Here is a 55,769-nt window from a genome sequence, read left to right on the forward strand (position 1 = left end):
GTGGGAGGCACCGAGGACCGGTTCGGCGGGGTCGACGGCGTCCTGTTCGAGGAGTCGGCGGGCGCGGTCGAGGCTGCGCATACAGGTGTAGTGGTCGCCGTCGGCGGCGGCGCCCTGGGCCAGGTGCTGGGCGGCCAGGCCGCGGATGCGGGCGGGTGCGTCGCTCTCCAGGGCGTGGGTGGCCAGCTGGACGGCGTCGGCGATGTCCCCGCGATACAGGCTGATCAGCGAGCGTCGGACCTGCGAGTAGGTGGCCAGCCCGGGGTCCGCACCGGCCGCGGCCAGGTGTACGGCGCGGTCCGTCCACCAGAGCGCGGCCGTGTCGTCGCCGCATTCCTGGGCCATCCAGCCCGCGTACTCGGCATAGCGGGAGGCGAGGAGCAGCAGGGTCTGCCGCCCGCGTGGGCCGCTGTGCCTGGAGAGCTGTTCCAGGCTGTGGGTCTGGGCGATGAGCGGCGGCAGCACACTCGCGGGGCCCGATGTCTGACCGAGCCGCCGGAACTGGTCGAACAGCATGCGTGAGGCGTCCGCGTAGGTCTCGGCGCCCTCAAGGGGGAGCGGGCGCGGGTCGCCCGTGTGCAGGGTCAGCACCGAGGCGGCGCCGCCGCTGATGAGCCCACGGCGGGTCACGGGTTGGAAGGAACTCGAACCGTCCTTGCGCAGATGCATCAGCCATACCTCGTCGTCGCTTCCGGGAGCGTGCAGCGGCGGTTCGGAGGTCCGCACTGTCACGAGCCGGCTGAGTGCGCCGCCGGCCCGCAGCTCGGTGTCGCACAGGCGCGCCAGTTCGGGTGTCGGGCGCTTGATTCCCCGTTCCACCTTGCTCAGTTGGCTCTTGCTGTAGTGCACGCGCTGTCCCAGTTGGTGCAGGGAGAGCCGGGCGGCGAGGCGCCTTCTGCGCAGTTCCGGCCCGAAATCGCGCGACTGATCCAACACGTCGACCTCCGTCACTCCCCGACCGACAGCCGGTGAGCGCCGCGATTCAGCGTGTGGCAGCCGACTGGGCCGAACAAGGCGAAACGAGTGTTTCCCGTTTCCTCATTCGGAGCGAAGCCGACGTGAACTGCTGTGTCGAGTAAGGGGTTTCGGCCAGGTCCGGTCGCAAGTCGGCGTACACCAGGCCCTGTTCGGGAGAGTCAGCGGCGGGTCCCGCGGACGGCCACCAAAAGGGCCGCCGCCGTGATCGCAGCGATCACCGCCGCCGCGTGCGCGTACGCCCGCGGGTCTCCGGTGACCGCTGCCTGGAAGCCGTGCAGGGCCCAGTAGCCCGGGGTCGCGGGGGCCAGCGTGGAGACCCAGTGAGGGAGGACGGTGAGGGGGACCAGGCAGCCGCTGAGGCAGGTGATCGTGAGGGCGCCGATGTCGGAGGCGGCGGCCAACTGGCCCTGGCTGCGGGCGTGGACGCCGAGCGCCAGGCCGCAGGCGGTCACGCAGGCCGCCCAGAGGAGGGCCAGGAGCGGTAGGCGCCAGGTGCCGGAGGTCAGAGGGAAACCGAAGACCGCGGTCGCGAAGAGGAAGAGTGCGGCCTGTTGGGAGAGGAACAGTGCCATCAGCGGCAGGGCCTTGCCGGTCAGGATTGTCGTGGGGGTCGCGGGGCCCGAGCGCAGGCGGTCCCAGGTGTGCCAGGTGCGTTCGGAGAGCAGGAGTTGGCCGGCCACGTCCAGGGCGAGCAGTGTGAACATCACCGCGATACCGGGAGCGGCCTGGACGATGCCCGGTACGGCGGAGGTGGCGAGGCGGTCGTAGACCGGGTGGAGCACGCTCAGGAGGACCAGGGACATGACCGTGTAGGCGACTGGGGTTCCGGGGTCCCGGATCAGCAGGACGAGGGTGTGGCGGGTCATGGCCCACGTGCGGCGGGCCGTGGTCGGGGCGGGTTCAGGCCGCATCGTGGGTCTCCGTGGGGAGTCGGTCGGTGGCCAGGCTTCGGTAGAGGTCGTCGAGGGAGGGTTCGCGGACCGCGGCCGAGCGGACCCGGGTGGTGTCGGGGCCCAGGTCGCGGAGGAGGCGGGCCAGGGAACGGGCCGGGTCCGTGGTGCTGAAACGCAGTTCCCCGGGGGTGGTTGAGGTCTGGGCGAGGTGTTCGGGTACGGGGCCGGTGAAGGTCACCGTCACCTCGCCGGGCAGGCCGTCCAGGAGGTCGGCGCGGTCGCCGCGGGCGATCACCCGGCCGGATGCGGCGACCGCGAGCGTGGCGCCGAGCTGCTCCAACTCCGGTAGGTAGTGCGTGGTGTAGCAGATGGCGGCGCCTTCGTCGGCGCGGGTCCTGACGAGCCGTAGCAGCGCTTCGCGGGTGGTGGGGTCGGCGCCGACGGTGGGTTCGTCGAGCAGCAGCACGCGGGGGCGGGGCAGCAGGACCGTGGCCGCCTGGGCGCGGCGCTGCTGGCCGCCGGAGAGCGTGGCGATCGGTCGGTCGAGTACATCGGTGAGGGCCAACTCCTCTGCTACGGCGGCCAGTTCGGAGCGCAGTTCGGTGCGGCGCAGGCCGGCGAGGCCGCCGAAGAGGCGGAGGTTCTGGCGCAGGGTGGCGGTGGGGTAGAGGGCCAACTCCTGGGGCGCCAGGCCGATCAGGGTGCGTGCGGAGTGTGGGGCTGTGGCGGTATCCAGGCCCGCTACGAGGACCGAGCCCGCGTCGGGGCGTTCCAGGCCGGCGACGACGCGGGCGAAGGTCGTCTTGCCCGCGCCGTTGTGGCCGATCAGGCCGCAGATCTCGCCGGGCTCGATCCGCAGGTCGAAGCCGTCCAGGGCCTGGACGGGACCCCACCGTTTGCGCAGGCCGCTGACGGTCAGCATGGTCACTCCCTCGATTCCCTCGATATATACAACGTATACGTATACTGTGTATACGTAGCTTCGAGGGAGGATGTCAAGTGACGCCACGGCGGATCAGTCGTGATCAAGTGCTCGACGTGACATGGGAGTTGGCGACCCGGAAGGGGCTGCCGGCCGTCACCATGCGGGCCGTCGCGCAGGAACTCGACGTGAACCCGATGACGCTCTACCGGCACGTCGGTGACAAGCAGGGCCTCCTCGACGGCCTGGTGGAGCGACTGCTGCTGGAGATCGAGGTGCCCGGTCCCGGACTCGACTGGCGCGAGCAGCTGAGTCTGCTCGGCCGCAGCATGCGGGCCACGGCCCGGCGCCACCCCGACCTGTTCCTGCTGCTCTTCCAACGGCCGGCCGTCACCCCGGAGGCCGTCGGGCCTCGGAACGCGGTCTACGGCGCCCTGCGCGCCGCCGGTCTCCAGGAGGAGCGGATTCCGCGGGCCGAGCGGCTGCTGTCGACGTTCATGCTCGGGTTCGCCGCCTCGGAGGCGGGCGGACGGTTCCGGGACGGCGATCCCGACGAGGACATGGCCTACGCGGAGGACCACGTCGTTCAGGTTCTCGCCGAGGCCGGGAAGGTCAAGTGAGTGCGGCGGGCGGCGGCCGTTGTCAGTCGCGTTTGGTAAGAATGCAGGCGTGAGCAGCGCGGACGGGGAACGGGACGGCGGGGCGGAGGGCGCGCCGCCCGAGCAGCTTGCGCTGATTCGGGAGAGTGTGCGGCAGGCGAAGGGTCCCAAGGCGAAGCCGCGGACGTGGCGGGGGGCCGCGCTGGCCGGGGAGCTGCCCGTCGCGCGGGTGCTCGTCGACAAGGGAGTGCTGCATCTCGACCGGTATTTCGACTATGCCGTGCCCGCCGAGCTCGACGCCGACGCACAGCCCGGGGTGCGGGTGCGGGTGCGGTTCGGGGCCGGACGGCACCGGGTGCGGGACGGGCGGCGTGAAGGCGGCGGGCTGATCGACGGGTTCCTCGTCGAGCGGCTGGCCGAGTCGGACTACTCCGGGCCGCTCGCCGCGCTGGCGCAGGTCGTGTCGCCGGAGCCGGTGCTGAGCGAGGAACTGCTCGGGCTCGCGCGGGCCGTCGCCGACCGGTACGCGGGGAGCCTCGCCGATGTGCTCCAGCTGGCCGTGCCGCCGCGCAGCGCGCGGGCCGAGCAGAAGCCGTCGCCCGCGCCGTTGCCGCCGCCGGGGGTTCCGGGTGTGGGGTCCTGGGGGCGGTACGAGCGGGGGGCCGGGTTCCTGGAGGCGCTGGCCTCGGGGGGTGCGCCGCGTGCTGTGTGGAACGCCTTGCCGGGGCCCGAGTGGAGCGACGAGATCGCGCGGGCCGTCGCCGCGACGCTCGCCTCGGGGCGCGGGGCGCTCGTCGTCGTACCGGACGGGCGGGCCGCCGGGCGGGTCGACGCCGCGTTGACGGCCCTGCTGGGTGAGGGCCGGCACGCGCTGCTCACCGCGGACGCCGGGCCGGAGAAGCGGTACCGGCAGTGGCTGGCCGTACGGCGGGGGGCTGTACGGGCGGTCGTCGGGACGCGGGCCGCGATGTTCGCGCCGGTTCAGGACCTGGGGCTTGTCGTGATCTGGGACGACGGGGACGACAGCCACAGCGAGCTGCACGCGCCGCAGCCGCATGCGCGGGAGGTGTTGCTGTTGCGGGCCGCCTTGGACAAGTGCGCGTTCCTGCTGGGGAGTTGGAGCTGCACGGTGGAGGCCGCGCAGCTGGTGGAGAGCGGGTGGGCACGGCCGTTGGTCGCCTCGCGCGACCAGGTGCGGGTGGCCGCTCCGCTCGTACGGACCGTGGGGGACGGGGACTTGGCGCGGGACGAGGCCGCGCGGGCGGCCCGGTTGCCGACGTTGGCCTGGCAGGCCGTGCGGGAGGGGCTCAAGCACGGGCCCGTGCTGGTGCAGGTGCCACGGCGGGGGTATGTGCCGCGGATGGCGTGCGCGCAGTGCCGGGCCGCCGCGCGATGTCGGCACTGCGCCGGGCCGTTGGAGGGGCAGGACGCGGGCGTGCTGCGGTGCGCGTGGTGCGGGGTCGGGGAGAACTCCTGGCACTGTCCCGAGTGCGGGGGGTTCCGGTTGCGGGCCCAGGTCGTGGGGGCGCGGCGGACCGCGGAGGAGTTGGGGCGGGCGTTTCCCGCGGTGCCGGTACGGACGTCCGGGCGGGAGCAGGTGCTCGACACGGTGCCGGGGACTCCCGCACTGGTCGTCAGCACACCGGGGGCCGAGCCGGTTGCGGAGGGCGGGTATGCCGCCGCGCTGCTGCTGGACGGGTGGGCGATGCTCGGGCGGCCCGATCTGCGGGCGGGGGAGGACGCGTTGCGGCGGTGGATCGCGGCGAGTTCGCTGGTACGGCCGCAGGGGGCTGGGGGGACGGTGGTTGTCGTGGCCGAGCCGACCTTGCGGCCCGTGCAGGCGCTGGTGCGGTGGGATCCCGTGGGGCATGCGGTGCGGGAGCTGGCCGAGCGGGCGGAGTTGGGGTTTCCGCCGGTGTCGCGGATGGCTGCGGTGGCGGGGGTGGGGGACGCGGTCGCGGAGTTCCTCGCGGCTGTTGAACTGCCGCCGGATGCCGAGGTGTTGGGGCCGGTGCCGGTACCGGTCGTGATGGCGGGAGGGCCTCGGCGGGTGGGGGCGCCGCCGGTGGGGGAGCGGTGGGAGCGGGCGTTGATTCGGGTGCGGCCGGGGAGTGGGGGGGCGTTGGCGGCCGCGTTGAAGGGGGCGCAGGCGGCTCGGATGGCTCGGGGTGGGGGGGATGTGGTGCGGGTCCGGGTGCGGGTGGATCCGCCGGACATCGGGTGACCAGGTGATCGGGTGACGGGCCTCGGCCTTCGGCCTCGGATCTTCTCCCACCCACGCACCGCCCGTTTACGGTCCGTTGAGAGGCTCGGGTTTCTTGCGGGGGTTCTCGCCGTCGGCGGCCAGCCGTTCGTGCGCCCGGCGTGCAGCTGCCTCCCGGTTATCGTCCGGGAGGCAGGCAGGGTTCGGTCGGCGGGTCAGCCGTTGCGCGGGCCCGGGAAGGCTGTGGGCCTGGCCTCGTCGCGGAGGGTGGGGCTGCCTGCCGTCGGCTGGGTAGGCATGGAGCGCGCCGCGGGGACCGTGGGCATGGCGGGCATTGTGGGGAGGCCCGTGTTCACGGTGACCGGGCGGGCGGTCGCCGCCTCCGTCGTGCGTTCGGCGTCGGCCGCCGCCTGGGTCGCGGCGCGGCGGGCGCCGTAGCGGCGGTGTACCGCCTGCTTGGTGACCCCGAGGGCCGAGCCCACCGCGTCCCACGAGAAACCGAGCGAGCGGTCGAAGTCCACGGCGGCCGTGACCAGGGTCTCGACACTGTCCCGCAACTCCTGCGCGAGACGGACCGTCGGGGCGGGAGCGCGCCCGTAGACGACGAAGCCCGTGGACGGGCCGGAGCGGCGCGGGCGGTAGACGTTGCCCAGCTGGGCGGTGAGCGTGCGCAGTGCGTCCACCTGCCGGCGGACCCGCTCGATGTCCCGCACCAGCAAGTGCAGGCTGGCCCGAGCCTGGGCGTCGTGGGTTGCGTGGTCGGCCATGAACAAGCCTCTCGAACCGGCGTTGAAAAGGATCGGGCCGTGTGAATGCGGCCCATAGTGGTCAACTCTTTCTTGACCAACGCGTGTGCGCTCCGCTGGTCACGCAACGGGGGCGTAGGGGCATATGCGTACGCCCCCGGTGGACCGGTGCGCGCTGCGGGCGTCCGGTGCGTGCTCCGTGCGTCCTCCGTGCGTCCTCCGACGTGGGCCCCTGGGCCCGCGCGCCATAGACTGGTGCGCTGCCCGCCCACTCCCGCCCGAGAGGCCCGAACGCACCCATGAAGCTCGTCTTCGCCGGTACCCCCGAGGTCGCCGTTCCCGCACTGGACGCCCTGATCGCCTCCGGGCGGCACGAGGTGGCCGCCGTCGTCACGCGGCCCGACGCACCGGCCGGGCGTGGGCGCAGGCTGGTGGCGAGCCCCGTCGCCGAGCGGGCCGAGGAGGCGGGCATCGAGGTGCTGAAGCCCGTCAAGCCGCGTGACCCGGAGTTCCTGGAGCGGCTGCGGGAGATCGCGCCCGACTGCTGTCCCGTCGTCGCCTACGGTGCCCTGCTGCCCCGGGTCGCCCTCGACATCCCCGCCCACGGCTGGGTCAACCTGCACTTCTCGCTGCTTCCCGCCTGGCGCGGCGCCGCCCCCGTGCAGCACTCCATCATGTCCGGCGACGAGATCACCGGCGCCTCCACCTTCCTGATCGAGGAAGGACTCGACTCCGGGCCCGTCTACGGCACCGTCACCGAGGAGATCCGCCCCACCGACACCAGCGGCGATCTGCTGACCCGGCTCGCGTTCGCGGGCTCGGGCCTGCTCGCGGCGACCATGGACGGTATCGAGGACGGGACGTTGAAGGCCGTACCGCAGCCGGGCGACGGCATCACCCTCGCTCCGAAGATCAACGTCGAGGACGCCCAGGTGGACTGGGCGGCCCCCGGCCTGCGGGTGGACCGGGTGGTACGCGGGTGCACCCCGGCGCCCGGCGCCTGGACCGGCTTCCGGGGCGAGCGGCTCAAGATCGTGCAGGCCGTGCCCGTGCCGGAGCGGACCGACCTCGCGCCCGGTGAGCTGTCGGTCGGCAAGAACAACGTGTACGTGGGTACCGGGTCGTACGCCGTCGAGCTGCTGTGGGTGCAGGCGCAGGGCAAGAAGCCGATGCGGGCGGCGGACTGGGCGCGCGGGGCGCGGATCGGGGCGGGGGAGTCGGTCGGGACCCTCTGAACTGGCCGGGCGTGACGTCCCGCGCGCGGTCGGGCGGGTGCGACGTAGGCTGGAGGCACATCTCGGCCAGAAATCCGGAGCACCTTTTTCGTGAGTGAGCAGTCCCCGCGACCCCGTAAGCCCGGCAAGCCCTACCGCCGGCCGCAGAAGGACCCCGTCCGTATCCTCGCCTTCGAGGCGCTGAGGGCCGTCGACGAGCGGGACGCGTACGCCAACCTCGTGCTGCCGCCCCTGCTCCGCAAGGCGCGCGAGAAGGGTGACTTCGACGCGCGGGACGCGGCGCTCGCCACCGAGCTGGTCTACGGGACGCTGCGCCGGCAGGGGACGTACGACGCGATCATCGCCTCGTGCGTCGACCGGCCGCTGCGTGAGGTCGACCCGCCGGTGCTGGACGTGCTGAGCCTCGGGGTGCACCAGCTGCTAGGGACGCGGATCCCGACCCACGCCGCCGTGTCCGCGTCCGTCGAACTCGCCCGGGTCGTCCTCGGCGACGGACGGGCCAAGTTCGTCAACGCGGTGCTGCGGAAGGTCGCGCAGGACGACTTCGACACCTGGGTCGAACGGGTCGCGCCGCCCTACGACGACGACCCCGAGGACAACCTCGCCATCGTGCACTCGCACCCGCGCTGGGTCGTCTCCGCGCTGTGGGACTCGCTCGGCGGACCGCGCGCCGGGATCGAGGACCTGCTGGAGGCCGACAACGAACGGCCCGAGGTGACCCTCGTGGCCAGGCCCGGCCGGTCCACCACCGACGAGCTGCTGCACGAGGAGGCCGCGCTGCCGGGACGCTGGTCGCCGTATGCCGTGCGGCTCAGCGAGGGCGGCGAACCCGGAGCCGTGACGGCGGTGAAGGAGGGCCGGGCGGGAGTGCAGGACGAGGGCAGCCAACTGGTCGCTCTCGCGCTCGCCAACGCGCCGCTCGACGGGCCGGACAAGCTCTGGCTCGACGGGTGTGCGGGGCCCGGCGGCAAGGCCGCGCTGCTCGCCGCCGTCGCCGCCGAGCGCGGTGCGACGCTCCTCGCCTCCGAGAAGCAGCCGCACCGCGCGGGCCTGGTGGCGAAGGCGCTCGCCGGGAACCCCGGGCCTTACCAGGTCATCACCGCCGACGGGACTCGGCCGCCGTGGCGGCTCGGCAGCTTCGACCGCGTCCTGATGGATGTGCCGTGCACCGGCCTCGGCGCGCTGCGCCGCCGCCCCGAGGCGCGCTGGCGTCGCCGCCCCGAGGACCTCGACGGCTTCGCGCCCCTGCAACGCGGGCTGCTGCGCACCGCGCTGGAATCCGTGCGCGTCGGCGGAGTCGTCGGCTACGCGACCTGTTCACCGCACCTCGCGGAGACCCGCGCCGTCGTCGACGACCTCCTCAAGCAGTTCCCGCACACCGAACTGATCGACGCCCGCCCGCTCCTGCCGGGCGTCCCAGCCCTCGGCGACGGCCCCGACGTACAGCTGTGGCCGCACCTGCACGGGACCGACGCGATGTACCTGGCACTGATCCGCAGGACCGGCTGACGGGCGCGTCGCAGGACGCCGTCGTCGGCAGGACCGCTCGCCGCGCGGAGCGCAGACGCGTTCAGCCGCAGCGTTGGCTGACGCGCCGGTCACAGGGCGGGTTTGTCTGCGGGACCGGGCTCACGGGCGGATCTTGGAAGGCACTCGTCCGCAGGGTCGGCGGACGCGCGGGTCACAGGGCGCCATCATCGGCAGGACTGGCTGACACGCGGGTCACGGAGTGCGGTCGTCACGGCAGGGCCGGTTGCCGCGGGTATGACGGACGCCTCAGCCGCCGCTTCGGTTGACGCTCCGGTCACAGGACGGGCCTATCTGCGGGACCGACTCAGGTGCGGATCACGGAACGCGCTCATTGGCAGGGTTGGCTGACGCGCGGGTCATCGGAGGCCGTCGTCGGCAGGACTGGCTGACGGGCTGGCCGCAGGTCGCCGTCGTCGCCAGGACCGCTCGCCGCGCGGAGCGCAGACGCGTTCAGCCGCAGCGTTGGCTGACGCTCCGGTCACAGGGCGGGCCTGTCTGCGGGGCCGGCTCACGCGCGGATGACGCAACACGCTTGTCCGCAGGGCCGGTTGACCCGCTGGTCATCGGAGGCCGTCGTCGCCAGGACTGGCTGACGGGCTGGCCGCAGGTCGCCGTCGTCGGCAGGACCGCTCGCCGTGCGGAGCACAGACGCGTTCAGCCGCAGCATTTGCTGACGCTCCGGTCACAGGACGGGCCTGTCTGCGGAACCGGCTTACGCGCGGATGACGGAACACGCTTGTCCGCAGGGCCGGTTGACCCGCTGGTCACAGGTTGCCGTCGTCGCCAGGGCCGGTTGACCCACAGGTCGCAGGATCTCGTCACCGCCAGGACCGGCTGACCCGCAGGTCACAGGTTGCCGTTGTCGCCAAGGCCGGTTGACCCGCAGGTCGCAGGTCGCAGGTCGCAGGTCGCAGGTCGCAGGTCGCAGGTCACAGGTCGCCGTCGTCGCCACGACCGGCTGCCCCGTAGATCGCCGAACGCGCCCACCCTCAGCGCCAGTTGACGCCTGCCGTGCCTCAGGCGACGTGCCGAAGCGCCTCCCGTGTGAGGTCCGCCAGTGTTGGATACCCGTCGACCGCCATGATCAGGTCCGTCTCCGCGAGGAGTGAGCGGAGGACGTGGACGATGCCGTCCGTGCCGCCCAGGGCGAGGCCGTAGGCGTAGGGGCGGCCGATGCCGACGGCGGTGGCGCCCAGGGCGATGGCCTTGACGATGTCGGCGCCGCTGCGGATGCCGGAGTCGAAGAGGACCGGGAGGCCGTCCGCCGCTTCGACCACGGACGGGAGGGCGTCGAGGGCGGGGAGGCCGCCGTTGGCCTGGCGGCCGCCGTGGTTGGAGCAGTAGACGGCGTCCACGCCCCCGTCCTTGGCCCGGCGCACGTCCTCGGGGTGGCAGATGCCCTTGACGATCAGGGGGAGGGTGGTGAGGGAACGTAGCCAGGGGAGGTCGTCCCAGGTGAGGGGGTTGCCGAAGAGCTGGGTCCAGAGGAGGACCGCGGACTGGGGGTCCTCCTCCGGGGTGCGGGTCAGGCGGGACCTGAAGACCGGGTCGCTCGTGTAGTTGGCCAGGCAATGGCCGCGTAGTTGGGGGAAGTTGGCGGTCGAGAGGTCGCGGGGGCGCCAGCCTGTGACCCAGGTGTCCAGGGTGACCACGATGCCCTTGTAGCCGGCCTGTTCGGCGCGGTGGACGAGGCTCGCGGCTAGGTCCCTGTCCGTGGGGGTGTAGAGCTGGAAGAAGCCCGGGGTCTCCCCGAACTCGCTCGCGACCTCCTCCAGCGGGTCGACCGTGAGCGTGGAGGCGACCATCGGTACGCCGGTGCGGGCGGCGGCCCGGGCGGTCGCCAGGTCGCCGTGCCCGTCTTGCGCGCAGAGGCCGATGACGCCGACCGGCGCCATGAAGACCGGGGAGGGCAGCTTCAGGCCGAACAGGTCGACGGACAGGTCGCGTTGGGCCGCGCCGACGAACATCCGGGGGACCAGCCCCCAGTGGTCGAAGGCGGTCACGTTGGCGCGCTGGGTGCGTTCGTCGCCGGCGCCGCCCGCGACGTAGGACCAGATGGAGGGCGGGAGTGCCGCGCTCGCCCGCTCCTCCAACTCCGCGAAAGCCATCGGGTAGGACGGCACGATGCCGCCGAGCCCGTTGAAGTAGATCTCGTTCTGATAGGAGCCGAACGGCTGTCCCATGCCATCTCCCTCTTCTCCCTCGTCGCTCAGGGAGGGATTCTCGCAGTGGGCGCGGCGGCCCCGTACCCCGCACCCGGCCTCGTGCCCACCCCGCACCCGACCCCCTCCGCCACCGACCGATGCCGCTAACCCCCGCGGGACATGGCAGGCTTGGGGCATGGCCGTGCAGATCAACCCCAGCATCCTGTCCGCCGACTTCGCCCGCCTCGCCGACGAGGCCAAGGCGGTCGAGGGCGCCGACTGGCTCCACGTCGACGTCATGGACAACCACTTCGTCCCGAACCTCACGCTCGGCGTGCCGGTCGTAGAGTCACTGGCCCGGGCGACGGACACCCCGCTGGACTGCCATCTGATGATCGAGGACGCCGATCGCTGGGCCCCCCAGTACGTCGAGGCGGGTGCCTCCTCCGTCACCTTCCACGTCGAGGCGGCCGCGGCCCCGGTGCGGCTCGCGCGTGAGATTCGGGCCAAGGGCGCCCGCGCCTCCATGGCGCTCAAGCCGGCGACGCCCATCGAGCCGTACGAGGATCTGCTGCCCGAGCTGGACATGCTGCTGATCATGACCGTGGAGCCGGGCTTCGGTGGCCAGTCGTTCCTCGACATCATGCTGCCGAAGATCCGCCGGACCCGTGAGTTGATCAGGAAGCACGGGCTGGAGCTGTGGTTGCAGGTCGACGGAGGAGTTTCGGCCTCGACGATCGAGCGCTGCGCGGAGGCCGGCGCCGATGTGTTCGTCGCCGGTTCGGCGGTGTACGGGGCATCCGACCCGGCGGCGGCGGTACGTGCATTGCGCACACAGGCCGAAGGGGTCGTGAGCAAGGCATCCTGGGCGTGCGACCACTGAGCGGCAGGTATGTGAACGGCGGCCATCAAGGCTGATCAAGTGCGCCGGATCTGCAAGGATGAACGGCGAACCGAGAGTGTGAAGAGCAGTGAGGAGATCGCCGTGTCGGGTATGTCGGCGGGCCGGTCAGCCATGCGGATGGGACCCGCAGAGCTGGTGCAGGCGGCGGCCATGGCCCGCCGCTTCTACCTTGAGGGCAAGTCCAAGATCCAGATCGCGGAGGAGTTCGGCGTCAGCCGCTTCAAGGTGGCCCGGGTCCTGGAGACCGCTCTCGAACGGGATCTCGTACGCATCGAGATCCGAGTACCGGCCGAACTGGACGCGGAGCGCTCGGACGCGCTGCGCGCCCGCTACGGCCTCAGGCACGCCGTCGTGGTCGAGTCCCCGGCCGAGGTCAGCGACGAGTCGCCCGACCCCGAGAACCTCGGGGAGGTCGCGGCCGACCTGCTCGGCGAGCTGGTCAACGAGGGAGACGTGCTCGGCCTCGCCTGGGGCCGGTCCACCATCCACATGGCCGCCGCCCTCGACCGGCTGCCGCCCTGCACGGTGGTCCAGCTGACGGGCGTGTACGACGCCGGGACCGCCGAGCGCGGTTCGGTCGAGGCGGTACGGCGGGCCGCGCAGGTGTCGGGCGGCGACGCCCACCCCATCTACGCGCCGATGCTGCTCCCGGACGCGGCCACCGCGGAGGCGCTGCGCCACCAGACGGGGATCGCGCGGGCCTTCGAGTACTTCGACAAGGTCACCGTCGCCTGTGTCTCCATCGGTTCCTGGGAGCCGGGCATCTCGACGGTGTACGACATGCTCAGCGTCGAGGAGCGGGCGCACTACTCGTCCCTCGGTGTCGCCGCCGAGACGTCCGCGCACCTCTTCGACGCCGAGGGCCGCCGGGTCGGCCGGGACCTGGGCGAGCGGTGCATCACCGTCAAGGCGGACCAGTTGCGCCGTATCCCCGAGGTCGTCGCGATCGCGGGCGGGCAGCGGAAGGCGGCGGCGATCGACGCGGTGCTGCGCTCCGGGCTGGTCACCAGCCTGGTGACGGACACGGCCGCCGCGGACTATCTGATGACGGCCGGGGCGACGCCGAAGTCGGCGCTCGCCCGGACGGACCCCGATGGGATCTGACGGGATCTGACGGGATCTGACGGGCCCTGGCAGCGGCTCTCACCGGGACGACCGTGGCAGCATCGGGCGCATGCTGCTGCGGTTCGTCTCCCGAGTGCTTCTTGTCTGTCTTGCCGTGCTGCTGCCCGTGGGCTGTTCGTCCACGGGCACGAGCGCGGGCACGGGGACCGTCAAGGCGTCCCAACTCCCCGCCGAGGCACGGCAGACCATCACCCTCATTGACCGGGGCGGCCCCTTCCCGTACGCCAAGGACGGGGTCGTCTTCGGGAACTACGAGAAGCTGCTGCCGGAGCGGAAGCGCGGCTACTACCACGAGTACACCGTCCGGACGCCGGGCTCGCGCGATCGCGGGGCCCGGCGCATTGTCACCGGGCAGGGCGGCGAGATCTACTACACCGATGATCACTACAAGTCGTTCAGGACGGTACTGAGATGACGCAGCTCGCGGTCACGCTCGACCTTCGAGAGGTCACGGGCAAGGCCGGCCTGATGGACGGTGTCGCTCACGCCCTCGCGCTCCCCGACTGGTTCGGCCGCAACTGGGACGCCCTCGCCGACAGCCTCGGCGACCACACCGTGTGGCCCGAAGGGGCCGTGGAACAGGGCCTGTTGGTCGTCGTACGGAACTGGCGGGCGTACGCGAAGGCGCGGCCGGAGGAGTGGGAGACGGCGGTCGACGTCTTCGGTGACGCGGTCGACCGGACGCCGAACCTGTCCGTGGTGCTCGCGCTGGGAGACAGCGGCCGTTAGGCCCATTGTCCGAGGCGGCTGGCAGAGTGGTCGGTATGGAGCAACAGGAGCAGCGCACGTCGGTGCGTCTCGTGGTCGTGGATCCGGATCTCGACGCGCAGTGCGACCGGGTCGAGGAACACCTGCTGACGCCGCTGGCCGAGTCCGCGCGGGGAGCCGGAGAGCACGCGCTTTTCGCGGACGGGCTCGTGGTCTTCCGGCGGGTGCGGGAGACACTCGCCGCGGCGGTGGCCCGGGGCCCCAAGGTGCGGACGCCGAACGGCCGTTGGGAGCACGAGGGCCTGCGCATCGTCGAACTGCCCACCGACGACACGGACTTGCTGTACGCACTGCTGCGCGAGCTGTCCGGGCTCCTGGTGGCACCGCCGGACCTGCCCGACCCCTCGGGCGTCGTGGCCGCGGTCCGCGGCACCGTCCTGACGCCCGAGAAGACCGCCGTCGGCCTGGTCGGCGCGCTGGCGCGGGTGCTGTCCCTGGTGGACCTCACGCCCGACGCCGACACGGCCACCCTCTTCGCGGCGATCGAGGCGGCCGACGGCGAGGACGTGAGACTCAGCTACGGGCAGGACGAGGCGTGGCAGCGCCTCGCCCACCGGCTCACCATGCTGCTGACCGAGTCGGCCCCGCTGCACCGGTTCCTGTACTGACCCCCCCTTGTCCAGGCGGGGCCCACTTGGACGTTTCTCCAGAGCCCCCCGTGACCTGCCTGGACGATGATCCGAGGCATGGCATTGCGCCTGACATGGGACAATGAAGTACGTGCTCTTCCCCCTGGCTGACCTGTCCGGGGGTCACCTCGATCGACTGGGATGTGCGGCACGTGCGTTTCCTCAACGACATCCAGCCCCCGTACGACCTGACGTACGACGACGTCTTCATGGTGCCGAGCCGCAGCGCGGTCGGCTCGCGGCAGGGTGTGGACCTCAGCTCCCCGGACGGCACGGGCACCACCATCCCGCTGGTCGTCGCCAACATGACCGCCATCGCGGGCCGGCGGATGGCCGAGACCCTGGCCCGGCGGGGCGGGCTCGTGGTCATCCCGCAGGACATCCCGATCGAGGTCGTCACCGAGGTCGTGTCCTGGGTGAAGAGCCGTCACCTCGTCCTGGACACCCCGATCCGGCTGGCCCCGCACCAGACCGTCGCCGACGCGCTGGCCCTGCTGCCCAAGCGCGCGCACAACGCCGGTGTCGTCGTGGACGAGGACCAGCGCCCGGTCGGTGTCGTCACCGACGCCGACCTCACCGGTGTGGACCGCTTCACCCAGCTCGCCGAGGTCATGTCCCGGGACCTGCTGCTGCTCGACGCGGACATCGACCCGCGCGAGGCGTTCAACCGACTGGACGGCGCCAACCGCCGTTACGCGCCCGCCGTCGACAAGGACGGCAGGCTCGCAGGCATCCTCACCCGCAAGGGCGCCCTGCGCGCCACGCTGTACTCGCCGGCCGTGGACGCGGACGGCAAGCTGCGGATCGCCGCCGCCGTCGGCATCAACGGCGACTTCGTGCAGAAGGCCAAGCAGTTGCTGGACGCGGGCGTCGACACGCTCGTCATCGACACGGCCCACGGCCACCAGGAGTCGATGATCAGCGCGATCAGGCAGGTGCGTGCCCTCGATCCGCAGGTCCCGATCGTGGCGGGCAACATCGTCGCCGCCGAGGGCGTCAAGGACCTGATCGAGGCGGGCGCCGACATCATCAAGGTCGGCGTCGGCCCCGGCGCGATGTGCACCACCCGCATGATGACCGGCGTCGGCCGCCCGCAGTTCTCGGCCGTCAAGGAATGCGCCGCCGAGGCGAAGAAGTACGGCAAGCACGTGTGGGCGGACGGCGGTGTCCGCCACCCGCGCGATGTCGCCATGGCCCTCGCTGCCGGTGCGTCGAACGTGATGATCGGCTCCTGGTTCGCCGGCACGTACGAGTCGCCGGGCGACCTCCAGCAGGACGCCAACGGCCGCCTCTACAAGGAGTCGTTCGGCATGGCGTCCGCCCGCGCGGTCCGCAACCGCACCTCCGACGAGTCGGCCTACGACCGCGCCCGCAAGGCGCTGTTCGAGGAGGGCATCTCCACCTCCCGCATGTTCCTCGACCCGGCCCGCCCGGGCGTCGAGGACCTGATCGACTCGATCATCGCGGGCGTCCGCTCCTCCTGCACCTACGCGGGCGCCGCCTCCCTGGAGGAGTTCGCCGAGCGGGCCGTCGTCGGCATCCAGAGTGCGGCCGGCTACGCGGAGGGCAAGCCCCTGCACGCCAGCTGGAGCTGACCCGACTCGCTTTCCTACGGCCCCTGTTGTCCCGGCATCCGGGAAATTCGGGGGCCGTCGGCATGTGGCGGCGCCTACTGTCGGAGCCATGGACATAGCCGTCTGCGGTGCCGACGACGTGGCGCTGCTCGACCGGTACATCGGCACGCCCGGAGCCACCTCGTTCCACGCCCGCCGGTTCGCGCGTCAGGAGCGGTGCGAGAGCACGTATCTCGTCGCCTGGCTGGACGGGCGGCTCGTCGGGCATGCGGAGCTGCGCTGGACCGGCTGCGACGCGCGCGAGGTACGAGCCGCGCGGCCCGGCTGCCTGGAGATCGGCGGGCTCGGTGTGTGGCCCGAGGAACTCCGCTCGCGGGGCATCGGTACGGCGCTCATCCGTGCCGCCGAGCAACTGGCCGTGGAGCGGGGGCTCACGGACGTAGGCCTCGGAGTCGAGAAGGACAACGTGCGTGCGGCGGCTCTCTACGCGCGACTCGGTTACGAACCTCTGACGGACTACTACGACCGCTGGTCGTACGAGGGCGCCGACGGCTTCCTGTACGACCACGTCGACCACTGCACCTTCCTGGTCAAGGACCTGGCGTCAGGCCCCCTTGACGTCAAGCAGCCTTGACGCAACGCTGAACCCATGACCACACCCCAGAGCATCGAACCCGAGCACACCCTCCTCACCGCCGTCGCCCGCCTCGACGAACTCCGCACCCGCGAGTCCCTCGCCGGTTTCGGCAGCGACGCCGAGGCCCTCGACAGGACCGAGACACTCGAACTGCTCGCCCTGAGCGAGGTCGTCGCCCGCAAGGCCGCCTACGGCCGTCAGCTCACCGTCCGCGCGGCCCGCGAGGCCGGTGCGTCCTGGACGCAGATCGGGGCCGCGCTCGGCATGAGCAAGCAGGCGGCGTGGGAGGCGCACACGCGCTGGATCGACGCGCAGGCGGAGGTGCACGGACAGCCCGGACGGATCGGGTTCGACGAGGAGGACCTGGCGAAGGCGCGGGCCCTCGCGGGGGACCCGGACGAGGGCTGAACGGCGCGATCGGTATCGCCGTCCGGCTCGTGTTCTACTTCGTATACGGCCATCGCCGCTCCCACCCGGCCAGCGCAGAGAAGTGAACCGCCCGCAGTGCTGAACGAACTCGACGAACGCATCGTGCACGCCCTCGCCGAGGACGCCCGCCGCTCCTTCGCGGACATCGGGCACCTGGTCGGCCTCTCCGCGCCCGCCGTGAAACGGCGCGTGGACCGGCTGCGGGCCACCGGCGCGATCACCGGCTTCACCGTACGGGTGGACCCGGCGGCGCTCGGCTGGCAGACGGAGGGGTTCGTCGAGATCTACTGCCGCCACAACACCTCCCCGGACACCATCCGACGAGGCCTGGAGCCCTACCAGGAGGTGGTCGCCGCGTCCACCGTCACCGGCGACGCCGACGCGGTCGTCCAGGTCTTCGCCGCCGACATGCGCCACTTCGAGCGGGTCCTGGAGCGGATCGCGGGGGAGCCGTTCGTGGAACGGACGAAGTCCGTACTGGTCCTGTCCCCGTTGCTGCGCAGATTCTCGTCGGGCTCGCCCACATAGAGCCTGCTCCCGGGGCCACTGTCAGTGCCGGGTCGTACCGTCGAGGGCATGGCAGCACGAATCGATCTCACCCTCGACTGCGACGACGCCCCGCTCCTCGCCGCGTTCTGGAAGACGGCCCTCGGCTACGTCGACGAGCCACCGCCCGCTCCCTTCGCCACCCGTGCCGAGTGGATCGCCCACTACGAGCCGGAGGACGACGGGACCGAGGACGACGGTGCCTGGCTCTGCGACCCGGACGGCGTCGGCCCGCGCCTGTCCATCCTCAAGGTCCCCGAGCCCAAGACCGCGAAGAACCGGCTGCACCTCGACATCAGGGTGCCCGTGCGGGGCGGCCCGGACGAGAGATGGGCCGCGATCAGAGCCGAGGCCGAGCGGCTGGTCGGCGCGGGCGGCCGGGTGCTCACGGAGTTCGACGGACACCATGTGGTGATGGCCGACCCCGAGGGCAACGAGTTCTGCGTGGCCGCCGGTTGAACCTCCAGGCTCCCCGGGCCTACTCCGCCGTCTTCCGCGCCAGCGCGTTGTTCCCTATCGAGTTGTGCACGCTGAAGCTCACCGCGTCCGAGCGGTAGCGGTCGTCCGACCACTCGACGGGGCGCCCCTCGCGGGTGGTTGTGACCCGGCGGACCCGCAGCAGTGGGCTGGTCCGGCGGATGCCCAGCAGTTCCGCGTCCTGCGCGCCCGCCGCCACCGCGTCGATCACGTGCTCGCCGTAGGCGAAGACCAACCCCGTGTCGTCGTACAGGCGTTGGGTGACCGACGGGCAGTCCGGTTCGATCGCCTCTACGGCCGGGGAGATCCAGTCGGCGTACACGGTCCGCTCCAGCAGGACCGGCTCGCCGTCCAGGCCGCGTACCCGCAGGACGTGCAACACCCGGGCCTTCTCGGTGAGTTGGAGGCGTACGACGTCCTCGGCGGTGGCCGGGCGGTACTCCTGCTCGACCACGAGCCCGGTCGCCTCGCGCTCCATCGCGCGTGCCCACTCGGCGAAGCTGCGCAGCTCCGCGAAGCTCTGGCTGCGGCGGCTGGCCAGCACCATCCGGCGGGCGCCCTGGCGGGAGCCGATCAGCCCCTCGGCGGTGAGGGCCGCGACAGCCTGACGGACCGTGCCGCGCGAGACGCCGTACTGCGCCGCGAGGTCCGTCTCCGCGGGCAGCCGGCTGCCGACTGTGTACTCCTCGCGGTCGATGGCTTTCCGCAGCTCGTCGGCGATCTCCTCGTGTCGCGCCGTCATGCTTTCCCTCCGAATTGACCACTGTGCACAGCGTGAGCAGCGTAGTCGAGTTCCCTTGGTGATCCGTGTCAGCCAGGAGTGTGCAGAGAAGAAGGGGCCATGGTTTCGCCAATGTTTACCAACGAGACACCATCGCCGGGCGTACTGAGGCCAACTTGTTCAGACAAGTTCGTCGGACAAGTTCTCCGCTCCGCTCAACCCTCGTGCGCACCCCTGGAGAGACCGTGACCGTGTCCCCGCCGAGAAACGCCGTCCTGGGTGGTTCCCTCGCCGTCGTCGCCGCGCTGGCCCTCAGTGCCTGTGGCGCCGCTCCCACCAACTCGTCGACCACCGCAGACGGCAAGAACGCCGCCACCGCCACCTCCGCCGCCGACTTCGGCGGGCTCGCCGCCCTGGAGAAGGCCGCCAAGAAGGAAGGCACGCTCCACATCATCGCGGTGCCCCGCGACTGGGCCAACTACGGCGCCATCATCGACGGCTTCACCAAGAAGTACGGCATCAAGATCACGGACGAGAACCCGGACGGCTCAAGCCAGGACGAGATCAACGCCGTGACCTCCCGCAAGGGCCAGGACCGTGCGCCCGACGTCCTCGACCTCGGCTCCTCCTTCGCGCTCAGCGCCGCCCAGCAGGGCCTGCTCGCGCCCTACAAGGTCGCTTCCTTCGACCAGATCCCCGAGGGCCAGAAGGACCCGAAGGGGCAGTGGTTCAACGACTACGGCGGCTACATCTCCATCGGCTGCGACGCCAAGCGCGTGAAGACCTGTCCGACCACCTTCGCGGACCTGCTGAAGCCGCAGTACAAGGGCCAGGTCGCCCTCAACGGCAACCCCACCAAGTCGGGTTCGGCCTTCGGCGGCGTCTACGCGGCGGCGCTCGCCAACAAGGGCTCCTTCGACGACATCCAGCCCGGCCTGGACTTCTTCGGCAAGCTGAAGAAGAACGGCAACTACACGCCCGTCGAGTCCACCCCGGCCACCGTCGAGAAGGGCGAGACGCCCATCTCCATCGACTGGGACTACCTCAACGCCGGTTACGCCGACGAGTTCAAGTCCAAGGGCGTCGACTGGAAGGTCACCATCCCGACCGACGGCCAGTACGCGCAGTACTACTCGCAGGCCATCAACAAGGACGCCCCGCACCCGGCGGCCGCCCGCCTGTGGCAGGAGTACCTGTACAGCGCCGAGGGCCAGAACCTGTGGCTCAAGGGCTACGCCCGTCCGGTGCTGATGACCTCCATGGAGTCGGCCGGCACGCTCGACAAGACCGCCGCCGCCAAGCTCCCGCAGGTGACCGGTACCCCGTCCTTCCCGACCGAGGACCAGCAGGCCAAGGCCAAGACCGTCATCGCGTCCGGCTGGGCGAAGGCCGTCTCCGGATGACGGCCACGCTCACGCGGGCCGACGTCGGCGCCGCCGCTTCCGAGAAGCGGCGGCGTCGCGTCCCCGGCTGGATAGCCGTGGTCCCGCTGCTCGTGTTCGTCGCGGTCGCCTTCGGGGTGCCCGCCATCGCGATGCTGAACGGCGCCTTCACCGTCAAGAACCAGACGACGGGCGCCACTTCGTACAGCACTGCCAACCTGACCGACTCGCTCCAGGGTGCCTACTTCACCGCGCTGGTCGGCAGCGTCAAGCTGTCCGCCCTCTCGGCCGCCCTCGGCACCCTGCTCGGCCTGCCGCTCGCGCAGGTCGTCGTCACCTCCCGCTTCCGCGCGCTGCGCGAGGCCGTCCTCACCGCCTCCGGGGTGCTCGCCAACTTCGGCGGTGTCCCGCTGGCCTTCGCGTTCGTCGCCACCCTCGGCAACGCCGGTGTGCTGACGACCCACTTGGGCCTCAAGGACAAGGGCTGGGACCTCTACAGCTTCTCGGGTCTCGTCCTCGTCTACCTGTACTTCCTCATCCCGCTGATGGTCCTCACCATCACCCCCGCCCTGGAGGGCCTGCGCACCCAGTGGCGCGAGGCCGCCGCGAACAACGGCGCCACCGGCGTGCAGTACTGGCGGCACGTGGCCCTGCCGGTGCTGCTGCCCTCGCTGCTCGGCGGGTTCGTCCTCCTCTTCGGCAGCGCGTTCGCCGCGTACGCCACCGCCGCGGCCATGGTGGGCAGTTCGATCCCGCTGGTCACCCTCCAGATCGCCGACGCCATCTCCGGCAACGTGCTGGTCGGCCAGGAGAACGTGGCCCTCGCCCTCAGCCTCGACATGGTCCTGGTCGCGGGCCTGGTCATGGCCGTGTACCTGCCCCTGCAACGACGGAGCGCGCGATGGCTGGACGCCTGAACATCTGGCGGTGGGTCGTCCTCGGCCTCGCCGCCCTGTACTTCCTGGTCCCGCTCGCCGCGTCGGTGATCTTCACGGTCGACGTGCCGGGGGAGGGCGTCACCTTCGACGCCTACACCCAGATCGTCTCCGCTGACGGCTTCACCTCCAGCCTGGTCCTCTCGCTGGAACTCGCCGCCGCCACCATCGCCGTCGTCCTGCTCCTGATGGTGCCCGCCATGGTCGCGCTACGACTCGGAGCGCCCCGGCTGCGCCCGGTTGTCGAGGTGATCTGCTCGCTGCCGCTGGTGGTGCCGCCGATCGCGTTCGTCGCCGGTATCGCCACCGTCCTCAAGTGGGGCCCCGACTACCTGTCCCGGACCCCGCTGTTCGAGACCTTCGTCGCCATCCAGAACCCGAGCTTCCCGTTCATCCTCGTCCTCGCCTACGTCGTGATGGCGCTGCCGTTCGTGTACCGGGCGCTGGACTCGGGGCTGCGCGCGATCGACGTGAAGACCCTCGTCGAGGCCGCCCGCAGCTGCGGCGCGGGCTGGCCGCAGGCCCTCGTGCAGGCCGTACTGCCCAATCTGCGCGGGGCGTTGCTCAACGCGTCCTTCCTCACGCTGGCGCTGGTGCTCGGCGAGTTCACCGTGGCCCAGCTGCTCGGCTTCCAGCCCTTCGCCGTGTGGATCTACAGCGTCGGCGGGTCCAACGCCCAGCTCTCCGTCGCCGTCTCCGTGCTCAGCCTGGTCGTCACCTGGGCACTCCTCCTCACGCTCGCCGGTGTCGGCGGGCGCGACAAAACCGCCAAGTCCCGGGGATGAACCATGACCGCCACCACGCTTGAGAAAACCACGACGGACAGCGCAGCCACCGTCGAATTCCGGGGCCTGCGCCGGGAGTTCGGCCCGACGGTCGCCCTCGACGGACTCGACCTGACCGTCAACCCCGGCGAGTTCCTGGCCCTGCTCGGCCCCTCCGGCTGCGGCAAGACCACCGCCCTGCGCATGCTCGCCGGCTTCGAACACCCCACCTCCGGCGAGGTGTTGGTCGACGGCAAGGACGTCACCGACGTGCCCGCGCACCGCCGTGACGCCGGGATGGTCTTCCAGTCGTACAGCCTCTTCCCGCATCTCAACGCGCTCGACAACGTCGCCTTCGGACTGCGCATGCGCAAGGTCCGTACGGCCGAACGACGGTCCCGCGCGGGCGAGTTGCTCGATCTTGTCGGGCTCGGCGACAAGGGCGAGCGCTTCCCGCACCAGCTCTCCGGCGGCCAGCAGCAGCGCATCGCGCTGGCCCGCGCGCTCGCCCTGCGCCCGCGCGTGCTGCTCCTGGACGAGCCGCTGTCGGCGCTCGACGCCAAGGTGCGGCTGTCCCTGCGCGAGGAGATCCGCCGCCTCCAGCAGGAACTCGGCATCACCACCCTCTTCGTGACGCACGATCAGGAAGAGGCCCTGTCCATCGCCGACCGGGTCGCCGTGATGCGCGCCGGAAAGCTCGAACAGTGCGCCGCACCGGCCGAGTTGTACGGCCGGCCCGCGACCGCGTTCGTCGCCGAGTTCGTCGGCACGATGAGCCGCCTCCCGGGACGGCTCGCGGACGGGGTCGTCGAAGTGCTCGGCGGCCAGCGCCTCCCCGTCGACGGCGAGGCCCCGGCCGGACCCGACGTGGACGTGCTCGTCCGGCCCGAGGCGATCGACGTGCGCGCCGACGTGACCGGTGACGCGCGCGTGCTCGGAACCGCCTTCCTCGGCGCGGTCGTTCGTGTCACTGTTCAGCTCGCCGATTCCACCGAGGTCAAGGCCGACCTGCCCACGCACGAGGCCACCGCCCTGGGCGCCGGAGTCGCGGTGACGGTGTCACTGCCGGAACGGCCGGTACTCGTGGCGGAACGCATCAACCCGTAGGGCCGTAGCTGCCCCTGTAGTAACCGTACCGAAAGAGAGAAACGTGACCCCCCACACCCAACTCCCGCTCCAGGCCGTCCTGTTCGACATGGACGGAACGCTCGTCGACACCGAGCGGCTGTGGTGGGAGGCGGTGGAGCAGGTCGCGGGCAGAACCCTCACCGACGCGGACCAGTCGGAGGTGCTCGGCCGCCCGGTCGAGCACACCGCCGACTGGCTCGCCACCACCACGGGCGCGTCGGCGGCGGATCTCGCGGCCGAACTGCACCGGGAGTTCGCCGCCCGCGTCCGCACCGGCATCGTCCCCCGCCCCGGCGCGCTCGACCTCCTCGACGCCCTCGCCCGCGACGGCGTCCCCACGGCACTCGTCACCGCGTCCCCCCGCGCGGTCGCCGACACCGTCCTCGACGCCCTCGGCGCGAACCGCTTCGCCGTCTCCGTCACCGCCGACGACACCGGGCCCACCAAGCCCGCCCCCGACCCCTACCTCGCCGCCTGCCGCGCCCTCGGCGTCGACCCGGCGGCCTGCGTGGCCGTCGAGGACACCCAGACCGGCGTCAGCTCCGCCGAGGCGGCGGGCTGCGCGGTCCTCGCCGTACCGTCGCTGGCGCCGATCGACACGGCCCCCGGCCGGACGGTACGGGCGAGCCTCGCCGGCATCACCCCGGCGGACCTGCGCGCGATGGTGACGCCGGGCACGGCCCACGAGCTACGCGTGTTGACCTGGAACCTCTGGCTCGGCGGCAGCAAGGTCGACGACCACCGCACCAAGCAGCTCAAGGTCATCGCGGAGACCGGCGCGGACGTGGTCGGCCTCCAGGAGACCGGCGGCACCGCGGCCGAGGAACTGGCCAAGGCGCTCGGCTGGCACCACCACCGCGCCGGCGAGAACCTCGGCGTCATCAGCCGCCACCCGATCACCGCCCGCTTCGGCGACCCGGACGTCGGCTTCTACGGAGCCGCCGGGGTCCGGATCGCCGTAGCGGAGGGCCGTCAGATCGACCTGTGGACCTGCCACCTCGACTACACGCCCTACGGCCCCTACGAGTCCGCCTTCGACGGGCTCCCGGCCGCCGACCTGATCGCCCACGAGGACGTACGGCTCGCCCAGATGCGGGATGCCCTCGGGCGGATCGCGGAGGTGGCCGACGACGCAGTCCCCGTGGTGCTGGTCGGTGACTTCAACAGCCCCTCGCACCTGGACTGGCCGGACGTGGAGTGGCCGGTCACCAAGGCGGCGGCGGACGCGGGCCTGCGTGACAGCTACCGCGAGGCCCACCCGGACCCGGTCGCCGACCCCGGTCACACCTGGTCGCCGATCCACCCTCTGCACGAGGACGGCAGTGGGCGCCCCGAACCCCAGGACCGCATCGACTACGTCCTGCACCGGGGCCTGACCGTGCTCGACTCCCGCACCTTCGTCACCGGCACCCCGGCCCCCTGGCCCGACGTCTCCGCCAACTGCTGGCCCTCGGACCACGCGGCCGTCCTCACGGTCTTCGCGGTGCCCAACAGGTAGGCCCTGTCAGGGATTCGCCCTGTCACGGATTCCAGAAGAACGACACATGCGCACGGTCGAAGCGGCGCTCGGCCAGGTCCTGGCGCGGGATCACCCAGTGCAGGGTGGAACCCTCCCGGCCGTCGAGACCGATGTCCCACTGGGCGAGCAGCACCCACTCCTCGGGGGCGGGCAGCTCCATGGTGTCGCCCCGGAACCGTCGAGAGTCCTTCGCCTCGTCGGCGGCGTCCAGGACGGGGTCCGTCTCCGTGCACTCGTGGGAGGCGTACCCGCCGATGTGCAGCGGTCCGTCGACGACGATGTCGCCGTACGTCTGCTCCCACGTCTCGGCCAGCTCCCCGGCATGGGGATGGCCGGGGAGCGTGACGACCTCCCTGCCCTGCTCCTCGGTCCAGGCCAGGAAGTGGGACGCCATGGAGACATCGGGCGCCAGCCGCAGCTCCTCCTGCGGGAGCTGCTCGCATATGAGGTCTTCGTAGTCGTAGTTGTTCTTCGCGGTCCGCTCCTCGACGGGTGTCCCCTCGGGGATGTACACGACCTCTCCGGCCGGTCCCATGTAGTTCGGCAGCTCGGGAAAGCCGAAGAGCAGCAGACGGCCGTCGGCGGGCAGCGGAAGACCCGTCACCTCCTCCGGCAGCGCCGCGCAGTCGAGGGTGGCGAGTAACGGGAACCAGGGGTCGGGGACCTCGGCCGGCAACAGCAGCGGCCCGCCGAACCTGCCGACGACCGGCCCTTCCCCACGGGTGACGAGGGTCGCGCAGGGACGGGCGTCGGCGATCCAGCCCTCGACGTCCTGCGGCGGTATCCCGCGCCGCAGCGCCTCCGCACGGAACGGCGCGAGCCGGTTGATCAGTTCAGGATTCATGGGCGGAAACCTACGTCCTACGACTGACAACGGGTCCGCCGCACCCCGAACGACCGGCTCCCACCAGGCACGCAACGAATCGCCGCCCCACCCCGCCCGCACGCAACGAAACGCTCACCGGCGCGCAACGGCTCCTTCTTGTCCGGCCCGCCCCCTCGGCCGTACCGTCTAGGTGGCCCCCGAAAGATGCCTCTTCAACCTCTTCAGCCTCTTCAACCCTTTCGTACCGGTGAGGAACCCACATGCGCACCGCCCTCCTCCAGAGCTCCGGCCGCCCCGGCTCCGTCGTCGAGAACCTCAAGGTCCTCGACGAGGCCGCCGGCCGGGCCGCGGCCGGCGGTGCCGCGCTGCTCGCCGCGCCGGAGATGTTCCTCACCGGATACGCGATCGGCGACGACATCGACCGCCTCGCCGAACCCGCCGACGGCGACTCCGCCGACACGGTCGCCGAGATCGCCGGCCGCCACGGGCTGGCCATCGCCTACGGCTACCCGGAGCGCGACGGCGACGCCGTCCACAACTCCGCCCAGCTGATCTCCGCCGACGGCGACCGCCTCGCGAACTACCGCAAGACCCACCTCTTCGGCGACTTCGAGCGCGCCCACTTCACCCCCGGCGAACAGCCCGTCGTCCAGGCCGAGTTGAACGGCCTGACCATCGGCCTGATGATCTGCTACGACGTCGAGTTCCCGGAGCCGGTCCGCGCCCACGCCCTCGCCGGCACCGACCTGCTGCTCGTCCCGACGGCGAACATGGTTCCGTTCCAGCTGGTCGCCGAGTCCGTGGTCCCGGTGCGGGCCTGGGAGAACCAGATGTACGTGGCGTACATCAACCGCATCGGCCAGGAAGGGGAGTTCGACTTCTTCGGCCTCTCCACGCTCGCCGGTCCGGACGGAGTCGCCCGCACCAAGGCGGGCGCCGGCGAGGAACTGCTCCTCGGTGACGTGGACCCCGCGTTCCTCGCCGACTCCCGTGCCGCGAACCCGTATCTGACGGACCGCCGCCCCGGCCTCTACGGGTCCCTGGCCTGAACTCCCGCCTCCCTCACCAGCTTTGTCGCAAGGAGTCCCTACCCCATGACGTCCACGGTGCCCAACGCCGTCCAGCACGCCGACGAGCGACAGCCGCCGATCACCATGTTCGGGCCGGACTTCCCCTACGCCTACGACGACTTCCTCGCCCACCCGGCGGGCCTCGGCCAGATACCCGCGACCGAACACGGCACCGAAGTCGCCGTCATCGGGGGCGGGTTGTCCGGCATCGTCGCCGCCTACGAGCTGATGAAGATGGGCCTCAAGCCCGTCGTCTACGAGGCGGATCAGATCGGCGGACGGCTGCGCACCGTCGGCTTCGAGGGCCCCGGCACCGGGGAACTGACCGCCGAGATGGGCGCGATGCGCTTCCCGCCCTCCTCCACCGCCCTCCAGCACTACATCGACCTGGTGGGACTTGAGACCCGCCCGTTCCCCAACCCCCTTTCGGAGGCGACCCCTTCGACGGTCGTAGACCTCAAGGGCGAGTCGCACTACGCGACCACCGTCGACGACCTCCCGCAGGTCTACCGCGATGTGATGCACGCCTGGAACGCCTGCCTCGAAGAGGGCGCCGACTTCTCCGACATGAACCGCGCCATGCGCGAACGCGACGTCCCGCGCATCCGCGAGATCTGGTCGCGGCTCGTCGAGCAACTCGACAACCAGACCTTCTACGGCTTCCTCTGCGACTCCGAGTCCTTCAAGTCCTTCCGGCACCGCGAGATCTTCGGCCAGGTCGGCTTCGGCACCGGCGGCTGGGACACCGACTTCCCGAACTCGATCCTCGAAATCCTGCGCGTCGTCTACACGGAGGCCGACGACCACCATCGAGGCATCGTCGGCGGCTCCCAGCAACTCCCGCTCAGGCTCTGGGACCGCGAGCCACAGAAGATCGTCCACTGGCCCTACGGCACCTCGCTCGCGTCCCTGCACGTGAACGGCGAACCCCGCCCCGCCGTGACCCGCCTGCACCGCACGGCCGGCAACCGGATCACCGTGACGGACGCGAACGGCGACATCCGCACCTACCGGGCGGCGATCTTCACCGCCCAGTCCTGGATGCTGCTCTCCAAGATCGCCTGCGACGACTCGCTCTTCCCGATCGACCACTGGACGGCGATCGAGCGCACCCACTACATGGAGTCCAGCAAGCTGTTCGTGCCTGTCGATCGGCCGTTCTGGCTCGACAAGGCCGTCGACGACAGGGGAAATCCGACGGGCCGGGACGTCATGTCGATGACCCTCACCGACCGTATGACGCGCGGGACTTACCTCCTCGACGACGGCCCGGACAAGCCCGCCGTCATCTGCCTTTCGTACACCTGGTGCGACGACAGCCTCAAGTGGCTGCCGCTGTCGGCCAACGAGCGGATGGAGGTCATGCTGAAGTCGCTCGGCGAGATCTATCCGAAGGTCGACATCAGGAAGCACGTCATCGGCAACCCGGTGACCGTCTCCTGGGAGAACGAGCCGTACTTCATGGGCGCGTTCAAGGCCAACCTGCCCGGTCACTACCGTTACCAGCGGCGCCTGTTCACCCACTTCATGCAGGACCGGCTGCCCGCGGACAAGCGGGGCGTGTTCCTCGCGGGCGACGACATCTCCTGGACGGCCGGCTGGGCCGAGGGCGCCGTCCAGACCGCGCTGAACGCGGTCTGGGGCGTCATGCACCAGCTCGGCGGTACGACCGACCCGACCAACCCGGGCCCGGGAGACGTCTACGACGACCTCGCGCCGGTCGAACTGCCTGAGGACTGACGGGAGTTCAGGCCGGAGTCCAGACCGGAGTTCAGACCCCGGCCGCGCGGGCCGCCGTGTACAGCTCGGCGGCCAGGTCCTTGAGTTCCTCGGCGTCGCGCGGGACACCGGCGAACTCGAAGAAGTACTCGTCGAGACCGACCTCGACATGGGCCACGAGATCGGTCACGATCTGGTCGAAGTTGCCGTGGAACGGCGGGCGTTCAGCGCCCTCGTACGCCTTGGGCGTGTACCGCAGGTTGATCCGGGCCACCGACTGGATCGGCTCGGTACGGCCGCGCTCGGCGGCCAGCTCGCGCAACGCCCGCCACTCGGCGGCCAGTTGCCCGGCGCCCATGGCCACCGGCTGCCAGCCGTCTGCGTGGTCGACGAGGCGGATCCTCGCCTTCCTGCTCATCGCGGGCAGCAGCACGGGGATCGGCCGGGCGGGCTTCGGGCCGACCACCGCCGAGGCGACGGTGCTCAACTCGCCCTCGTACACCACCGGGTCCGGGCCCCACACCGCGCGGCACACGGCGAGAATCTCGTCCAGGGACCTGCCCCGGTCCTCGAACGGGGCGATGCCCGCCGCCGCGTACTCGTCGAGCGACCAGCCGGTGCCGAGCCCGGCCACCACCCGGCCGCCGCTCGCCGCGTCCAACGTGCCGAGCGTCCTGGCCAGTTGGAACGGTCCGTGCAGCGGGGCCACCAGGACACTGGTGCCGAGCCGGGCCCGCCGGGTGGCCGACACGGCCAGCGCCAGCGTCACCAGGGGTTCGGCGACCGAGCGGTACTCGTCGGGCCACGGGACGCCCGGCATGCCGTAGAGGCCCTGTGTCGCGGGCTCCGGGAAGAGGGCGCGTTCGAACACCCAGAGGCTTTCGTAGCCGATCTCCTCGGCCGTGCGGGCCACGTCCGGGACGTCCTTGCCGATGTCGTACTGCCGTGTCTGGGGAAGAGTGAGACCCAACCTGGTGGCCATGCTCGTGCTCCTTCGCATCAGGCATTCCAGCCGTCAACGTAACGCTCACGATGCCCCACGGCGGGCCCTGTCTCCCGGTATGGCCGGATCAGTCCGGCAGTGGCGTGAGCATCATGCGGCCCGCGAGCCCCACCGCCGCGTCCAGCCGTTCGGTGAACTCCTCGGCGACATCGGGCAGTCCACGCAGTGCCCACAGGGCCCGGGCCGCCGTCCAGGTGGCGTCGCGGGCGCGCTCCAGACTCCACGAGCCGAGCAGATGGGTCAGTGGATCGGCGATCTGGAACAGGTCGGGGCCCGGCATCAGTTCCTCGCGGACGCGCTCCTCCAGCGCCACGAGGAGATCGCCCACGCGGTCGAACTCGTCCTCCAGATCGGCCGGTTCGCAGTCGAGCGTACGACAGGTGTCCACGACGGCGAGCGCGAGATCGTGGCCGATGTGCGCGTTGATGCCCGACAGCGCGAACTGCAGCGGGCGTACACCGGGATGGCGGCGCAGCTGGAACAGCGGGCGCCAACAGGCGGGCGCGCGGCGCCCGTTGGCGACCGCGTCGACGGCCGCCAGATAGCGTTCCGCGAACCGCACGTCCAGCGTGATCGCGGCCCGCGCGTCCGTGAACCGCCCGGCGTCGACGCTCCGGTCGACCGCCTCCGTGACGGCGAGGTAGACGCGGTTGAACACCGCGATCCCGTCCCCGGCGGGCAGCTCCTCGTCGAGCGCGCGCAGCCGGGAGACGACCTTGTCCACGGGTGTGGTGAAGTGTGCCAATTGCCCCATGGGGGCAGCGTCCCAGTCCTAGGCTGGCCGAGGTGCCGCCGGGCCCGACACTTCCCCAGAACGGGGGAACGGGCGCGGCGCGAGGGGGCAGCGTGTCAGGTTCGCGTGGCCGACGGCGGAGCCGGGCCGCCCGGCGGAACGTGCTGGTCGTGGCCGCGTCGGTCGTGGTCGCGGTCGGCACGGTGACCGGGATGATCCGAGCGCTGGACGACGAGCGCGGCACGGACCGGGCCCGGCCGGACGCGAGCGGTGCGACGCTGCTGGTGCCGCTGCCCGACGTGCCGTCGGTGTCGAACTCCCCGTCCGCGAAGGCGAGTTCGTCCACCCGCCCGAAGAAGACCGCGGCGACGGATACCGCGCGGAAGCCCCGGCGAACCACTGCCGTCTCGCCCCGCCTCTACCGCCACCCGGAGTCCCAGGTCCTCGACTGGGTCCGCGCCCACCCCGACGACCCCCGCACCGAGGTCATAGCCGACCGGATCGCCGACCAGCCCGCGGCCGTGTGGTTCGCCGACTTCACGCCGTCGACGATCACCTCCCGGGTCCGCGCGGTCACTTCGGGCGCCGCCGCCCAGGACCGGGTGCCGGTCGTCGTGCCGTACGCGATCCCGGACCGGGACTGCGGCGGGGCCTCCGAGGGCGGCGCGGACGACTTCGACGCGTACGACGCGTGGATCGACGACTTCGCGGCGGGGCTCGGCTCCGGGGAGGTCGTCGTGATCCTGGAACCCGACTCCATAGCCCAGTCCGACTGCCTCTCCGACGGCCAACGCGCCGACCGTTTCGCGGCGTTGGCCCGCGCGGGCCGCGTCCTGAAGGCCGCCGACCCGAAAGCGCGCGTGTACTACGACGCGGGCCACTCCGACTGGAACCCGGCCGGGCAGCAGGCGTCCCTGCTCAAGCAGGCGGGCGCGGCCTCCACAGCCTCCTCCGACGGGATCTTCAGCAACGTCTCGAATTTCCACGCCACTTCGGCCGAGATCGCCTACGACCGCCAGGTCCTCGCCGCCCTCGGCGGCCCCGCGGGCCTCGGTGCCGTCATCGACACCAGCCGCAACGGCAACGGCGCCCCGGCCGACGGCCAGTGGTGCGACCCGGCGGGCCGGAAGATCGGCCGGGCGCCGACCCTGGAGACCGGGGAGGCGCGGATCGACGGCTATCTGTGGGTCAAGTTGCCGGGGGAGTCGGACGGTTGCAAGGGCGCGGCCGGCACGTTCACAGCGTCGTACGCCTACGACTTGGCGCGCTGAATTTCATCTCTGTACGTGAATCCGGTCCGGACCATTGTCAGGACCGGTGCACGGTCTTACGCTCGCACGGTTCCATTCATGAACATGGTTCATATACATGATTGGAGTCGGTGTATGAGTGCCAGACCCCGCCTCGGTGTGCTGCTCGCGGCCGTGGCCGTACTGACCGCCGTGTTCGTCCCCTCCGCCTCCGCGCACGCGGCGCCCGTAGTCCCGAAGACCGCCGTCCTCGACGGTGCCCGCCTCCAGCAGACCAAGCTCCGGCTGGACCGCGGCGATCCCCAACTCCGGCGCGCCCTACGGGACTTGACGACCCGTGCCGACAACTGGCTGCACCAGGGCCCCTGGACGGTCGTCGACAAACCAAAGCCCGCCCCCGGTGGCGATGTTCACGACTACCTGAGCCAGGCCCCGTACTGGTGGCCCACGACCACCCCGACCGCCGCCAACCCCTGGGGCTGCCCGTACGTCCAGCGCGACGGACAGCGCAACCCCGAGGTCGACACGGGCACCGACCGCCAGGACGTCGAGAAGGTCTTCGACTCGACGTACGACCTCGCGCTCGCCTGGTACTACACCGGCGACAAGCGCTACGCGCGGAAGGCCGACCAGGTCCTGCGCACCTGGTTCCTCGACCCGGCCACGAGGATGAACCCCAACCTGAACCACGCCCAGTTCATCCCCTGCAAGTACGACGGCCGCGCCATCGGCATCATCGACTTCTCGCAGTCGTACACCAGCGTCGTCGACGCCATCGCGATCCTCGGCACCGGCGCGCCGGGCTGGACGAAGACCGACCGCACGGCGATGGCCCGGTGGAACTCCGACTTCCTCGGCTGGCTGAAGGACAGCGCCTTCGGCAAGGAGGAGGGCGCCGCCGCCAACAACCACGGCACCTTCTACGACATGGAGTTGGCCGCCCTCGCCTACGCGACCGGCGACAAGGCACTGGCCAGGCAGACCGTGCTGAACGCGCGAGCCAAACGCATCGACCCCCAGATCGCGGGCGACGGCAGCCAGCCGCAGGAGCTCGCGCGGACCCGGAGTTGGCACTACTCGACCTTCGACCTGGTCGCGTACACCCGGCTCGCGGCTATCGGCCGCCATGTCGGCGTGAACCTGTGGACCTACCAAGGCCCGGACGGGCAGGGCCTGTTGAAGGCCGTGGACTACCTGCTGCCCGCCGCGACCGGAGCCGCCGCGTGGTCGCATCCGGAGCTGGAGTTCTACCGCTACGCGGCGAGCGACATCGTCCACGCGGCGGCCGACGCGGGCGACGCACGGGCCAAGGCGGCCGTACCGAAACTGGAGACACCACCCGCCGGCGACCTGTGGGCACTGCGCCCGGCGGCGGAACAACTGGACTCGATCACCGGCTGACCGACGCGCGGAGCCCGCCCGCCGTCGGCCGCCCAATCCACGAGCACTCGCCCATCAACGGACTGATCGGGCGGCGAAGGCCTGCCGGCCACCGGCCGACCGGCTCGTGCAGGTCCGCCTGTCCTGGTCCGACCGGTCCGCGCGGGCCCGCCCGAGGTCGGCCGACCGGTCTGCGCGGACCCGGCTGTCGTCGGCCGACCGGCCCGCGCGAACTCTCCTGTCCTCGTCCGACCGGTCCGACCAGTTCGCGCGGCCCGCTTGACCTGGGCCCTCTCGAACAGGGGTTCCTGAGCGGTTGCTTAGAATGGGGTGTCCCCACAGTCTCCATCGCCCCACTCAGCACCGCTCGGGAGCCCCGCCGTGACCGTCGAAAGCCCGTCCGCCACCGACATCGCCACCGCTACTGGCCTCGCCCACGGGCGGCTCATCCCCGTGGCCGTCCACTTCGACGACCTCGACGCTCTCGGCATGCTGCACAACGCCCGCTATCCGCTCCTCGTCGAGCGCGCCTGGACCGAGCTGTGGCAGGAGCACGGCGTCCGGTTCGACGGGGACTGGGCGACCGCCGGTGACGCCTGCAATGTGGTGAAGGAACTGGTCATCAGCTACGAGGCGCCGGTCACCAAGCCCGGCGGCTACGGCGTCCACCTGTGGCTGGACCGGCTCGGTACGACCGGCCTGACGTACGGGTTCCGGCTCTGCTCCGCCGACGGCTCGGTGACGTACGCGACCGGTACCCGCGTCCTGGTCCGGCTGGACGCGGAGACGTTGCGCCCCGCGCCCTGGAGCGAGGCGTTCAGAGCTGCCGGTCGGGCACTGCTGCGCTCGGAGCGCTGACCTTCGGGCGGTCCCGGTCCCCGGCGCGCAGTACCCCCGCGAAGACCGCGAGCCCACCCGCCAACACCGTGACCAGGCAGAACGACACCACCAGGCTCGTCGCCTGCGCGACCCCACCGATCAGACTCGGCGCGATCAGCCCGGAGGTGTAGGTGATCGTGGCCACGCCCGCGATGGCCTGGCTCGGGTTGGGCCCGCTGTGACCCGCCGCCGCGAAGCACAGCGGGACGACCACGGCGATGCCCAGACCGAGCAGCGCGAACCCGCCCATCGCCAGCGCCGGGCCGTCCGCGACGACGATCAACAGCCCACCGCACACAGCCAGAAGCCCGCCCGCGCGGACCGTACGCACCGAGCCGAAGCGGTTCACCACCGCGTCGCCCACCAGCCGGGCCACCGCCATCGTCAGCATGAAACCGGTCGTCGAGGCCGCCGCGAGCCCGGCCGACGTGCCCAACTGGTCGTGCAGATACACCGCCGACCAGTCGAGGCTGGCCCCCTCCGCGAACACCGCGCAGAAGCCCACCGCACCGATGAGCAGCGCGGACCGGGGTGGCAGCGTGAACCGCGGTGGCGCCTCCTCCTCCACCCCCGGCTGGATGTCGAGCACCCAGCGGCAGGCGGTCACACCGAGCACGGTGAGGATCACGGCCGCGATGAGATGGTGCACGCGCGCGTCCGACCCGAGGTGCGCGGCCAGCGTGCCGCCCGCCGAACCGATCAGGGCGCCCGCGCTCCACATGCCGTGCAGACTCGACATGATCGACTTGTCGAGGAGCCGCTCGATCTCGACCCCGAGCGCGTTCATCGCGACATCGGCCATGCCCGCGCTCGCCCCGTACATGAACATGGCCAGGCACAGGGTGACCAGGTTCGGCGCGAGGGACGGCAGCACCAGGGACGTCGTCCACAGCGAGATCAGCCCGCGCAACGCCGTACGACTGCCGAAGCGGTGGGTGATCCAACCGGCCAGCGGCATCGAGCAGGACGCGCCGAACGCCCCGAAGGCGAGCGCGAAGCCGAGCCAGCCCGCGGCGACGTGCGCGTGCTCCTGGATCCACGGCACCCGGGTCGCGAACGAGCCGGTGACCGCGCCGTGCACGGTGAAGACGGCCGCCACGGCGTACCGGGCGCGCTTCACCTCGCGTCGGTCGTAGACCACTTCGCTCATTGTTCCGGCCCCTCCTGCTGTTCCTATTCCCGTCCCCGCCCTCAGCTGCGTCGCGTAAACTATCAGGAACCCTGCCTGATAGATAGAGAATTACGAGCCGCCCGGCGCGCGCCCCCGATCTGGGAGGATTCCCGGCATGCCCGCATCCCCGAGCACCGCACGGGCCATCAACGACCGGCTCGCCCTGCGTCTCCTGCAACGCGAAGGCCCGCTGACGGCAGGGCAGTTGAAGCAGCTCACCGGACTGTCCAGACCCACCGTCGCCGACCTCGTCGAACGCCTCACGGCCTCCGGACTGATCGAGATGGTCGGCGAGTCGGGGGCCCAACGGCGGGGCCCGAACGCCCGGTTGTACGGCATCGTCGGCGACCGCGCCCATCTGGCCGCGCTGGACGTCCGCCTGGAGAGCGTCTCCGTCCTCGTCTCCGACCTCGTCGGCCGGGTCCTCGCCGAGGCGTCCGTACCGATCGACGCCGACGCGGGGACGGGTCCGGCGGTGGAGCAGGCCGTCGCGCTGGTGGAGCGGACGGTGAAGGAGGCGGGGTCGGGGTCAACCGGGCTCGCGGAGAAGGGCGTTCAGCGCCGCGAGTGGGGCAGTCTGCATACGGTCGGCATCGGCGCCCCCGGTCTGATCGACCCGGCCACGGGTGAACTCCGCGACACCACTGGCCTGCCCGCCTGGCACCGCAGCCTGGTGGGCGCCCTCCAGGAGCGGCTGCCCGACGCCCGTGTCGTCGTCGAGAACGAGACCAACCTCGCGGCCCTGGCGGAGATGCGCGACGGCGCGGTCCGGGACCGGGACACCTTCGTCCTCCTCTGGCTGGACATGGGCATCGGCGCCGCGGTGATGCTGGACGGCGCACTGCGCAGAGGGGCGTCCGGCGGCGCGGGCGAACTCGGCTTCCTGCCGGTGCCGGGCACCCGGGGACTCCCGTCGGCGACGGACTGCGAAGGGGGCTTCCATTCACTGGCCGGAGCCGCCGCGGTGCTCGAACTGGCCCGGGAATGCGGCGTGTTGGGTGCCGGAGGCGCGGGGGAGGGGACGACCGCGGCGGAGGTCGTGCGGTGGGCGGTCGCGACGGTGACCGATGTCCGCGCCGCCCGCTTCCTGGACACCCTCGCCGAGCGCCTCGCCCTCGGTGTCGCGTCCGTCGTCGCGCTGCTGGACCCCGGGTGCGTGGTCCTCGGCGGCGGGGTCGGGCAGGCGGGCGGCGACGAACTCGCCGTACGCGTGGCCGAACGGATCGCCCTCATGTCACCCCTGCCCGCGGAGGTGCGCCCCAGCGTGCTCGGCGATGGAGCCGTGCTGCGCGGCGCGCTGCTGACCGCGCAGGACGGCGCGCAGGACGAACTGTTCGGCTGAGGGGCTCGGGCCTGTCCGGCTGAGAGGCCCGGCGGTGGGCAAGGGCCGTCGTCACCACCGCCGGACCGGATCATGGGGATCCTGCCTGGAGTCCGAGATCGGGAGTCCGAGATCCAGAAAAGGACTAGACCAGATGATCCAGCAGGTGAGGGCTCCTTGAGAAGTCCATCGACGCTCTCTGTGAGCCAGCCCACACACTTCACCTGGATGGACCCTTGCCGGGCGTGGCACACTTGCCGTGTACCAGAAGCAGCGCACTCCGGGGTCGGTGAAAGTCCGAACCGGCGGTTACAGTCCGCGACCCGTCCGTGTTGTTCAGCGGCCGGTTGACCAGGTGGAATTCCTGGACCGACGGTTAAAGTCCGGATGGGAGGCAGTGCGCGGCGGGCGGGCATTCGTGCGCGCCGCCGTATTGGCTCGTCCTGTGTGGACGGGTCCTGTCCGGCGTCGTCCTCGGTGCTTCCGTTCGTTTCATTCTGTCGTCTTCGACAGGCCCCGGAGTCCGTGCCCCGATGTGGCAGGAGGACCCGGGAAGTGTTCACCGGAATCGTCGAAGAGCTGGGTGAGGTCACCGCCGTCGAGAGTCTCGACGACGCCTCCCGCTTTCGTCTGCGCGGCCCGATCGTCACCGAGGGCGCGAAGCACGGCGACTCCATCGCCGTGAACGGCGTCTGTCTCACCGTCGTAGAGCACGAGGGTGACGAGTTCACCGCCGACGTCATGGCCGAGACCCTGAACCGCTCCAGCCTCGGCGCCCTCGCCGTCGGCTCCCGCGTCAACCTCGAACGCCCCATGGCACTCGGCGCCCGCCTCGGCGGACACATCGTGCAGGGCCATGTCGACGGCACCGGCGCCGTGTTGGAGCGCAAGCCGTCCGAGAACTGGGAGCTCGTCAAGATCTCCCTCCCCGCCGACCTCACGCGCTACGTCGTGGAGAAGGGCTCCATCACCGTCGACGGCATCAGCCTCACCGTCGTGGACGCGGGCCCCGACTACTTCACCGTCAGCCTCATCCCCACGACCCTCGACCTGACCACGCTCGGCCTCAAGCAGCCCGGCGACCCGGTCAACCTCGAAGTGGACGTCATCGCCAAGTACGTCGAGCGGCTCATGGGCGACCGCGAGGTGACCCCGTGAACTGGCTCAACTCCGAGGCGTTCGTCCTGTTCGACCAGCACATCAAGTGGTCGGACATGATCGGCAACGTCGTCGGCCTGATCGCCCTGGCCTTCGGCTGGCGGCGCTCGATCTGGAGCTGGCCCACCCAGTTCGTCTCCGGCGTGATCCTCTTCGCCGCCTTCGCCACCGCCCACCTCTCCGGCAGCGCGGGCAAGCAGATCGTCGTCATGGTCGTCGCGGTCTACGGCTGGTGGCAGTGGAACCGCGGCAGGGGCGGCTCCGCCGACGGTCACATCACCCCCCGCTTCGCCACCTGGCGCGAACGCGCGATCCTCGTCGGCGCGGCAGCCGTAGGAACGGTCGCGGTAGCCGCCCTCTTCAAGGCGTACCCGTCCCTCTCCTGGGACCCGTGGCCCGACGCCTACATCTTCGTCGGCACGATCGTCGCGATGTACGCCCAGGCCCGCGGCATGGTCGAGTTCTGGTTCGCCTGGCTCCTCGTCGACCTCGTCGGCGTCCCCCTCAACTTCGCCAACGGCTTCGCTTTCTCCGGCTTCGTCTACGTCATCTACGGCGCACTCGTCCTGTGGGGCATGCGCGACTGGTGGCTGCGCTCCCGCAAGGCCCCGCAGCCCGTCCTGGAAGGAGCGCCGGCATGACAACGGCACCGATCCTGTACAGCACAGACGGTTTCGAGGACTTCTCGCTCGACCCGGTCGAGCAGGCCATCGCCGACATCGCGGCCGGCCGCCCGGTCGTGGTCGTCGACGACGAGGACCGCGAGAACGAGGGCGACCTCGTCATCGCCGCCGAGAAGGCCACCCCCGAGATCATCGCCTTCATGATGAGCGAGTGCCGCGGCCTCATCTGCGCCCCCATGGAGGGCGACGAGCTGGACCGGCTCCGGCTCCCGCAGATGGTCGAGGACAACACCGAGTCCATGAAGACCGCGTTCACGGTGTCGGTCGACGCCTCGGCCGCCCACGGTGTGACCACCGGCATCTCGGCCGCCGACCGCGCCACCACGCTCCGGCTCCTCGCGAGCGGCACCACCGAGGCCGACGACTTCGTTCGCCCCGGCCACATCTTCCCGCTGCGCGCCCGGTCCGGCGGGGTCCTCACGCGCAACGGCCACACCGAGGCCGCCGTAGACCTCGCCCGCCTCGCGGGCCTGCGCCCGGCCGGCGCGATCGTCGAGATCGCGGGAGAGGACGGCCGGATGCTCCGTCTCCCCGAACTCATCCCGTTCGCCCGCAAGCACGGCCTCACGATCATCTCCATCGAGGACCTGATCGCCTACCGGCAGACCGCCGAACCCACCGTCCGCCGCGAGGCCGAGGTCCAACTCCCCACCCGCCACGGCCAGTTCACCGCCTACGGCTACCGCTCCACCGTCGACGGCGTCGAGCACGTCGCCCTCGTCCACGGTGAGATCGGCGACGGCGAGGACGTCCTGGTCCGGGTCCACTCCGAGTGCCTCACCGGCGACGTCTTCCACTCCCTGCGCTGCGACTGCGGCCCCCAGCTGGAGGCCTCCCTGGAGCGCATCCAGGAGGAGGGCAGGGGAGTGGTGGTCTACCTGCGCGGCCACGAGGGGCGCGGCATCGGCCTGCTCTCCAAGCTCAGGGCGTACGAACTCCAGGAGCGCGGCCGGGACACCCTCGACGCCAACCTCGAACTCGGCCTGCCCGCCGACGCCCGGGACTACGGCGCCGGCGCGCAGATCCTGGAGGACCTCGGCGTCCGCAGCCTGCGCCTCATGACGAACAACCCCGACAAGACCGACGCGCTCGTCCGGCACGGCCTCAAGGTCACCGGCCGGGAGCCGATGCCCGTACAGGCGGGCGAGCACAACCTCCGCTACCTGCGCACCAAGCGGGACCGGATGGGCCACGACCTGCCCTGGCTGGACCCGGCCCCCGTGTCCACCTGCGGCAACCAGTAACCAGACCTCTACCAGACCTCTTAGGAGACAAGAGAACGTGAGCGGCAAGGGCGCACCGGAACTGTCCGTACGCAACGTCGGGGACCTGCGGGTCGCCGTCATCGCGGCACAGTGGCACGAAAAGGTGATGGACGGTCTGGTGGACGGCGCCCTGCGCGCCCTGCACGACCTGGGGATCGACGAGCCGACCCTGCTCCGGGTCCCCGGCAGCTGGGAACTCCCGGTCGTGGCAAAGGTGTTGGCGGGCCGGGGCTACGACGCGATCGTCGCCCTCGGCGTCGTCATCCGCGGTGGCACCCCGCACTTCGAGTACGTGTGCCAGGGCGTCGTCCAGGGCCTCACCCAGGTCTCGGTCGAGACCGGCGTCCCCGTCGGCATGGGCGTCCTGACCTGCGACACCGAGGAGCAGGCCCTCGACCGGGCGGGCCTGGAAGGCTCGAACGAGGACAAGGGGCACGAGGCGGTGACGGCGGCCGTGGCGACGGCGGCCACCCTCCGCTCAGTATCTGAACCGTGGCGTTAAGCCCACGATTGTTTGCAATAGGGTGGGCAGCACCATGTCCAATAAGACGTTCGAGGAGCTGTTCACCGAGCTCCAGCAGAAGGCCGCCACGGGCGACCCCGCCACTTCCCGCACCGCAGAGCTGGTCGGCAAGGGCGTCCATGCCATCGGCAAGAAGGTCGTCGAAGAGGCCGCCGAGGTCTGGATGGCCGCCGAGTACGAGGGCAAGGAGGCGGCCGCCGAGGAGATCTCGCAGCTGCTCTACCACGTCCAGGTGATGATGGTCGCCCGCGGAATCTCGCTGGACGACGTCTACGCCCACCTGTAAAACCAGTTCAGAACCGTTTGCGACAGATCACCCCATTTCACGCGAAGGAAGCCGACCTCATGCTGCGCATCGCCGTCCCCAACAAGGGTTCCCTGTCAGGACCTGCGGCGGACATGCTGCATGAGGCCGGCTACCAGCAGCGCCGGGAGTCCAAGGAACTGCGGATCGTCGACCCGGTCAACGAGGTCGAGTTCTTCTACCTCCGCCCCCGCGACATCGCGATCTACGTCTCGTCCGGCCGCCTCGACATCGGCATCACCGGCCGCGACCTGCTCATCGACTCCGCCGCCTCCGCCGAGGAGATCCTCCCGCTCGGCTTCGCCCGCTCCACGTTCCGCTTCGCCTCCAAGCCGGGCGAGGCGAGCAGCATGGCGGACCTCAAGGGCAAGACGGTCGCCACCTCGTACGAGGGAATCGTCGCCGGGCACCTCGCCGACAACGGCATCGACGCCTCCGTGGTCCACCTCGACGGCGCCGTGGAAACGGCCATCGAGCTGGGCGTCGCCGAGGTCATCGCGGACGTCGTCGAGACCGGCACCAGCCTGCGCAACGCGGGACTTGAGGTCTTCGGCGAGCCCATCATGAAGTCCGAGGCCGTCGTCATCCGCCGCAAGGGCGCCGATGTCGAGGAGCCCAAGGTCCAGCAGTTCCTGCGCCGCCTCCAGGGCGTCCTGGTCGCCCGGACGTACGTGATGATGGACTACGACTGCCGGGTCGAGCAGCTGGAGAAGGCCGTCGCGCTCACCCCCGGCCTGGAGTCCCCGACCGTCTCCCCGCTGCACAACGAGGGCTGGGTCGCCGTCCGCGCGATGGTCCCCGCCAAGGAGGCGCAGCGGATCATGGACGACCTGTACGACATCGGCGCCCGCGCCATCCTGACGACGGCCATCCACGCCTGCCGTCTCTGAGGAACACGCCAGCCATGTCTCAACTCCCCGCCCTGCCGGTCACGTTCAGGCCGGGCCGCACCCGGGCCGTACTGCTCACCGCGGGCGCCGCGATCTTCGTCGTCATCACGGCCGTCGCACTGCTCCTGGAGCAGCTCGGCCCCGGGGAAAAGCTCAGCTTCGTCCTCACAGGTGCCCTTCTCTTCGGAGTGCTGGCCGTGCTCGCGCGCGTGAAGGTCGTCGCCGACGAGACCGGTGTCACCGTCGTCAACATCGCCAGCAGGCGGCATCTGGAGTGGGCCGAGATCCTCCAGGTGAACCTGCGCCCCGGCGACCCCTGGGTGTTCCTCAACCTCAACGACGGCACCAGCCTCCCCGTGCTCGGCATCCAGCCCGGCATCGCCAAGGAACGGGCCATCGCCGACGCACGCACGCTGCGGGCGCTCACAGAGGCCCACTCGACAAGGGATCTGCCGTAGATGGCCATGTCTTGATTAATCTGTTGTCGGTGGCGTTTTTCCTCGCGCCTCCGCCACCGGTGTTCCCCCCTGTCTCCTGAGGCCCCCTGCTACCCGAGGAGTGACTCCCTCCAGCGATGGACGGATCGTCCTGTAGTACCTGCGCCGCCCCCTCCCGACATATCGAGGCGGCGGCATGACCATCCCCTTGCTGCTCCTCGGAGCGGCGATCCTGCTGATTCTGGCCAACGGCTTCTTCGTTGCCGCCGAGTTCGGGCTCGTCACCGTGGAGCGCCCCGAGGCCGAGAAGGCCGCCGCCGAGGGCGACCGACGGGCCGCCACGGTCGTCGAGTCGCTCAAGGAGCTGTCCTTCCAGCTCTCCGGCACCCAGCTCGGCATCACCATCACCTCCCTGGTCGTCGGCATGCTCGCCGAACCGGCCCTGGCCCAGCTGCTGCACGGCCCGTTCAGCGCGATCGGCATCCCCGAGGGCGCCGTCTCCGGTGTTGCCGTGGTCGTCGGCATGCTGCTCGCCTCCGCCGTGCAGATGGTGATCGGCGAGCTCGTGCCCAAGAACTGGGCGGTGTCGCGGCCCCTCCAGGTCGCGCGCTTCGTCGCCGCACCGCAGCACGCGTTCGCCCGGCTGTTCCGCCCGGTGATCGCCGCGCTCAACGCGGTCGCCAACCGGCTCGTCCGCGCCCTGGGAGTCGAGCCCACCGAGGAGCTGGCCTCGGCCCGCACCCCCGGCGAACTCGTCTCCCTGGCCCGCCACTCCGCGCAGGCCGGCGCCCTGGAACAGGACACGGCCGATCTCTTCGTACGGACCCTGTCGCTGGGCGAGTTGACCGCGCAGCACGTCATGACCCCGCGCGTGAAGGTCAGCGCGCTCCAGTCCTCGGCGACCGCCGAGGACGTGGTCAACCTGACCCGCGCCACCGGTCTCTCCCGCTTCCCGGTCTACCGCGAGAAGATCGACGAGATCGTGGGCATGGTCCACCTCAAGGACGCCCTGGCCGTGCCCGCGCACGCCAGACTCCGCACCCCCGTCACCAGCATCGCCAAGTCCCCGGTGCTGGTCCCCGAGACCCTGCCCGTCCAGCCCCTCCTGGCCCGGCTGCGCAGCGAGCAGCCGATCGCCGTCGTCGTCGACGAGTACGGCGGTACGGCCGGTGTGGTCACGCTGGAGGACATCGTCGAGGAACTCGTCGGCGAGGTCCGCGACGAACACGACGACGTGCTCAACGAACCGCCCGAACTGGCCGCCGTACCGCCCGAGGACGGGAAACCCGCCTGGGACGCCGACGGCAGCTGCCGCGTCGACATCCTCCAACGCATAGGCCTGGACGTGCCCGAAGGACCGTACGAGACCGTCGCCGGACTGGTCGCCGACCTCCTCGGCCGCATCCCCGCCCCCGGCGACAAGGCCGAACTCCCCGGCTGGCGCCTGTCAGTCCGACAGGTGGGCCACTACCGCGCCGAACGCGTCCGTCTGGTCCGCACGGCCCCCGCCGTGAACTCCATGGAGGCGGCCCGATGACCGTCCTCCAACTCCTCTTCGCCGTACTGCTGGTGCTCGCCAACGGCTTCTTCGTCGGCGCCGAGTTCGCCCTCGTCTCCGTCCGCCGCAGCCAGATCGAACCCCTCGGCACGGCCCGCGCCCGCCAGGTCCTCTACGGCCTGGAGCGGCTCCCGCAGATGATGGCCGCGGCCCAATTCGGCATCACCGTCTGCTCGTTGACCCTGGGCGCGGTCGCCGAGCCGACCGTCGCACACGTCCTGGAACCGGTCTTCGAGTGGATGCACCTGCCCGAGGGCATGATCCACCCCCTCGGCTACATCCTCGCCCTGGCGGCCGTGGTCTTCTTCCACCTGGTCATCGGCGAGATGGTCCCGAAGAACCTCGCGATGGCCGCCCCGGAGAAGGCCGCGATGTGGCTCAGCCCCGGCCTGGTCGCCTTCGCGCGGGTCTGCAAGCCGATCACCATCGCCCTCGGTGCCGTCGCCCAGGCCATCCTGCGGCTCTTCCACGTCGAGCCCAAGGACGAGGTCGAGGCCGTCTTCACCAGCGAACAGCTCAACCGCCTGGTGGAGGACTCGGGCCAGGCCGGCCTCCTCGACCCCGAGGAACAGGAACGCCTGGAGGACGCACTGGAGTTGGGCTCCCGCCCGGTCACCGACGTCCTGCTGCGCCGCGAGAACCTGGTCACGGTCAGCCCCTCGGTCACCCCGGGCGAGATCGTCGCCCTCACCGCCCGCACCGGCTACTCCCGCTTCCCGGTCGCGGCGGAGACCGGCGCCTTCATGGGCTACCTGCACGTCAAGGACGTCCTGGACCTGGAGGAATCCGAAAGGGCGGTCCCGCAACAGATCTGGCGCCCCATGACGACGCTACGGTCCGAACTCCCTCTCGACGACGCCCTGACGGTGATGCGCCGCGCGGCAACGCACCTGGCCCAGGTGGCGGACGCCTCCGGCAAGGTGCTGGGCCTGGTGGCGATGGAGGACGTACTGGAGTTGTTGGTGGGCGAGGTGACGGACCCGGCCCACAGGGAGGTCCCGACCCAGAAACTGAAGGAAACGGTACCGAGCTGACGGTACTGGCTGGCGCGCGTTCCCTGTCCCCACCCAGGGGCGCGGGGAACTGCGCGCCCAGCCACAACGCACCTGCACTCGCGAACGAACAACAGCCACCCGAGATCGCGCGTACCGCTCAGCCGCCGGCAGGCCCCCGCCCCGACAACACCTCTCCATACGCCTGCATCAGATCCGGCAACCGCAAAGTCGACAAGTCATCCCGCGTCAACATCCCGGGATACACCGACAACCGCAGATCCCGATACGCACAGCTCTTCTCGTACAGAGTCCGCAGGAACCGCCCGTTCCCCAGCTCGTCGATCCACCCCTGATCCACCACATGCCCGGCGATGGACCGCAGCTCGTCCAACGCCTCCTCGTCCCACACGTCCCCGTTCTCCGCGGCCAACACCTCCCCGATGGAGGTGAGTTCGAGGGGACGGTACGAGGGGAAGTCGACGCGAGTCGTGAAGCGGGACGACAGTCCGGGGTTCGCGGCGAGCAGCCGGTCCATGCCCTCCGGGTAGCCGGCCAGTATCACCACGAGGTGGTCGCGATTGTCCTCGGCCCGCTTCAAGAGCACCTGCAAGGCTTCGTCGCCGTACGCGTCGCCCTTGCCGTAACCGGAGTTGGAGAGCGAGTAGGCCTCGTCGACGAAGAGGACGCCACCGATCGCGGAGTCGATCAACTCGTTGGCTTTCACGGCCGTTTGACCGAGGTACTCGCCGACGAGATCAGCCCGCTGCGCCTCGACGAGATGGTCGCCGCCGAGCAGCCCGAGCGCGTAGAAGACGCGGCCGAGTATCCGGGCCACGGTGGTCTTGCCGGTGCCCGAGGGACCGGAGAAGACGAAGTGCCGTTTCGGCGGCTGGACCGGCAGCCCCTGTCCGGCCCGCAGCCGTGCCATGTTCAACTGGGCGGACAGTGCCTTCACTTGGCGCTTGACCGGCTCCAACCCCACCATGCGCTCCAGCTCGTTGAGCGCCTCCTCCAATAAGACGGGGTCGGTGGGTCCGGTGGGCAGCGGCGGCACGGGCACCGAGGTCTTCTCGCGCACCGAGTCGGCCGCCGAGGGCAGCGGACCGGTCGGCGGCAGACCGGGCTCCGACAGCTTCAGATCGCGCCCCTCCGCGCCGAACAGCGGATCGAGCCCGTCCGGCCCCTCCAGCGCGTCCGCCCCGCCGGAGAGGGTGATCGCCGCGAGGTCGGTCACGTCCTCGGAGCCGTCGTACCCGTCGGAGTCGGTGATCGCGGCGAGCCGCGCCGAGGTGTCCATGAACGCGGGGTCGACGCGGTGCACCGCCCGGTACAGGGGGAGCGCGGCGGCGCTGCGGCCGGTGCCCTCGTGGGCCCGTGCCAGCCAGTACCGCAACTCCTTGCGCTGCGGCTGTTCGCTGCGACAGCGCATCAGCGCGGAGGACAGCAGCGGTTCGGCTTGGCCGTACATCTCAAGCCGGACCCGGGCCATCCCGCCGAACAACCCGGCCTCGATGCCGAGGAGTTGGTCGTTCAGCAGCGGATCGGTGTGCCGGACCAGCTGCTCCCAGTCCTTGACCAGATAGGCGCGGCAGGCGTGCAGGAAGCGGACCTGGTGGTCGGTGTCGACGGGCGGCAGTCCGGCCAACGCGCGGTCCAGTTCGGGCACATGGCGGCCGTCCAGCCAGTGCGAGGCGTGCGCGAGCAGCAGATCGCGCGGGCTCTCCAGCACGGGCTGGACCCACCAGCCCAGCCAGTACCAGGAGTTGAGCGTCCGGCGGTGTCTGGTGCGCTGTTCCCCGAAGCGTTCCCGGTGCCGGTACATCCGCAGCAGCGCGGTGGTCGTGTCGACGCGCAGCGCGTGCAGTCCGAGCCAGCCGTCGGCCATCCCGGGATCCATCCGTACCGCGGTGCGGAACTCCTCCTCCGCCTGCGGATAAGCGCCCATCGTGTAGGCGTCCACGCCTCGCAGCCACGCGAGGTCGGCCGGGGCCTCGGGGCCCTGCGTGCCGAAGTCCATCACGTCCCCCCACAAACCGTGCCCCCGTTGATTCGCCGCCGGGCCGGCGCCCGTCGGCAGTCTGGGTCGAACCGCTGTGCCGCGGACGGGAGTTGCCGTGGTGCGCGAAGCAGCCGTCCGTCGGTCGCACCCTGGGCATCGTACCTGCGGGGCAGTCGCGCTTCGAAGGGTGCCGCACAGGCCGTTTGGCGAGGTGGGAGCAGATGGGGCGCACTCGGAATGGTGACCCAGGGTGAGCGAATCACGGGTCGTAGCGGCCGGAAACGACGCTGAGAGCAGAACGAAGCCCCCGATCACGGGGGAACAACCGGGGGCTTCGCGACTCTGGGCGGCTCCGAACGGCCGCACATTCAGAACGTAAGACCTGTACGGCCCCTGGGTCAAGCCGAGTTGAGGCACTCAGGCAAGTTCGAGCATGACGGTCTTCACAAGTTCAGCACACTGCGGGCGGTCCGTCACCGTGGGTGATTTCGTGGTCCGGTCCAATCGTCCCGGAGGGCCCCGGCAGCACCTCGTACCCCATCGGCAACTGCCGTACCAGGAAGTCCGCGTACGGCCGCGAAGGGTCCTCGGCGAAGTGTTCGCGTTCCGCCTCGACCCACCCGTCCCAGAAGTCCCGTTGCTCACTTCCGTCCCGCAGCCGTCCCCTTGCCCAGGACCCCTCCCGGGGCAGTTCCATCCACAGCAGCCCCGCGAGGAACGGCCGTACCGCCCGGCGTCCGGCGCCGACGCCCTCGATCAGGACCACGGGCGCGGAGGGCAGCGCGAGAGGTGGTCCGAAGCGTCGGGTGTGCCAGTCGTAGGGGGCGTAGTGGGCGCTCCCGGCGCGGCCGAGCGGGGTGATCACGTGGCTCAGCAGCCGGTCGGTCCAGCCGAACAGTTCGTCGTGGGTGGCGAGGTCGTCCAGGTGCAGCACGGGTGCCCCGCCCAGGGCCGCGGCCAGCCGCCCGGCGAACGTGGACTTCCCGGACCCCGCGTGCCCGTCGACACCGACGAGCCGGACCGGGCCGCAGGACGGGGGCAGCCGGCGGAGCCGGTGGGCGAGGTCGTGCATGAGGGGTCCCGGAGGTCGTGGGCCGATGTCGCAGGTCGCCCCGGCATTCTACGGAGCGGCGGGCTGCGCCCCAGGTCATGCCGGTGGTCGATGCCAGTGGTCGAGACCAATATTGGTGGGCGTGACATGGCTCGCGGTGCTGGCAGGGGCATGCCGTCGGCGTACATAGTTGGCGCACGACCGTGCACTGGATCTGTCCCGACTCGGAACGCCTTGGGGGTCTTCCGCATATGAGCAGAGCCGAACATCCGTCCCGCAGAACCGTCCTGGCCGCGGCGGTCGGCGCCGCGGTGGTGAGCGGCACGGGCCCCGCGACCGCCGACACCGCGACCGACGTCGGCGACTCCGGCCGTGGCCCCGCCTTGGCCCCCACGGTCGACAACCACGCGTGGACCACCTACGACGACTGGTGCCGCGGAAAAGCCAGGGGCACCCGGGCCGTCCCGGGCTCCCGCCCCGGCCTCGCCATCGGCGCCGCCCTCGGCAGCGTCGACTACACGGACCCGCACACCGGCAGGACCGCCGCCTGGGAGTACGGGACCTGGACGTCCCCCGTCCACAGGCTCTCCGTCCCCGCGACGGAGGCCATCGCCTCCTGGAACGCGCACACCCCCGCCGGCACCTGGATCCAGGTCGAACTGCGCGGCACGTACTCCGACGGCACGGACACCCCCTGGTACGTGATGGGCCGCTGGGCCGCCGGCGACCAGGACATCAAGCGGACCTCCGTCGACGACCAGAAGGACGGCAAGTCCGCCGTCTGGACGGACACCTTCGCGATCGACGACGCGACCACGGGCCTGCGCCTGGCGTCGTACCGGCTGCGCCTGACCCTCTACCGCAAGCCCGGCACCAAGCTCACCCCCACGGTGTGGCGGCTGGGTGCGATGGGATCTGACGTCCCCGACCGCTTCACCGTCCCGGCCTCCGTGCCCGGACTCGCCCAGGAGCTGATCGTCCCGCGCTACTCGCAGGAGATCCACATCGGCCAGTACCCCGAGTACGACAATGGCGGCGAGGCCTGGTGCAGCCCCACCTCCTCGCAGATGATCATCGAGTACTGGGGCGGCCGGCTCACCCCGGAGCAACTGGCCTGGGTCGACCCGAGCTATGCCGACCCGCAGGTCGACAACGCGGCCCGCTTCACCTACGACCACCAGTACAAAGGCTGCGGCAACTGGCCGTTCAACGCCGCCTACGCGGCCACGTACCAGGACCTCCAGGGCGTGGTCACCCGGCTCGGCTCGCTCACCGACCTGGAGACGCTGATCGCGGCGGGCATCCCGGCCATAACGTCACAGTCGTTCCTCAGCGGCGAGCTGACCGGCGCGGGGTACGGCACCTCCGGCCATCTGATGACCGTGATCGGCTTCACCGCCGCGGGCGATGTGATCGCCAACGACCCCAACTCACCCAGCGACCCGGCCGTCCGCCGCGTCTACAGGCGCCGCGAGTTCGAGAACATCTGGCTGCGCACCAAGCGGTACAACTCCTCCGGCAACCTCTCCTCCGGTACCGGCGGCGTCTGTTACCTCTACTTCCCGGCGCGGCCGACCGCCCGCCAGCGCACCGCACTCGCGGCGGTGGGCGTGCGCTGACCCCGGGGCTGTGACCAAGGTCTCCGGTGCGGAAGGCGATATGGATGGCAAGGTGGACAGAACGGGGGAGTCCACCGCACATCCGACCTCTGTGAGCCATCATGACCGCACACTCGGCCGGCGCCGCGCGCGCCCGCATCCGCACCGGCGGCCCCAAGGGCGACGGCCCGAAGATCGTCGAACACATCATGGGCTGGACCCTCGTCGTGGTGATCGCGATGCTCGTGACTCAAATCGGCCTGCTGTGACCTGACGCATACTTGACCTGCCATACTGCGGTTGACCAAGCCCAGTTGGAGAGCCAGAGTCGAAATTGGAAATCAGTCAGCAGCGTGACGTCGTACGTCCCCGGGCGCGCGGCACCGAGCGTTCCCTGGCGCGCCGCGCCGAACTCATCGCCATTGGCCGGAAGTTGTTCGCCGACACGTCCTACGACGCGCTGTCCATGGACGACATCGCGCGGCAGGCGCATGTCGCCAAGGGGCTGATCTACTACTACTTCCAGTCCAAGCGCGGCTACTACCTGGCGATCATCAACGACTCCGTGGCCGACCTGGTGACCTTCGCGGCGAGCGGCTTCGAACTGCCCCAACTGGACCGCGTACAGCGCACGATGGACAGCTATCTCCGCTGGGCCGAGCACAACCAGGCCGCCTACCGCACCATCGTCAGCGGCGGGGTCGGCTTCGACGCCGAGGTGCACGCCATCCGCGACGGCGTGCGCGCCGCCATCGTCGAGACCATCGCCGACGGGGCCTACGGCCGCAGCGACATCTCCCGCCTCGCGCGCATGGGCCTGTTCGGCTGGGTGTGCAGCGTCGAGGGCGCGACCCTGGAGTGGATCAGCGGCCCCGACCTGTCCCGCGAGACGATGCGCGAGCTCCTCGTGAAGACCCTCGGCGGCACCCTGCGCGCCATCGAGGAACTGGACCCGACGTATCCGGCGCCGGCCCCCGCCCGCCGGGACGGCTGAACAGGCGCTCCCGCCCCGTTCCGGACGACCGGGTTATTCTCGAAGTGAGCGGTCGTTAACTGGTGACGAGAGACCTCCGATCGGGCATACTCACAGCGCAGAGTCGCTGGTCAGCCGCTTCCGAGACCCGGGAGCGGGAGCAGCGGCCGTACCCGTGCGACATCCCGCGCAGGCGCCTCGACCCCAGGCGTACGCCCGCCGATGTCCCGACAGGGAGGAGAGCGTCGCCATGCCCGACCGCGCCCCGCAGCCGGTGGACCGGCAACTGCCCACGGACGAGGCCCGGGATCTGATCTCGCTGGTCCGCGACATCGCGCAGCGTGAGATCGCCCCGAGGGCGGCCGAGGAAGAGGATGCCGGACACTTCCCGCGCGAGGTCTTCACCCTGCTCTCCGACTCCGGACTGCTCGGCCTGCCCTACGACTCCGAGTACGGCGGCGGCGACCAGCCGTACGAGGTCTACCTCCAGGTCCTCGAAGAACTCGCGGCGGCCCGCCTCACCGTCGGCCTCGGCGTCAGCGTCCACTCCCTGTCCTGCCACGCGCTGGCCAACTACGGCACCAAGCAGCAGCAGGTCGAGCACCTGCCCGCGATGCTCGGCGGCGGACTGCTGGGCGCCTACTGCCTCTCCGAGCCGTCCTCCGGTTCGGATGCGGCCTCCCTGCGCACGAAGGCGGTCAGGGAGGGGGACGACTGGGTGATCGACGGCACCAAGGCCTGGATCACCCACGGCGGCATCGCCGACTTCTACACGGTCATGGCCCGCACCGGCGAGGACGGCCCGCGCGGGATCAGCGCCTTCCTGGTGCCCGGTGACGCGCCCGGTCTCAGTGGCGCCGTACCGGAGAAAAAGATGGGCATGAAGGGCTCGCCCACCGCACAGGTCCACTTCGACGGCGTCCGCGTCTCCGACGAGCGGCGCCTCGGCGAGGAGGGCCAGGGCTTCGCGATCGCCCTGTCCGCGCTGGACTCCGGACGGCTCGGCATCGCCGCCTGCGCGATCGGCCTGGCCCAGTCCGCGCTGGACGAGGCGCTGGCGTACGCGACCGGACGGCAGCAGTTCGGGCGGCCGATCTCCGACTTCCAGGGGCTGCGCTTCATGCTCGCCGACATGGCCACCCAGATCGAGGCGGGCCGGGCGCTCTACCTCGCGGCGGCCCGGCTGCGCGACGCGGGCCGGCCGTTCGCCAAACAGGCCGCCATGGCCAAGCTGCACTGCACCGACACCGCGATGAAGGCCACCATCGACGCCGTCCAGGTGCTCGGCGGATACGGCTACACCGCGGACTTCCCGGTGGAGCGCTACATGCGCGAGGCGAAGGTCCTACAGATCGTCGAGGGCACCAACCAGATCCAGCGCATGGTCATCGCCCGCCACCTGGCGGGTCCTGAAGCCCGCCGAACTGGCTGAGCCCGACCGGCGGTTCCGCCAGCCGCACCCACTCCGGATCGTGCCGCCCCGGCAGGGTGCGGCCCCGGTCGGCCCAAGTCCGCATGAGATCACGGTAGATGGGCGGGTCCTGCGGCGGCGCCGGTTGGTCGGGCGCGGGGACGAAGATGCGGCGGCGGCGCTCGGTCGACGCATAGGTGGCGGTCATACCCGGGGCAACGTAAAGGCCCGTTGACAGGTCACCGGCGCGGGTATTCGAGCGTGAGTTCACCGGCGTACGGCTCTCGCCTCTGGCTACCGCACACAACCTGACGTACCGTCACCTCCACTGTCCCCAGGGGAGGTTAGCCGTGGCAGACGACCGTCCCGTGCCCCTCGACGAGTACCCCGTGCACCAGGTCCCCCTGTCGATGAAGCACGTCGCGACCGGCGACCGGAACGCCTACGACCGCTGCATTTTCCACGTCCTCGACCACGAGGGCCGCGCCCTGCTCATCCTCGGCCTCGGCGTCTACCCCAACGTCGGCGTGATCGACGCCTACGCCACCCTCCGCACCGGCGACACCCTGCACGCCGTCCGCGCCTCGGACGCCCTCGGCGACGACCGCATGCACCTCGCGGTCGGCCCCCTGCACATCGAGGTCGAGGAGCCACTGCGCCGACTGCGCCTGCGCTGCGACGACAACTCCCTCTCGTACGACCTGACTTGGACCGCCGAGTTCCCGGCCCTCTGGGAACCCCATCACGTCCAGTACCGCGGCGACCGGCTCACCCTCGAAGGGCGCCGCTTCGTCCAGGCGGGCGGTGTGGAGGGCGTGATCCGCGCCGGTGACGAGGAGTTCCGGGTCACCGCCGAGGGCTGGACCGGTACCCGCGACCGCAGTTGGGGCGTGCGGCCCATTCCCGGCGAGGAGGGCGGCCGGCTCGCCGCGGACCACCCGACCGAGGGCTTCCACTGGATCTGGTGCCCGGTCCGCTTCGAGGACCGCTTCCTCATGGTGATCGTCCAGGAGGACGCCGACGGTCACCGCACCCTGAACGAGGCGACCGTGGTCCGCCCCGGCCACCGGGACCGCCAACTCGGCTGGCCCCAGGCCGAGATCACCTACCGCTCCGGCACCCGGCACCCCGAGCGCGCCCTCGTCCACCTCGGGGACGCCCGCAAGCCCCAGGAACTCGACGTGGAGATCCTGACCTCGTCCCCGCTCGCGATCGGCGCCGGCTACCCACCCGCCGACGACTGGCAGCACGGCACCTGGCGCGGCCGTGGCTGGACCGACACGCGCACCTACGACCTCACCCGGCCCAACCCGCTCGCCGCCTACGGAGTCACCGACCACGCGGCCCGCTTCCGCCTCGACGGCCGGGTGGGCCACGGCATCTTCGAGCACGGCTCCTTCGGCCGCCACGACCCGAGCGGCTTCACCGGCTTCGAATCGGTCGCACCGTAGGGGAGTTGACGCACATGGCCACCCGGGACCCCGAGGAACTCGACTGTCGTCCGACGGCGTGGTGCGAATCCCGCTTTTCCGGCGCCGAGCCCGTCGGTCTTACCGGCTTCGACGCGGAAGCACCGCAAGGGAGTTGACCCATGGCCACGGCACCCCGCCCGCGCACCACCACCCGCGACCCCGAGGAACTCGCCCACCGCCTCACCGCCTGGCTCGACACCCGCCTGCCCGGCGCCAAGGCCGTCGACATCACGGTCCCCGCGTCGAACGGCATGTCCAGCGAGACCCTCCTCTTCGACATCGAACACCCCGAACCACCGCTGCGCGCCTGCGCGTTGAGACTCGCGGCCGACCCGGCGGCGTACACCGTCTTCCCGGTCTACGACATGCCGCGCCAGTTCCGCACCATGCGCCTGGTCGCCGACCGCACGGACCTCCCGGTACCGGAAGTCCGCTGGCTGGAGGAGGATCCGGGCCCGCTCGGCGCCCCGTTCTTCGTCATGGAACGTGTGGCCGGACGCGTACCGCCGGACGTCATGCCCTATACGTACGAGGGCAATTGGCTGCACGCGGCGACCGACGCGGAGCGGGAACACCTGGAGGCTGCCTCGATCGGACTGATCGCCCGCCTGCACGACCAAGTCCCGCCCACCGAGGCCGAGTTCCTCACCCTCCCCGGCGAGGGCGACGCCCTCAGCCGCCACGTCGCGGCCCAACGCGCCTACTACGACTGGGTGGTTGACGGACTCGCCCGCTCACCGCTCATCGAGAGCGCCTTCGACCGGCTGACCGAACTCTGGCCGTCCGACCCCGGCGAGACGGTCCTCAACTGGGGCGACGCGCGCATCGGGAACGTCGTCTACGACGGGTTCGACCCCGTCGCCGTCCTCGACTGGGAGATGGCGGCCCCGGCCCCGCGCGAGGTGGACCTCGGCTGGACCGTCTATCTGCACCGCTTCTTCCAGGACCTCACGGCCGCCTTCGGCCAAGCGGGCCTGCCGGAGTTCCTCCGCCGGGACCGGGTGGAGGCCCGGTACGCCGAATTCACCGGCCACACCCCGCGCGACATGGACTTCTACACCCTGTACGCGGCCCTGCGGCACGCGATCGTGATGCTGCGCGTCGCCTACCGGCAGGTGCACTTCGGGGAGAGCGCCGTCCCGGCGGACCCGGACACGCTGATCCTGCACCACAGCAGCCTGCGGGCCATGGTGCAGGGCAGTTACTGGGGTTGAGCGAGAGCGCTCAGGCGGCGCGGCGCATGTCGGGCACCCGCATCGGACGCGAGCTGGGGCCGCCGACGTGCGAGAAGGGCTGCGTCCGCCAGTCGAGCCCCTGAGGGAGCGTCAACAGCAGCGCGGTGTCCTGCTCCTGGGGTTCCGCGGACTCGTCGGCGGACCGGGCGTCGGCCGCCTCACGGCCCGTACCGGCGCAGACCGTCAGCCCGAACGGGTTCCACGGCGAGGCGCACAGCGCGTGCTCCGGCAGGACCTCCTCGTCCGCGAGGAGCGCGATGGGCTGCACGCAGTCCGGGCAGATCACCCGGTACATCTCGAAGGTGTCGTACTCGTCGAGTTCGTCGGCCTCGAAACCGTCGGACTCGACGCCCTCCGGCTCGTACTCGACGACGAGCTGCGGCCGCTTGGGCGCGGTGCGTCCAGGGCGCTGAAGACTCTGCATGGGTTTCTCCCCCTACTGGGCTGGGCCGTGAAGGCGCTGCGGCCTCGACCACAGCAAGCACTTCCCGTCCCGTCTCCGCGGTAATCACGAGAGCATCACGGAGACCGTTCGGGACCTGTGGCGTTCGTCACATGCCGCCCGCAGATGCCCTGGGCGGTGGATTTGTCCCCAGCTGACTCACGGGCCGCGCTCCGCCACATCACGAACCGGGTATGACCTGCGCCGCTGAGGTATCGAAGGAGATCAGCGGCCATGTAAGTTCTTGCGCCATGGAGGAGCTGGACCGACAAATCGTGCAGCTGCTCGTCAAGGACGGGCGGATGAGCTACACAGACCTGGGCAAGGCCACGGGCCTGTCCACGTCGGCCGTGCACCAGCGGGTGCGCCGGCTGGAACAGCGTGGCGTCATCCGCGGGTACGCCGCGGTCGTCGACCCGGAGGCGGTGGGCCTGCCCATGACCGCCTTCATCTCGGTGACACCGTTCGACCCCAGCGCCCCCGACGACATCGCGGACCGCCTCTCCGGCGTCCCCGAGATCGAGGCCTGTCACAGCGTCGCGGGCGACGAGAACTACATCCTCAAGGTGCGGGTCTCCACCCCGCACGAACTGGAGGAACTGCTCGCCAGGCTGCGCGGCCTGGCCGGCGTCTCGACCCGCACCACGGTGGTCCTCTCGACGCCGTACGAGGCCCGCCCGCCGCGCATCTGACCGACCTGCGTGCGGGGCCGCGCCGGTGAGGCGCGAGACTGTTCCCCATGAGTGAGCGCACCCCCGAACCGGCCACCGTCCTGCTCCGCCGCGGCGAAGTCCACAGCCCCGCCGACCCGTTCGCGACCGCGATGGTCGTCGAGCGCGGCCAGGTCGCCTGGGTCGGCTCCGAGGGCGCCGCCGACGCGTTCGCGGACGGGGTCGACGAGGTGGTCGACCTGGACGGCGCGCTGGTCACCCCCGCGTTCACCGACGCACACGTGCACACCACCGCCACCGGCCTCGCGCTCACCGGCCTCGACCTGTCCGACGCCCCCTCCCTGGAGACGGCCCTGTCCCTCGTCCGGGACTTCGCCGCCGCCCGCCCGGCCGACCGCGTCCTGCTCGGCCACGGCTGGGACGCCGCCCGCTGGCCGGGGGGCCGCCCGCCGACCCGCGCCGAACTCGACACGGCGACCGGCGGACGCCCGCTCTACCTCTCCCGCATCGACGTCCACTCCGCGGTCGTCACCACGGCCCTGCTCGACCTCGTCCCCGGCTTCGAGGCCCCGGACGGCCCCCTGACCGCCGACGCCCATCACACCGTCCGCGCCACCGCGCTCGCCGCCATCACCCCGGAGCAGCGCCTCCAGGCCCAGCGCACCGCCCTCGCCCACGCGGCCTCCCTGGGCGTCGGTTCGGTCCACGAGTGCGCCGGGCCCGACATCTCCTCCGAGGACGACTTCACGGGCCTGCTGCGGCTCGCCGCCGAGGAGCCCGGGCCGCGGGTCGTCGGCTACTGGGCCGAGCGGGACGTGGCCAAGGCACGGGAGCTGGGCGCCGTAGGGGCGGCCGGGGACCTCTTCGTCGACGGTTCCATCGGCTCGCACACCGCCTGTCTGCACCAGCCGTATTCCGACGCCGGGCACACCGGTATCGCCTACCTCGACGCGGACGCCGTCGC

56 protein-coding genes and 1 riboswitch (2 of these 57 running past the window's edge) are annotated in these 55,769 nt (G+C 71.0%); of the genes, 42 read left to right on the top strand and 14 right to left on the bottom strand.

Translation table 11 applies throughout. The annotated features are described in order from the left end of the window. From ACWIHT_RS27495 to ACWIHT_RS27505, 3 genes are all read right to left on the bottom strand, one after another. A protein-coding gene (locus tag ACWIHT_RS27495) for a helix-turn-helix domain-containing protein (RefSeq protein WP_456170926.1) crosses the window boundary here: on the bottom strand, positions 1 to 936 show its 5' portion. Its footprint begins 354 nt before the window's first position; only the first 936 of its 1,290 coding nucleotides appear in the window; its start codon is at positions 934 to 936; its stop codon lies off the left edge, out of view. A gap of 200 nt (positions 937 to 1,136) precedes the next feature. Then, positions 1,137 to 1,889 carry an ABC transporter permease gene (locus ACWIHT_RS27500; RefSeq protein WP_456170927.1) on the bottom strand — a complete coding sequence of 251 codons (753 nt, stop codon included), beginning with the start codon at positions 1,887 to 1,889 and terminating at the stop codon, positions 1,137 to 1,139. Beyond that, positions 1,879 to 2,793 carry an ABC transporter ATP-binding protein gene (locus ACWIHT_RS27505; RefSeq protein WP_456170929.1) on the bottom strand — a complete coding sequence of 305 codons (915 nt, stop codon included), beginning with the start codon at positions 2,791 to 2,793 and terminating at the stop codon, positions 1,879 to 1,881. The genes ACWIHT_RS27500 and ACWIHT_RS27505 overlap by 11 nt, the downstream gene beginning before the upstream one ends. A 107-nt stretch (positions 2,794 to 2,900) precedes the next feature. Here ACWIHT_RS27505 and ACWIHT_RS27510 point away from each other — a divergent pair, with 107 nt between their 5' ends. Beyond that, a complete protein-coding gene (locus tag ACWIHT_RS27510; protein ID WP_456170931.1) occupies positions 2,901 to 3,413 on the top strand; it encodes a TetR/AcrR family transcriptional regulator in 513 nt (170 codons plus the stop codon). A 49-nt stretch (positions 3,414 to 3,462) separates the two neighbouring features. Beyond that, positions 3,463 to 5,616 (top strand): primosomal protein N', encoded by a 2,154-nt coding sequence (locus ACWIHT_RS27515; protein ID WP_456170932.1) that lies wholly within the window; start codon positions 3,463 to 3,465, stop codon positions 5,614 to 5,616. A 194-nt stretch (positions 5,617 to 5,810) separates the two neighbouring features. On the opposite strand, the gene ACWIHT_RS27520 is transcribed toward ACWIHT_RS27515, so the two are convergent. Continuing rightward, entirely contained in the window at positions 5,811 to 6,362 is a 552-nt protein-coding gene (locus ACWIHT_RS27520; RefSeq protein ID WP_262062312.1) for a hypothetical protein, read from the bottom strand. A gap of 278 nt (positions 6,363 to 6,640) precedes the next feature. Between ACWIHT_RS27520 and fmt the strand changes: the two genes are divergently transcribed. After that, positions 6,641 to 7,576 (top strand): methionyl-tRNA formyltransferase, encoded by a 936-nt coding sequence (fmt, locus tag ACWIHT_RS27525; RefSeq protein ID WP_456170933.1) that lies wholly within the window; start codon positions 6,641 to 6,643, stop codon positions 7,574 to 7,576. A 90-nt stretch (positions 7,577 to 7,666) separates the two neighbouring features. Beyond that, positions 7,667 to 9,085, top strand: a complete 1,419-nt coding sequence (locus tag ACWIHT_RS27530) for an RsmB/NOP family class I SAM-dependent RNA methyltransferase (protein WP_456170934.1) — start codon at positions 7,667 to 7,669, stop codon at positions 9,083 to 9,085. Between the two features lie 1,037 nt (positions 9,086 to 10,122). Here the strand turns inward: ACWIHT_RS27530 and ACWIHT_RS27535 are convergent. Continuing rightward, positions 10,123 to 11,289 carry an alpha-hydroxy-acid oxidizing protein gene (locus ACWIHT_RS27535; protein ID WP_456170935.1) on the bottom strand — a complete coding sequence of 389 codons (1,167 nt, stop codon included), beginning with the start codon at positions 11,287 to 11,289 and terminating at the stop codon, positions 10,123 to 10,125. A 157-nt stretch (positions 11,290 to 11,446) separates the two neighbouring features. Between ACWIHT_RS27535 and rpe the strand changes: the two genes are divergently transcribed. The 10 genes from rpe (at position 11,447) to ACWIHT_RS27585 (ending at position 18,321) form a co-directional block, all read left to right on the top strand. Next, the gene (gene rpe / locus ACWIHT_RS27540) at positions 11,447 to 12,133 is read left to right on the top strand and encodes a ribulose-phosphate 3-epimerase (RefSeq protein WP_456170936.1); all 687 of its coding nucleotides are present in this window, start codon (positions 11,447 to 11,449) and stop codon (positions 12,131 to 12,133) included. A gap of 78 nt (positions 12,134 to 12,211) precedes the next feature. Beyond that, positions 12,212 to 13,258, top strand: a complete 1,047-nt coding sequence (locus ACWIHT_RS27545; RefSeq protein ID WP_456170937.1) for a sugar-binding transcriptional regulator — start codon at positions 12,212 to 12,214, stop codon at positions 13,256 to 13,258. Positions 13,259 to 13,328: 70 nt separating this feature from the next. Next, on the top strand, positions 13,329 to 13,694 hold the full coding sequence (locus tag ACWIHT_RS27550) for a ribonuclease domain-containing protein (RefSeq protein ID WP_456170938.1): 366 nt from the start codon (positions 13,329 to 13,331) through the stop codon (positions 13,692 to 13,694). Continuing rightward, complete coding sequence (locus tag ACWIHT_RS27555) at positions 13,691 to 14,008, top strand: barstar family protein (protein ID WP_456170940.1); 318 nt, start codon at positions 13,691 to 13,693, stop codon at positions 14,006 to 14,008. The genes ACWIHT_RS27550 and ACWIHT_RS27555 overlap by 4 nt, the downstream gene beginning before the upstream one ends. A 35-nt stretch (positions 14,009 to 14,043) precedes the next feature. Continuing rightward, a complete protein-coding gene (locus ACWIHT_RS27560; protein WP_456170941.1) occupies positions 14,044 to 14,655 on the top strand; it encodes a hypothetical protein in 612 nt (203 codons plus the stop codon). A gap of 173 nt (positions 14,656 to 14,828) precedes the next feature. Further along, positions 14,829 to 16,271, top strand: a complete 1,443-nt coding sequence (locus tag ACWIHT_RS27565) for a GuaB1 family IMP dehydrogenase-related protein (protein ID WP_388105538.1) — start codon at positions 14,829 to 14,831, stop codon at positions 16,269 to 16,271. Positions 16,272 to 16,359: 88 nt separating this feature from the next. Continuing rightward, positions 16,360 to 16,884: a GNAT family N-acetyltransferase gene (locus ACWIHT_RS27570; protein WP_456170942.1), complete on the top strand. Its 525-nt coding sequence runs from the start codon at positions 16,360 to 16,362 to the stop codon at positions 16,882 to 16,884. A gap of 15 nt (positions 16,885 to 16,899) precedes the next feature. Further along, positions 16,900 to 17,295, top strand: a complete 396-nt coding sequence (locus ACWIHT_RS27575; RefSeq protein ID WP_456170944.1) for a hypothetical protein — start codon at positions 16,900 to 16,902, stop codon at positions 17,293 to 17,295. Positions 17,296 to 17,391: 96 nt separating this feature from the next. After that, positions 17,392 to 17,844, top strand: a complete 453-nt coding sequence (locus ACWIHT_RS27580) for an Lrp/AsnC family transcriptional regulator (RefSeq protein WP_456170946.1) — start codon at positions 17,392 to 17,394, stop codon at positions 17,842 to 17,844. A gap of 48 nt (positions 17,845 to 17,892) precedes the next feature. Then, complete coding sequence (locus tag ACWIHT_RS27585; RefSeq protein WP_456170947.1) at positions 17,893 to 18,321, top strand: VOC family protein; 429 nt, start codon at positions 17,893 to 17,895, stop codon at positions 18,319 to 18,321. A gap of 19 nt (positions 18,322 to 18,340) precedes the next feature. Here the strand turns inward: ACWIHT_RS27585 and ACWIHT_RS27590 are convergent, their stop codons facing one another. Continuing rightward, positions 18,341 to 19,081: a GntR family transcriptional regulator gene (locus ACWIHT_RS27590; RefSeq protein ID WP_200708890.1), complete on the bottom strand. Its 741-nt coding sequence runs from the start codon at positions 19,079 to 19,081 to the stop codon at positions 18,341 to 18,343. 224 nt (positions 19,082 to 19,305) lie between these two features. Between ACWIHT_RS27590 and ACWIHT_RS27595 the strand changes: the two genes are divergently transcribed. Genes ACWIHT_RS27595 through ACWIHT_RS27615 form a run of 5 tightly spaced genes read left to right on the top strand, consistent with a single transcriptional unit; the run spans position 19,306 to position 24,767 of the window. After that, complete coding sequence (locus ACWIHT_RS27595; protein WP_456170949.1) at positions 19,306 to 20,463, top strand: ABC transporter substrate-binding protein; 1,158 nt, start codon at positions 19,306 to 19,308, stop codon at positions 20,461 to 20,463. Continuing rightward, entirely contained in the window at positions 20,460 to 21,359 is a 900-nt protein-coding gene (locus ACWIHT_RS27600) for an ABC transporter permease (RefSeq protein ID WP_399122305.1), read from the top strand. The genes ACWIHT_RS27595 and ACWIHT_RS27600 overlap by 4 nt, the downstream gene beginning before the upstream one ends. Further along, complete coding sequence (locus ACWIHT_RS27605) at positions 21,344 to 22,162, top strand: ABC transporter permease (RefSeq protein ID WP_093624433.1); 819 nt, start codon at positions 21,344 to 21,346, stop codon at positions 22,160 to 22,162. The genes ACWIHT_RS27600 and ACWIHT_RS27605 overlap by 16 nt, the downstream gene beginning before the upstream one ends. 3 nt (positions 22,163 to 22,165) lie before the next feature. After that, positions 22,166 to 23,248, top strand: coding sequence for an ABC transporter ATP-binding protein (locus ACWIHT_RS27610; RefSeq protein ID WP_456170950.1), 1,083 nt, complete (start codon positions 22,166 to 22,168; stop codon positions 23,246 to 23,248). A gap of 43 nt (positions 23,249 to 23,291) precedes the next feature. Further along, positions 23,292 to 24,767 carry an HAD-IA family hydrolase gene (locus tag ACWIHT_RS27615; protein ID WP_456170951.1) on the top strand — a complete coding sequence of 492 codons (1,476 nt, stop codon included), beginning with the start codon at positions 23,292 to 23,294 and terminating at the stop codon, positions 24,765 to 24,767. Positions 24,768 to 24,789: 22 nt separating this feature from the next. Here ACWIHT_RS27615 and ACWIHT_RS27620 read toward each other — a convergent pair whose 3' ends face one another. Continuing rightward, a complete protein-coding gene (locus ACWIHT_RS27620; protein ID WP_456170952.1) occupies positions 24,790 to 25,632 on the bottom strand; it encodes a DUF1963 domain-containing protein in 843 nt (280 codons plus the stop codon). 242 nt (positions 25,633 to 25,874) lie between these two features. Between ACWIHT_RS27620 and ACWIHT_RS27625 the strand changes: the two genes are divergently transcribed. Beyond that, positions 25,875 to 26,663, top strand: coding sequence for a carbon-nitrogen hydrolase family protein (locus ACWIHT_RS27625; protein ID WP_456170953.1), 789 nt, complete (start codon positions 25,875 to 25,877; stop codon positions 26,661 to 26,663). 45 nt (positions 26,664 to 26,708) lie between these two features. Next, positions 26,709 to 28,424 (top strand): flavin monoamine oxidase family protein, encoded by a 1,716-nt coding sequence (locus ACWIHT_RS27630; protein WP_456170954.1) that lies wholly within the window; start codon positions 26,709 to 26,711, stop codon positions 28,422 to 28,424. Between the two features lie 31 nt (positions 28,425 to 28,455). Here ACWIHT_RS27630 and ACWIHT_RS27635 read toward each other — a convergent pair whose 3' ends face one another. Both ACWIHT_RS27635 and ACWIHT_RS27640 read right to left on the bottom strand, forming a co-directional pair. Continuing rightward, positions 28,456 to 29,385, bottom strand: coding sequence for an LLM class F420-dependent oxidoreductase (locus ACWIHT_RS27635; protein WP_456170955.1), 930 nt, complete (start codon positions 29,383 to 29,385; stop codon positions 28,456 to 28,458). 88 nt (positions 29,386 to 29,473) lie between these two features. After that, on the bottom strand, positions 29,474 to 30,160 hold the full coding sequence (locus ACWIHT_RS27640; RefSeq protein WP_456170956.1) for a DUF5995 family protein: 687 nt from the start codon (positions 30,158 to 30,160) through the stop codon (positions 29,474 to 29,476). A gap of 140 nt (positions 30,161 to 30,300) precedes the next feature. Between ACWIHT_RS27640 and ACWIHT_RS27645 the strand changes: the two genes are divergently transcribed. The 3 genes from ACWIHT_RS27645 (at position 30,301) to ACWIHT_RS27655 (ending at position 33,627) form a co-directional block, all read left to right on the top strand. Then, complete coding sequence (locus tag ACWIHT_RS27645; RefSeq protein WP_456171046.1) at positions 30,301 to 31,410, top strand: glycoside hydrolase family 6 protein; 1,110 nt, start codon at positions 30,301 to 30,303, stop codon at positions 31,408 to 31,410. Positions 31,411 to 31,524: 114 nt separating this feature from the next. Further along, entirely contained in the window at positions 31,525 to 32,790 is a 1,266-nt protein-coding gene (locus ACWIHT_RS27650) for an alginate lyase family protein (RefSeq protein WP_456170957.1), read from the top strand. A gap of 360 nt (positions 32,791 to 33,150) precedes the next feature. Then, entirely contained in the window at positions 33,151 to 33,627 is a 477-nt protein-coding gene (locus ACWIHT_RS27655; protein ID WP_456170958.1) for an acyl-CoA thioesterase, read from the top strand. Here ACWIHT_RS27655 and ACWIHT_RS27660 read toward each other — a convergent pair. Next, positions 33,587 to 34,798, bottom strand: a complete 1,212-nt coding sequence (locus ACWIHT_RS27660; RefSeq protein ID WP_456170959.1) for an MFS transporter — start codon at positions 34,796 to 34,798, stop codon at positions 33,587 to 33,589. The two genes, ACWIHT_RS27655 and ACWIHT_RS27660, sit on opposite strands and share 41 nt — an antisense overlap. 136 nt (positions 34,799 to 34,934) lie before the next feature. On the opposite strand from ACWIHT_RS27660, the gene ACWIHT_RS27665 reads away from it, so the two are divergent. From ACWIHT_RS27665 to ACWIHT_RS27710, 10 genes are all read left to right on the top strand, one after another. Then, positions 34,935 to 36,161, top strand: a complete 1,227-nt coding sequence (locus ACWIHT_RS27665; protein WP_456170960.1) for an ROK family transcriptional regulator — start codon at positions 34,935 to 34,937, stop codon at positions 36,159 to 36,161. A 250-nt stretch (positions 36,162 to 36,411) separates the two neighbouring features. Next, a riboswitch (FMN riboswitch) is annotated at positions 36,412 to 36,545 on the top strand. A gap of 150 nt (positions 36,546 to 36,695) precedes the next feature. Next, on the top strand, positions 36,696 to 37,298 hold the full coding sequence (locus ACWIHT_RS27670) for a riboflavin synthase (RefSeq protein WP_399122318.1): 603 nt from the start codon (positions 36,696 to 36,698) through the stop codon (positions 37,296 to 37,298). Next, a complete protein-coding gene (locus tag ACWIHT_RS27675; RefSeq protein ID WP_456170961.1) occupies positions 37,295 to 37,939 on the top strand; it encodes a nicotinamide mononucleotide transporter family protein in 645 nt (214 codons plus the stop codon). Before ACWIHT_RS27670 ends, ACWIHT_RS27675 begins: the two co-directional genes overlap by 4 nt. Next, on the top strand, positions 37,936 to 39,225 hold the full coding sequence (locus tag ACWIHT_RS27680; RefSeq protein WP_456170962.1) for a bifunctional 3,4-dihydroxy-2-butanone-4-phosphate synthase/GTP cyclohydrolase II: 1,290 nt from the start codon (positions 37,936 to 37,938) through the stop codon (positions 39,223 to 39,225). The genes ACWIHT_RS27675 and ACWIHT_RS27680 overlap by 4 nt, the downstream gene beginning before the upstream one ends. Positions 39,226 to 39,262: 37 nt before the next feature. After that, the gene (ribH, locus tag ACWIHT_RS27685) at positions 39,263 to 39,748 is read left to right on the top strand and encodes a 6,7-dimethyl-8-ribityllumazine synthase (RefSeq protein WP_019059681.1); all 486 of its coding nucleotides are present in this window, start codon (positions 39,263 to 39,265) and stop codon (positions 39,746 to 39,748) included. 34 nt (positions 39,749 to 39,782) lie between these two features. Next, a complete protein-coding gene (locus ACWIHT_RS27690) occupies positions 39,783 to 40,055 on the top strand; it encodes a phosphoribosyl-ATP diphosphatase (protein WP_018534786.1) in 273 nt (90 codons plus the stop codon). Positions 40,056 to 40,114: 59 nt separating this feature from the next. Beyond that, entirely contained in the window at positions 40,115 to 40,963 is an 849-nt protein-coding gene (gene hisG / locus ACWIHT_RS27695; RefSeq protein ID WP_456170964.1) for an ATP phosphoribosyltransferase, read from the top strand. Positions 40,964 to 40,977: 14 nt separating this feature from the next. Further along, positions 40,978 to 41,421: a PH domain-containing protein gene (locus ACWIHT_RS27700; protein ID WP_456170966.1), complete on the top strand. Its 444-nt coding sequence runs from the start codon at positions 40,978 to 40,980 to the stop codon at positions 41,419 to 41,421. A 175-nt stretch (positions 41,422 to 41,596) separates the two neighbouring features. Continuing rightward, positions 41,597 to 42,937 (top strand): hemolysin family protein, encoded by a 1,341-nt coding sequence (locus ACWIHT_RS27705; RefSeq protein ID WP_456170967.1) that lies wholly within the window; start codon positions 41,597 to 41,599, stop codon positions 42,935 to 42,937. Beyond that, positions 42,934 to 43,992 carry a hemolysin family protein gene (locus ACWIHT_RS27710; protein WP_456170968.1) on the top strand — a complete coding sequence of 353 codons (1,059 nt, stop codon included), beginning with the start codon at positions 42,934 to 42,936 and terminating at the stop codon, positions 43,990 to 43,992. The genes ACWIHT_RS27705 and ACWIHT_RS27710 overlap by 4 nt, the downstream gene beginning before the upstream one ends. A gap of 118 nt (positions 43,993 to 44,110) precedes the next feature. Here the strand turns inward: ACWIHT_RS27710 and ACWIHT_RS27715 are convergent, their stop codons facing one another. Together ACWIHT_RS27715 and ACWIHT_RS27720 are read right to left on the bottom strand one after the other, a co-directional pair. Further along, positions 44,111 to 45,970 (bottom strand): AAA family ATPase, encoded by a 1,860-nt coding sequence (locus ACWIHT_RS27715; protein ID WP_456170970.1) that lies wholly within the window; start codon positions 45,968 to 45,970, stop codon positions 44,111 to 44,113. 433 nt (positions 45,971 to 46,403) lie between these two features. Next, positions 46,404 to 47,024: a uridine kinase family protein gene (locus tag ACWIHT_RS27720; RefSeq protein ID WP_456170971.1), complete on the bottom strand. Its 621-nt coding sequence runs from the start codon at positions 47,022 to 47,024 to the stop codon at positions 46,404 to 46,406. 230 nt (positions 47,025 to 47,254) lie between these two features. On the opposite strand from ACWIHT_RS27720, the gene ACWIHT_RS27725 reads away from it, so the two are divergent. The 4 genes from ACWIHT_RS27725 (at position 47,255) to ACWIHT_RS27740 (ending at position 51,006) form a co-directional block, all read left to right on the top strand. Then, positions 47,255 to 48,622, top strand: a complete 1,368-nt coding sequence (locus tag ACWIHT_RS27725) for a peptidase C39 family protein (protein ID WP_456170972.1) — start codon at positions 47,255 to 47,257, stop codon at positions 48,620 to 48,622. Between the two features lie 101 nt (positions 48,623 to 48,723). After that, a complete protein-coding gene (locus ACWIHT_RS27730; protein ID WP_456170973.1) occupies positions 48,724 to 48,870 on the top strand; it encodes an SCO1431 family membrane protein in 147 nt (48 codons plus the stop codon). Between the two features lie 65 nt (positions 48,871 to 48,935). Continuing rightward, positions 48,936 to 49,595: a TetR/AcrR family transcriptional regulator gene (locus tag ACWIHT_RS27735; protein ID WP_456170975.1), complete on the top strand. Its 660-nt coding sequence runs from the start codon at positions 48,936 to 48,938 to the stop codon at positions 49,593 to 49,595. 229 nt (positions 49,596 to 49,824) lie between these two features. Then, positions 49,825 to 51,006, top strand: a complete 1,182-nt coding sequence (locus tag ACWIHT_RS27740) for an acyl-CoA dehydrogenase family protein (protein WP_456170976.1) — start codon at positions 49,825 to 49,827, stop codon at positions 51,004 to 51,006. Here the strand turns inward: ACWIHT_RS27740 and ACWIHT_RS27745 are convergent. After that, a complete protein-coding gene (locus ACWIHT_RS27745; RefSeq protein ID WP_456170977.1) occupies positions 50,960 to 51,193 on the bottom strand; it encodes a hypothetical protein in 234 nt (77 codons plus the stop codon). The two genes, ACWIHT_RS27740 and ACWIHT_RS27745, sit on opposite strands and share 47 nt — an antisense overlap. A gap of 142 nt (positions 51,194 to 51,335) precedes the next feature. Between ACWIHT_RS27745 and ACWIHT_RS27750 the strand changes: the two genes are divergently transcribed. Together ACWIHT_RS27750 and ACWIHT_RS27755 are read left to right on the top strand one after the other, a co-directional pair. Then, entirely contained in the window at positions 51,336 to 52,436 is a 1,101-nt protein-coding gene (locus ACWIHT_RS27750) for a hypothetical protein (RefSeq protein ID WP_456170979.1), read from the top strand. A gap of 140 nt (positions 52,437 to 52,576) precedes the next feature. Next, positions 52,577 to 53,671 carry a phosphotransferase family protein gene (locus ACWIHT_RS27755; protein ID WP_456170980.1) on the top strand — a complete coding sequence of 365 codons (1,095 nt, stop codon included), beginning with the start codon at positions 52,577 to 52,579 and terminating at the stop codon, positions 53,669 to 53,671. Between the two features lie 10 nt (positions 53,672 to 53,681). Here ACWIHT_RS27755 and ACWIHT_RS27760 read toward each other — a convergent pair whose 3' ends face one another. Then, positions 53,682 to 54,116, bottom strand: coding sequence for a hypothetical protein (locus tag ACWIHT_RS27760; RefSeq protein ID WP_456170981.1), 435 nt, complete (start codon positions 54,114 to 54,116; stop codon positions 53,682 to 53,684). Between the two features lie 269 nt (positions 54,117 to 54,385). Here ACWIHT_RS27760 and ACWIHT_RS27765 point away from each other — a divergent pair, with 269 nt between their 5' ends. Together ACWIHT_RS27765 and ACWIHT_RS27770 are read left to right on the top strand one after the other, a co-directional pair. Continuing rightward, on the top strand, positions 54,386 to 54,826 hold the full coding sequence (locus ACWIHT_RS27765) for an Lrp/AsnC family transcriptional regulator (RefSeq protein WP_200708861.1): 441 nt from the start codon (positions 54,386 to 54,388) through the stop codon (positions 54,824 to 54,826). A 47-nt stretch (positions 54,827 to 54,873) separates the two neighbouring features. Continuing rightward, on the top strand, positions 54,874 to 55,769 hold the 5' portion of the coding sequence (locus tag ACWIHT_RS27770) for an amidohydrolase (RefSeq protein WP_456170983.1). It continues 706 nt past the right edge of the window; only the first 896 of its 1,602 coding nucleotides appear in the window; the start codon lies at positions 54,874 to 54,876; its stop codon lies beyond the right edge, outside the window.

It is taken from the genome of Streptomyces sp. NPDC002276 (assembly GCF_053891435.1).

Coding starts and splice junctions, on each gene's coding strand:
- ACWIHT_RS27500 (WP_456170927.1), bottom strand. CDS start 1,889: ATGCGGCCTGAACCCGCCCCGACCACGGCCCGCCGCACGTGGGCCATG.
- ACWIHT_RS27505 (WP_456170929.1), bottom strand. CDS start 2,793: ATGCTGACCGTCAGCGGCCTGCGCAAACGGTGGGGTCCCGTCCAGGCC.
- ACWIHT_RS27520 (WP_262062312.1), bottom strand. CDS start 6,362: ATGGCCGACCACGCAACCCACGACGCCCAGGCTCGGGCCAGCCTGCAC.
- fmt (WP_456170933.1), top strand. CDS start 6,641: ATGAAGCTCGTCTTCGCCGGTACCCCCGAGGTCGCCGTTCCCGCACTG.
- ACWIHT_RS27535 (WP_456170935.1), bottom strand. CDS start 11,289: ATGGGACAGCCGTTCGGCTCCTATCAGAACGAGATCTACTTCAACGGG.
- rpe (WP_456170936.1), top strand. CDS start 11,447: ATGGCCGTGCAGATCAACCCCAGCATCCTGTCCGCCGACTTCGCCCGC.
- ACWIHT_RS27550 (WP_456170938.1), top strand. CDS start 13,329: ATGCTGCTGCGGTTCGTCTCCCGAGTGCTTCTTGTCTGTCTTGCCGTG.
- ACWIHT_RS27555 (WP_456170940.1), top strand. CDS start 13,691: ATGACGCAGCTCGCGGTCACGCTCGACCTTCGAGAGGTCACGGGCAAG.
- ACWIHT_RS27560 (WP_456170941.1), top strand. CDS start 14,044: ATGGAGCAACAGGAGCAGCGCACGTCGGTGCGTCTCGTGGTCGTGGAT.
- ACWIHT_RS27570 (WP_456170942.1), top strand. CDS start 16,360: ATGGACATAGCCGTCTGCGGTGCCGACGACGTGGCGCTGCTCGACCGG.
- ACWIHT_RS27575 (WP_456170944.1), top strand. CDS start 16,900: ATGACCACACCCCAGAGCATCGAACCCGAGCACACCCTCCTCACCGCC.
- ACWIHT_RS27585 (WP_456170947.1), top strand. CDS start 17,893: ATGGCAGCACGAATCGATCTCACCCTCGACTGCGACGACGCCCCGCTC.
- ACWIHT_RS27590 (WP_200708890.1), bottom strand. CDS start 19,081: ATGACGGCGCGACACGAGGAGATCGCCGACGAGCTGCGGAAAGCCATC.
- ACWIHT_RS27600 (WP_399122305.1), top strand. CDS start 20,460: ATGACGGCCACGCTCACGCGGGCCGACGTCGGCGCCGCCGCTTCCGAG.
- ACWIHT_RS27605 (WP_093624433.1), top strand. CDS start 21,344: ATGGCTGGACGCCTGAACATCTGGCGGTGGGTCGTCCTCGGCCTCGCC.
- ACWIHT_RS27610 (WP_456170950.1), top strand. CDS start 22,166: ATGACCGCCACCACGCTTGAGAAAACCACGACGGACAGCGCAGCCACC.
- ACWIHT_RS27620 (WP_456170952.1), bottom strand. CDS start 25,632: ATGAATCCTGAACTGATCAACCGGCTCGCGCCGTTCCGTGCGGAGGCG.
- ACWIHT_RS27625 (WP_456170953.1), top strand. CDS start 25,875: ATGCGCACCGCCCTCCTCCAGAGCTCCGGCCGCCCCGGCTCCGTCGTC.
- ACWIHT_RS27630 (WP_456170954.1), top strand. CDS start 26,709: ATGACGTCCACGGTGCCCAACGCCGTCCAGCACGCCGACGAGCGACAG.
- ACWIHT_RS27635 (WP_456170955.1), bottom strand. CDS start 29,385: ATGGCCACCAGGTTGGGTCTCACTCTTCCCCAGACACGGCAGTACGAC.
- ACWIHT_RS27640 (WP_456170956.1), bottom strand. CDS start 30,160: ATGGGGCAATTGGCACACTTCACCACACCCGTGGACAAGGTCGTCTCC.
- ACWIHT_RS27650 (WP_456170957.1), top strand. CDS start 31,525: ATGAGTGCCAGACCCCGCCTCGGTGTGCTGCTCGCGGCCGTGGCCGTA.
- ACWIHT_RS27660 (WP_456170959.1), bottom strand. CDS start 34,798: ATGAGCGAAGTGGTCTACGACCGACGCGAGGTGAAGCGCGCCCGGTAC.
- ACWIHT_RS27665 (WP_456170960.1), top strand. CDS start 34,935: ATGCCCGCATCCCCGAGCACCGCACGGGCCATCAACGACCGGCTCGCC.
- ACWIHT_RS27680 (WP_456170962.1), top strand. CDS start 37,936: ATGACAACGGCACCGATCCTGTACAGCACAGACGGTTTCGAGGACTTC.
- ACWIHT_RS27690 (WP_018534786.1), top strand. CDS start 39,783: ATGTCCAATAAGACGTTCGAGGAGCTGTTCACCGAGCTCCAGCAGAAG.
- hisG (WP_456170964.1), top strand. CDS start 40,115: ATGCTGCGCATCGCCGTCCCCAACAAGGGTTCCCTGTCAGGACCTGCG.
- ACWIHT_RS27700 (WP_456170966.1), top strand. CDS start 40,978: ATGTCTCAACTCCCCGCCCTGCCGGTCACGTTCAGGCCGGGCCGCACC.
- ACWIHT_RS27705 (WP_456170967.1), top strand. CDS start 41,597: ATGACCATCCCCTTGCTGCTCCTCGGAGCGGCGATCCTGCTGATTCTG.
- ACWIHT_RS27710 (WP_456170968.1), top strand. CDS start 42,934: ATGACCGTCCTCCAACTCCTCTTCGCCGTACTGCTGGTGCTCGCCAAC.
- ACWIHT_RS27715 (WP_456170970.1), bottom strand. CDS start 45,970: ATGGACTTCGGCACGCAGGGCCCCGAGGCCCCGGCCGACCTCGCGTGG.
- ACWIHT_RS27720 (WP_456170971.1), bottom strand. CDS start 47,024: ATGCACGACCTCGCCCACCGGCTCCGCCGGCTGCCCCCGTCCTGCGGC.
- ACWIHT_RS27725 (WP_456170972.1), top strand. CDS start 47,255: ATGAGCAGAGCCGAACATCCGTCCCGCAGAACCGTCCTGGCCGCGGCG.
- ACWIHT_RS27730 (WP_456170973.1), top strand. CDS start 48,724: ATGACCGCACACTCGGCCGGCGCCGCGCGCGCCCGCATCCGCACCGGC.
- ACWIHT_RS27740 (WP_456170976.1), top strand. CDS start 49,825: ATGCCCGACCGCGCCCCGCAGCCGGTGGACCGGCAACTGCCCACGGAC.
- ACWIHT_RS27745 (WP_456170977.1), bottom strand. CDS start 51,193: ATGACCGCCACCTATGCGTCGACCGAGCGCCGCCGCCGCATCTTCGTC.
- ACWIHT_RS27755 (WP_456170980.1), top strand. CDS start 52,577: ATGGCCACGGCACCCCGCCCGCGCACCACCACCCGCGACCCCGAGGAA.
- ACWIHT_RS27760 (WP_456170981.1), bottom strand. CDS start 54,116: ATGCAGAGTCTTCAGCGCCCTGGACGCACCGCGCCCAAGCGGCCGCAG.
- ACWIHT_RS27765 (WP_200708861.1), top strand. CDS start 54,386: ATGGAGGAGCTGGACCGACAAATCGTGCAGCTGCTCGTCAAGGACGGG.